Annotated in this window: 49 protein-coding genes, 2 tRNA genes and 1 rRNA gene; 34 read left to right on the top strand and 18 right to left on the bottom strand. The window is 64.2% G+C overall.

Going from position 1 to position 48623, the window contains the following annotated elements:
* From rrf to NZK81_RS19180, 5 genes are all read left to right on the top strand, one after another.
* Positions 1-84: ribosomal RNA gene (rrf, locus tag NZK81_RS21805) — 5S ribosomal RNA — on the top strand; the annotation flags it as partial.
* Positions 85-196: 112 nt separating this feature from the next.
* Positions 197-273, top strand: a tRNA-Met gene (locus NZK81_RS19195).
* A gap of 123 nt (positions 274-396) precedes the next feature.
* Complete coding sequence (rpoZ, locus tag NZK81_RS19190) at positions 397-741, top strand: DNA-directed RNA polymerase subunit omega (protein WP_260047706.1); 345 nt, start codon at positions 397-399, stop codon at positions 739-741.
* A 76-nt stretch (positions 742-817) separates the two neighbouring features.
* Positions 818-1618, top strand: a complete 801-nt coding sequence (locus NZK81_RS19185; RefSeq protein WP_260047708.1) for a ParA family protein — start codon at positions 818-820, stop codon at positions 1616-1618.
* 78 nt (positions 1619-1696) lie between these two features.
* Positions 1697-2752 carry a DUF3667 domain-containing protein gene (locus tag NZK81_RS19180; RefSeq protein WP_260047705.1) on the top strand — a complete coding sequence of 352 codons (1056 nt, stop codon included), beginning with the start codon at positions 1697-1699 and terminating at the stop codon, positions 2750-2752.
* Positions 2753-2867: 115 nt separating this feature from the next.
* Here the strand turns inward: NZK81_RS19180 and ftsH are convergent, their stop codons facing one another.
* From ftsH to NZK81_RS19165, 3 genes are all read right to left on the bottom strand, one after another.
* Entirely contained in the window at positions 2868-4802 is a 1935-nt protein-coding gene (ftsH, locus tag NZK81_RS19175; protein ID WP_260047704.1) for an ATP-dependent zinc metalloprotease FtsH, read from the bottom strand.
* Between the two features lie 181 nt (positions 4803-4983).
* The gene (locus tag NZK81_RS19170; protein WP_260047703.1) at positions 4984-5766 is read right to left on the bottom strand and encodes a tyrosine-protein phosphatase; all 783 of its coding nucleotides are present in this window, start codon (positions 5764-5766) and stop codon (positions 4984-4986) included.
* Entirely contained in the window at positions 5766-6275 is a 510-nt protein-coding gene (locus NZK81_RS19165) for a 2,4'-dihydroxyacetophenone dioxygenase family protein (protein WP_260047702.1), read from the bottom strand. Before NZK81_RS19165 ends, NZK81_RS19170 begins: the two co-directional genes overlap by 1 nt.
* Before the next feature lie 261 nt (positions 6276-6536).
* On the opposite strand from NZK81_RS19165, the gene NZK81_RS19160 reads away from it, so the two are divergent.
* Both NZK81_RS19160 and NZK81_RS19155 read left to right on the top strand, forming a co-directional pair.
* The gene (locus tag NZK81_RS19160; protein ID WP_260047701.1) at positions 6537-6869 is read left to right on the top strand and encodes a DUF6481 family protein; all 333 of its coding nucleotides are present in this window, start codon (positions 6537-6539) and stop codon (positions 6867-6869) included.
* A gap of 15 nt (positions 6870-6884) precedes the next feature.
* Positions 6885-7556: a spermine/spermidine synthase domain-containing protein gene (locus NZK81_RS19155; RefSeq protein WP_260047700.1), complete on the top strand. Its 672-nt coding sequence runs from the start codon at positions 6885-6887 to the stop codon at positions 7554-7556.
* Between the two features lie 92 nt (positions 7557-7648).
* Here the strand turns inward: NZK81_RS19155 and NZK81_RS19150 are convergent, their stop codons facing one another.
* Together NZK81_RS19150 and NZK81_RS19145 are read right to left on the bottom strand one after the other, a co-directional pair.
* The gene (locus NZK81_RS19150) at positions 7649-9724 is read right to left on the bottom strand and encodes a hydantoinase/oxoprolinase family protein (RefSeq protein WP_260047699.1); all 2076 of its coding nucleotides are present in this window, start codon (positions 9722-9724) and stop codon (positions 7649-7651) included.
* A 193-nt stretch (positions 9725-9917) separates the two neighbouring features.
* Positions 9918-11726 carry a hydantoinase B/oxoprolinase family protein gene (locus tag NZK81_RS19145; protein WP_260047698.1) on the bottom strand — a complete coding sequence of 603 codons (1809 nt, stop codon included), beginning with the start codon at positions 11724-11726 and terminating at the stop codon, positions 9918-9920.
* 161 nt (positions 11727-11887) lie between these two features.
* Here NZK81_RS19145 and NZK81_RS19140 point away from each other — a divergent pair, with 161 nt between their 5' ends.
* Together NZK81_RS19140 and NZK81_RS19135 are read left to right on the top strand one after the other, a co-directional pair.
* Positions 11888-13048, top strand: coding sequence for an aminotransferase (locus tag NZK81_RS19140; protein WP_260047697.1), 1161 nt, complete (start codon positions 11888-11890; stop codon positions 13046-13048).
* 160 nt (positions 13049-13208) lie between these two features.
* A complete protein-coding gene (locus NZK81_RS19135; protein ID WP_260047696.1) occupies positions 13209-14642 on the top strand; it encodes a hypothetical protein in 1434 nt (477 codons plus the stop codon).
* Between the two features lie 513 nt (positions 14643-15155).
* Here NZK81_RS19135 and NZK81_RS19130 read toward each other — a convergent pair.
* Both NZK81_RS19130 and NZK81_RS19125 read right to left on the bottom strand, forming a co-directional pair.
* A complete protein-coding gene (locus NZK81_RS19130; protein WP_260047695.1) occupies positions 15156-15896 on the bottom strand; it encodes an SDR family NAD(P)-dependent oxidoreductase in 741 nt (246 codons plus the stop codon).
* A 25-nt stretch (positions 15897-15921) separates the two neighbouring features.
* Positions 15922-17436, bottom strand: a complete 1515-nt coding sequence (locus NZK81_RS19125) for a replicative DNA helicase (RefSeq protein WP_260047694.1) — start codon at positions 17434-17436, stop codon at positions 15922-15924.
* 131 nt (positions 17437-17567) lie between these two features.
* Here NZK81_RS19125 and NZK81_RS19120 point away from each other — a divergent pair, with 131 nt between their 5' ends.
* Genes NZK81_RS19120 through NZK81_RS19110 form a run of 3 tightly spaced genes read left to right on the top strand, consistent with a single transcriptional unit; the run spans position 17568 to position 19208 of the window.
* The gene (locus NZK81_RS19120) at positions 17568-18050 is read left to right on the top strand and encodes a UPF0262 family protein (protein WP_260047693.1); all 483 of its coding nucleotides are present in this window, start codon (positions 17568-17570) and stop codon (positions 18048-18050) included.
* A 43-nt stretch (positions 18051-18093) separates the two neighbouring features.
* Positions 18094-18780 (top strand): glycoside hydrolase family 25 protein, encoded by a 687-nt coding sequence (locus tag NZK81_RS19115; protein WP_419181720.1) that lies wholly within the window; start codon positions 18094-18096, stop codon positions 18778-18780.
* Positions 18777-19208, top strand: a complete 432-nt coding sequence (locus NZK81_RS19110) for a cytidine deaminase (protein WP_260047691.1) — start codon at positions 18777-18779, stop codon at positions 19206-19208. Before NZK81_RS19115 ends, NZK81_RS19110 begins: the two co-directional genes overlap by 4 nt.
* A 6-nt stretch (positions 19209-19214) precedes the next feature.
* Here NZK81_RS19110 and NZK81_RS19105 read toward each other — a convergent pair whose 3' ends face one another.
* The 3 genes from NZK81_RS19105 to NZK81_RS19095 form a co-directional block, all read right to left on the bottom strand.
* Entirely contained in the window at positions 19215-20354 is a 1140-nt protein-coding gene (locus NZK81_RS19105) for a M14 family metallopeptidase (RefSeq protein WP_260047690.1), read from the bottom strand.
* Positions 20351-20974 (bottom strand): DUF4136 domain-containing protein, encoded by a 624-nt coding sequence (locus NZK81_RS19100; protein WP_260047689.1) that lies wholly within the window; start codon positions 20972-20974, stop codon positions 20351-20353. Before NZK81_RS19100 ends, NZK81_RS19105 begins: the two co-directional genes overlap by 4 nt.
* A gap of 63 nt (positions 20975-21037) precedes the next feature.
* Positions 21038-21760, bottom strand: coding sequence for a DUF4136 domain-containing protein (locus NZK81_RS19095; RefSeq protein WP_260047688.1), 723 nt, complete (start codon positions 21758-21760; stop codon positions 21038-21040).
* Positions 21761-21956: 196 nt separating this feature from the next.
* On the opposite strand from NZK81_RS19095, the gene ykgO reads away from it, so the two are divergent.
* The 7 genes from ykgO to NZK81_RS19060 all read left to right on the top strand — a co-directional run bounded on the left by ykgO (position 21957) and on the right by NZK81_RS19060 (position 27338).
* Positions 21957-22082, top strand: coding sequence for a type B 50S ribosomal protein L36 (gene ykgO / locus NZK81_RS19090; protein WP_004210176.1), 126 nt, complete (start codon positions 21957-21959; stop codon positions 22080-22082).
* Between the two features lie 97 nt (positions 22083-22179).
* Positions 22180-22791 carry an HAD family hydrolase gene (locus NZK81_RS19085; RefSeq protein WP_260047687.1) on the top strand — a complete coding sequence of 204 codons (612 nt, stop codon included), beginning with the start codon at positions 22180-22182 and terminating at the stop codon, positions 22789-22791.
* A 161-nt stretch (positions 22792-22952) separates the two neighbouring features.
* Positions 22953-24389 carry a circularly permuted type 2 ATP-grasp protein gene (locus NZK81_RS19080; RefSeq protein WP_260047686.1) on the top strand — a complete coding sequence of 479 codons (1437 nt, stop codon included), beginning with the start codon at positions 22953-22955 and terminating at the stop codon, positions 24387-24389.
* Positions 24389-25336 carry an alpha-E domain-containing protein gene (locus tag NZK81_RS19075; protein ID WP_260047685.1) on the top strand — a complete coding sequence of 316 codons (948 nt, stop codon included), beginning with the start codon at positions 24389-24391 and terminating at the stop codon, positions 25334-25336. The genes NZK81_RS19080 and NZK81_RS19075 overlap by 1 nt, the downstream gene beginning before the upstream one ends.
* A gap of 12 nt (positions 25337-25348) precedes the next feature.
* Positions 25349-26209 carry a transglutaminase family protein gene (locus NZK81_RS19070; protein ID WP_260047684.1) on the top strand — a complete coding sequence of 287 codons (861 nt, stop codon included), beginning with the start codon at positions 25349-25351 and terminating at the stop codon, positions 26207-26209.
* Between the two features lie 91 nt (positions 26210-26300).
* The gene (locus NZK81_RS19065) at positions 26301-27065 is read left to right on the top strand and encodes a proteasome-type protease (protein WP_260047683.1); all 765 of its coding nucleotides are present in this window, start codon (positions 26301-26303) and stop codon (positions 27063-27065) included.
* A gap of 90 nt (positions 27066-27155) precedes the next feature.
* Positions 27156-27338 (top strand): hypothetical protein, encoded by a 183-nt coding sequence (locus tag NZK81_RS19060; protein ID WP_260047682.1) that lies wholly within the window; start codon positions 27156-27158, stop codon positions 27336-27338.
* Between the two features lie 38 nt (positions 27339-27376).
* Here the strand turns inward: NZK81_RS19060 and NZK81_RS19055 are convergent, their stop codons facing one another.
* Positions 27377-28654: a cytochrome P450 gene (locus tag NZK81_RS19055; protein ID WP_260047681.1), complete on the bottom strand. Its 1278-nt coding sequence runs from the start codon at positions 28652-28654 to the stop codon at positions 27377-27379.
* A gap of 175 nt (positions 28655-28829) precedes the next feature.
* On the opposite strand from NZK81_RS19055, the gene NZK81_RS19050 reads away from it, so the two are divergent.
* The gene (locus NZK81_RS19050) at positions 28830-30098 is read left to right on the top strand and encodes an amidohydrolase family protein (RefSeq protein ID WP_260047680.1); all 1269 of its coding nucleotides are present in this window, start codon (positions 28830-28832) and stop codon (positions 30096-30098) included.
* A gap of 186 nt (positions 30099-30284) precedes the next feature.
* Positions 30285-30755 (top strand): hypothetical protein, encoded by a 471-nt coding sequence (locus NZK81_RS19045; RefSeq protein WP_260047679.1) that lies wholly within the window; start codon positions 30285-30287, stop codon positions 30753-30755.
* Between the two features lie 37 nt (positions 30756-30792).
* Here NZK81_RS19045 and NZK81_RS19040 read toward each other — a convergent pair whose 3' ends face one another.
* On the bottom strand, positions 30793-31458 hold the full coding sequence (locus tag NZK81_RS19040; RefSeq protein ID WP_260047707.1) for an extensin family protein: 666 nt from the start codon (positions 31456-31458) through the stop codon (positions 30793-30795).
* Positions 31459-31653: 195 nt separating this feature from the next.
* Here NZK81_RS19040 and NZK81_RS19035 point away from each other — a divergent pair, with 195 nt between their 5' ends.
* The 4 genes from NZK81_RS19035 to NZK81_RS19020 all read left to right on the top strand — a co-directional run bounded on the left by NZK81_RS19035 (position 31654) and on the right by NZK81_RS19020 (position 36258).
* Positions 31654-32787 carry a phosphoserine transaminase gene (locus NZK81_RS19035; RefSeq protein ID WP_260047678.1) on the top strand — a complete coding sequence of 378 codons (1134 nt, stop codon included), beginning with the start codon at positions 31654-31656 and terminating at the stop codon, positions 32785-32787.
* A gap of 113 nt (positions 32788-32900) precedes the next feature.
* On the top strand, positions 32901-34490 hold the full coding sequence (gene serA / locus NZK81_RS19030) for a phosphoglycerate dehydrogenase (protein ID WP_260047677.1): 1590 nt from the start codon (positions 32901-32903) through the stop codon (positions 34488-34490).
* A 74-nt stretch (positions 34491-34564) separates the two neighbouring features.
* Entirely contained in the window at positions 34565-35692 is a 1128-nt protein-coding gene (locus NZK81_RS19025; protein WP_260047676.1) for an ATP phosphoribosyltransferase regulatory subunit, read from the top strand.
* Between the two features lie 65 nt (positions 35693-35757).
* On the top strand, positions 35758-36258 hold the full coding sequence (locus NZK81_RS19020; RefSeq protein ID WP_260047675.1) for a nuclear transport factor 2 family protein: 501 nt from the start codon (positions 35758-35760) through the stop codon (positions 36256-36258).
* Between the two features lie 3 nt (positions 36259-36261).
* Here NZK81_RS19020 and NZK81_RS19015 read toward each other — a convergent pair whose 3' ends face one another.
* Positions 36262-37068, bottom strand: a complete 807-nt coding sequence (locus tag NZK81_RS19015) for an alpha/beta hydrolase (protein ID WP_260047674.1) — start codon at positions 37066-37068, stop codon at positions 36262-36264.
* Between the two features lie 240 nt (positions 37069-37308).
* Here NZK81_RS19015 and NZK81_RS19010 point away from each other — a divergent pair, with 240 nt between their 5' ends.
* Together NZK81_RS19010 and NZK81_RS19005 are read left to right on the top strand one after the other, a co-directional pair.
* Positions 37309-38598, top strand: a complete 1290-nt coding sequence (locus NZK81_RS19010) for an adenylosuccinate synthase (RefSeq protein WP_260047673.1) — start codon at positions 37309-37311, stop codon at positions 38596-38598.
* A gap of 4 nt (positions 38599-38602) precedes the next feature.
* The gene (locus NZK81_RS19005; protein ID WP_260047672.1) at positions 38603-39103 is read left to right on the top strand and encodes a L,D-transpeptidase family protein; all 501 of its coding nucleotides are present in this window, start codon (positions 38603-38605) and stop codon (positions 39101-39103) included.
* Positions 39104-39119: 16 nt separating this feature from the next.
* Here the strand turns inward: NZK81_RS19005 and NZK81_RS19000 are convergent, their stop codons facing one another.
* Together NZK81_RS19000 and NZK81_RS18995 are read right to left on the bottom strand one after the other, a co-directional pair.
* Entirely contained in the window at positions 39120-39908 is a 789-nt protein-coding gene (locus tag NZK81_RS19000; RefSeq protein WP_260047671.1) for a DODA-type extradiol aromatic ring-opening family dioxygenase, read from the bottom strand.
* Between the two features lie 32 nt (positions 39909-39940).
* The gene (locus tag NZK81_RS18995; protein WP_260047670.1) at positions 39941-40360 is read right to left on the bottom strand and encodes a DoxX family protein; all 420 of its coding nucleotides are present in this window, start codon (positions 40358-40360) and stop codon (positions 39941-39943) included.
* A 92-nt stretch (positions 40361-40452) separates the two neighbouring features.
* Here NZK81_RS18995 and NZK81_RS18990 point away from each other — a divergent pair, with 92 nt between their 5' ends.
* Positions 40453-41364 (top strand): LysR family transcriptional regulator, encoded by a 912-nt coding sequence (locus NZK81_RS18990; RefSeq protein ID WP_260047669.1) that lies wholly within the window; start codon positions 40453-40455, stop codon positions 41362-41364.
* Positions 41365-41417: 53 nt separating this feature from the next.
* On the opposite strand, the gene NZK81_RS18985 is transcribed toward NZK81_RS18990, so the two are convergent.
* Both NZK81_RS18985 and NZK81_RS18980 read right to left on the bottom strand, forming a co-directional pair.
* On the bottom strand, positions 41418-41915 hold the full coding sequence (locus tag NZK81_RS18985; protein ID WP_260047668.1) for an Hsp20/alpha crystallin family protein: 498 nt from the start codon (positions 41913-41915) through the stop codon (positions 41418-41420).
* 96 nt (positions 41916-42011) lie between these two features.
* A complete protein-coding gene (locus NZK81_RS18980; RefSeq protein WP_260047667.1) occupies positions 42012-42185 on the bottom strand; it encodes a DUF1674 domain-containing protein in 174 nt (57 codons plus the stop codon).
* A gap of 54 nt (positions 42186-42239) precedes the next feature.
* Here NZK81_RS18980 and NZK81_RS18975 point away from each other — a divergent pair, with 54 nt between their 5' ends.
* Positions 42240-43472, top strand: a complete 1233-nt coding sequence (locus NZK81_RS18975; protein WP_260047666.1) for an RsmB/NOP family class I SAM-dependent RNA methyltransferase — start codon at positions 42240-42242, stop codon at positions 43470-43472.
* A gap of 15 nt (positions 43473-43487) precedes the next feature.
* On the opposite strand, the gene msrA is transcribed toward NZK81_RS18975, so the two are convergent.
* Positions 43488-44015 (bottom strand): peptide-methionine (S)-S-oxide reductase MsrA, encoded by a 528-nt coding sequence (gene msrA / locus NZK81_RS18970; protein ID WP_260047665.1) that lies wholly within the window; start codon positions 44013-44015, stop codon positions 43488-43490.
* Positions 44016-44169: 154 nt separating this feature from the next.
* Between msrA and NZK81_RS18965 the strand changes: the two genes are divergently transcribed.
* The 5 genes from NZK81_RS18965 (at position 44170) to NZK81_RS18945 (ending at position 48433) form a co-directional block, all read left to right on the top strand.
* On the top strand, positions 44170-45033 hold the full coding sequence (locus NZK81_RS18965; RefSeq protein ID WP_260047664.1) for a class I SAM-dependent methyltransferase: 864 nt from the start codon (positions 44170-44172) through the stop codon (positions 45031-45033).
* A 13-nt stretch (positions 45034-45046) separates the two neighbouring features.
* Entirely contained in the window at positions 45047-45910 is an 864-nt protein-coding gene (aguB, locus tag NZK81_RS18960) for an N-carbamoylputrescine amidase (RefSeq protein ID WP_260047663.1), read from the top strand.
* 5 nt (positions 45911-45915) lie between these two features.
* On the top strand, positions 45916-46425 hold the full coding sequence (gene folK, locus NZK81_RS18955) for a 2-amino-4-hydroxy-6-hydroxymethyldihydropteridine diphosphokinase (RefSeq protein ID WP_260047662.1): 510 nt from the start codon (positions 45916-45918) through the stop codon (positions 46423-46425).
* Positions 46426-46450: 25 nt separating this feature from the next.
* A tRNA-Lys gene (locus NZK81_RS18950) sits at positions 46451-46526 on the top strand.
* Positions 46527-46585: 59 nt separating this feature from the next.
* Entirely contained in the window at positions 46586-48433 is a 1848-nt protein-coding gene (locus tag NZK81_RS18945; RefSeq protein WP_260047661.1) for a hypothetical protein, read from the top strand.
* Positions 48434-48623 lie beyond the last annotated feature (190 nt).

Genomic DNA, 48623 nt, shown 5'->3' with positions numbered 1-48623 from the left:
ATCCCATCTCGAACTCGGCCGTGAAACCTGACAGCGCCGATGGTACTTACGCTCAAGCGTTGGAAGAGTAGGACGTCGCCAGGCATTGAAGCCGGCGCGCTTCGCAAAAAACCCATTCTCAATGATCAAGGGCGAAAGCCCAAAAAGAGGGCCCTAGTGGCCCTCTTCGCGTTCCTAACGAACGCAACATCGGTGACGCGGGGTGGAGCAGCCCGGTAGCTCGTCAGGCTCATAACCTGAAGGTCGTAGGTTCAAATCCTACCCCCGCAACCAATTCTCAAATGACATCGATAAAACGCGTGGCTCCGCTGGGGAAAGGGCGTGTTTCCTTGACTTTCAGGGCGCTGCTACCTATTGGCCACTCTTTACGAACTTTCAGATTCTTACGGAGTGCCCATGGCGCGCGTTACTGTCGAAGATTGCGTCGACAAGATTCCCAACCGCTTCGATCTCGTCCTGCTGGCTGCGCAGCGTGCGCGGGAAATTTCCGGTGGCGCCGAACTGACCGTCGATCGCGACCGTGACAAGAACCCGGTTGTCGCGCTGCGCGAAATCGCCGAGCAGACCGTCAAGCCGGCCGAACTCAAGGAAGCGCTGGTTACCTCGATGCAGCGTGTCCTGCCCGAGGACGACGATGAGATGGACGAGATCGGCTCGCTCAGCCAGTCGGCCGAAGCCCTGCGCATCACGGCCTCGGCGCCCACCCGCAACACCTCGATCGGCGGCGACTACGACGGTTGATCGCCAAAGGTTGACTGAGCGGAGTTGACCGGCAACTCTGCACATTGTGGCTGGAAAGAAGAGAACTTTGCCCCGCATCGCAGGGGCTTCGGGGGGACCGTCCAAGAAGACCGGTCCCCTTGGCGCGTCTGCGCCCGGCGCGACCATTGCCATCTACAGCGTCAAGGGCGGTGTCGGGAAGACGACCTTCGCGGCCAATCTTGCATGGTGTTCGGCCGTGCTGTCCGGGCGCCGCACGCTTTTGTGGGACCTTGATGCCGCAGGCGGCTCGGGCTTCCTCTATGGGCTGGAGCCCAAGGGATCGCGCCTTGCCGAGGACGTGTTCTCGCGCGATCGCTCGCCGCGCGCGCTGATCCAGAAAACCGCCTGGGAAGGCATCGACATCCTTCCCGCCGACGAGAGCATCCGTGCGCTCGATGCGCAGCTGGTGCGGATCGGCAAGCGCAAGCGTCTGGCGAAGCTGACCGCTGAGCTGGGGGCGGAGTACGAACGCATCGTGCTCGATTGTCCGCCGGTCATGAACGAGCTTTCGGCGCAAGTCGTGCGCGCGGCCGATCTGGTGATCGTGCCGTTGCCGCCGTCGCCACTGTCGGCGCGGGCCTTCGATCTGGTGGTGCGCGAGATTTCCGGAAACACGACGCGGCATCCGCCGATCCTGCCGGTGCTGTCGATGCTCGACATGCGGCGCAACCTGCATCGCCAGGCGCATGAAGCGAACCCGAGCTGGCCGGCGATCCCTTACGCCAGCGTGGTCGAGCAGTGCGCGGTGCACCAGCAGCCCGTCGGTGCGCTCGCGCCGAGCAGCCCGGCCGCGCAGGCCTTCGCCCGGTTGTGGAGCGCGATCGAAAAGAAGCTGGAGACACGGCGTCGGGGATGACGCTAGTGCTGCATTGCACAATGCGGCTGTTCAGCACCCGGGCAACCGGCTAATTCTGCCCCGGACAAGGGGAAAGGCATGAGCGAGATCAGCGAGAGTCTGGCGGAAGTCGGGCAGGGCGCCCTTGCCGCGAACGCGGCGGAGCCGGAGGCCGGCGGTGCTGGCGACGGGCATACGCACGAGAGCGCTTGCCTCAATTGCGGGACCGCGCTGATCGGATCGCACTGCCATGCCTGCGGGCAGGCGGCACACGTGCACCGCACGCTGGGGGCGTTCTTCCACGACCTGTTGCACGGGGTGTTCCATTTCGAGGGCAAGATCTGGCGCACGCTGCCGTTGCTGGCGTGGCGGCCGGGCAAGCTGACCCGCGAATATATCGATGGCAGGCGGGCCAGCTACATTTCGCCGATCGCGCTTTTCCTGTTTTCCGTCTTCCTGATGTTCGCGGTTTTCCACGCCACGCAGGGCCATGAGGAGGGCAAGACGACCGGGAACCTGATCGGGATCGGCCAGAACGTGGAGTCGGTCAGGGCCGACATGAGGAAGCTGGAGGCCGAGCGCGCCGCCGCTGTCGTCCGGGGAGAGGCAACCGGGAGTATCGACCGGCAGATCGCGAGAAAGAAGGAGGCGCTTGCCGCCCTGGATTCGCTGGAGGCGGAAGGCCTGGACATCGAAATCAGCGACAAGTCCGGGAAAGGGATCCACAGCGACATCCCGCAGATCGACAAGGCATTGAAGAAGTTCAAGGCCAACCCGGATCTCGCGACCTACAAGCTCCAGACTTATGCCTACAAGTACAGCTGGGCGCTGATACCGATCTCGGTGCCCTTCCTGTGGCTGCTGTTTCCCTTCAGCCGCCGTTTCCACCTCTACGACCACACCGTGTTCGTCACGTACTCGCTATGCTTCATGACCATGCTGGTGATCGTGACGATGCTGGCGGGCGCGCTTGGCGCGGCGTGGGTGGGGGCGGTGCTGTTCTTCGCGCCGCCGGTCCACATGTACCGGCAGCTTCGCGAGACTTACGCGCTGGGACGCCTTTCCGCCTTGTGGCGGGCGTGGCTGCTGGTCTGGTTCTCGGGCACGGCGCTGCTTCTGTTCTTCATTCTGATCATGGCGCAGACGGGCGGCTGAAGGCGAAGGAGGCCGGGGCTCTCCGGCTCCATCGGCCTGGCAATGCAAAGGGGCGCGGAACTGCATGCTCCACGCCCCTTCCTGCATTCTCCCGGGGGAGAACCGTGTGTAGCTATCAGGCCCCCTGCGGTGCCGCTCCGCCCGACAGGCGCTTGCCTGCCTTGGGGATCGACGAACCGGAAGCCGGACGGGTCGTCACGGGGCCGCGCGGCTCGCTCGGCCGGTCGATATGGCCGGTCTCGAGAAGCTGCTTGATCTCGTCGCCCGACAGCGTCTCGTATTCGAGCATGGCATTGGCCAGCGTGTGCAGCGCCTCGTTCTGATCGTTGAGGATCTGCGTGGCGCGGGCGTGCGCGGTGTCGACCAGCAGGCGGATTTCCTCGTCGATCACCTTGTTGGTCTCGTCCGAGGCCATCAGGCGGTGCGAGCCGCCCATGCCGAGGTAGCCTTCCTGCTGCTCTTCGTACTGCAGCGGGCCCAGCTTGTCCGACATGCCCCACTTGGTGACCATGTTACGGGCCAGGCTGGTGGCGTACTGGATGTCCGAGGAGGCGCCCGAGGAGACCTTGTCGTGACCGAAGACCAGCTCTTCCGCCACGCGCCCGCCCATCGAAACCGAGAGGTTCGCCAGCATCTTGTCGCGGTGGTAGGAATAGCTGTCCCGCTCGGGCAGGCGCATGACCATGCCGAGGGCACGGCCGCGCGGGATGATCGTGGCCTTGTGAATCGGGTCCGAAGCCGCTTCGTTCAGAGAGACGATGGCGTGGCCAGCCTCGTGGAAGGCGGTCATCTTCTTCTCTTCGTCGGTCATGACCATGGAGCGGCGTTCCGCGCCCATCATGACCTTGTCCTTGGCGTCTTCGAATTCCTGCATGGCGACGAGGCGCTTGTTGCGCCGCGCGGCGAGCAGGGCCGCCTCGTTGACGAGGTTGGCAAGATCCGCGCCGGAGAAGCCCGGAGTGCCGCGCGCGATTACGCGGGCGTTGACGTCGGGGGCCAGCGGCACCTTTTTCATGTGCACTTCGAGGATCTTCTCGCGGCCCTCGATGTCGGGCACCGGCACCACGACCTGGCGGTCGAAGCGGCCCGGGCGCAGCAGCGCCGGGTCGAGCACGTCGGGGCGGTTGGTCGCCGCGATGATGATGATGCCTTCGTTGGCCTCGAAGCCGTCCATCTCGACGAGGAGCTGGTTCAGCGTCTGCTCGCGCTCGTCGTTCGAATTGCCGAGGCCATGGCCGCGGTGACGGCCGACGGCGTCGATTTCGTCGATGAAGACGATGCACGGCGCGTTCTTCTTGGCCTGCTCGAACATGTCGCGCACGCGGCTTGCGCCAACGCCTACGAACATCTCGACGAAGTCGGAGCCCGAGATGGTGAAGAACGGCACGCCCGCTTCGCCCGCGATGGCGCGGGCGAGCAGGGTCTTGCCGGTACCGGGCGAGCCGACCAGCAGCGCGCCCTTCGGAATCTGGCCGCCAAGCTTGGAGAAGCGCGATGGATCGCGCAGGAACTCGACGATTTCCTCCAGCTCCTCGCGCGCCTCGTCGATGCCGGCGACATCGTCGAAGGTGACGCGGCCGGAGCGTTCGGTCAGCATCTTGGCCTTGGACTTGCCGAAGCCCATCGCGCCCGATCCGCCGCCCTTCTGGACTTGCCGCAGCGCGAAGAAGGCGATGCCGACGATCAGGAGGAAGGGAAGGGTCTGCGCCAGGATATAGACCAGCAGGCTGCCCTGTTCGGCGGCCTTGCCGGAATACTTCACGTCATGGCTCTGCAAAAGCTGCGTGAGCGTGGTGTCGCCGGGCACGGGAACGGTGGCGAAGCTGTCGCCGTTCTTGAACTTGCCGTCGATCCGGTCCTCGCTGATTTCGACCGAGGCGACGCTGTCCTGAGCGACCTTGGCGCGGAAATCGGAATAAGGGATCATCGGGCCGGTCTCGCCGCGCGCACCGAACATGGACACTACCATGAGAAGCGCGAGGAAGATGCCGCCCCAGACAAGCAGGCTTTTGACCCATGGGTTGCCGTTGGGCTGCTGGTCGTCGTTCATTGTCGGAATATCCGTCCTTTCACTCGCCAATGTAGGCGCACCGGCCTGAATCACAAGTTAGCGCCGACGCACAGAGTGATGGTTTCGACAGGCTGTGGCACAATAGCTTCGAAACAGCGCCGAAGCGGTCGTCCGGCAGGCGCGTCAGGCCTTTGCGTGCGCCGCGGCACGCCGTTGCGATTCAGCCCGGTTCGAGCAGGTGGGCGCGCATCGCTTCGGCGGCGCCGGACGGGACGCCGATTTCGGCAAGATAGCCCTCGATCGAGCCGCAGCGCTCGTCGATGGCATCGAGGAAGGCGGCGATGTAGCCGGGCCGCGCGCCGGCGAGCGCATTCATCACCGGCTCGGACAGGCCGGCATAAGGCGAGGAGGGATCTTCGGGGCGCGCGCCGAAGGCCTTGCGCAAGTCGACGGCCTGCTCGGTCAGCGTGAAGTCGGCCACGATGGTGTCGCGCGGGGTACCGAGAATCGCCAGTACGAGCGCCGCCGCGCCGCCGGTGCGGTCCTTGCCCGCCGTGCAGTTGAAGGCGATGGGCACATGGCCATCGGCAATGCGGCGTACCAGTTCGGCATAGGCCGGGGCCTGCTGGAAGGGCAGGTGGCGGAAGCCCTCGGCCATGATCGCCATCGCCTGTTCCTCGCTGCCGATGCCCTGTTTGGCCATGGTGTGGAGCTGGCCGAAGACTTCCTGATGGTCGCGGCTCCAGTAGTCGATGCCTGCCGCCGCGCACCACCTGTTCGGCTCGCGCGCCCGTTCGCGCCGGCTGCGGAAATCGACCACGCAGCGGATGCCGAGTCCGGCAAGGTAGGCATGGTCGGCGGGCGTGAGACGGCTCATCGTGCCCGAACGGTAGAGCCGGCCCCATTTCACGCGGTGCCCGTCCATCGCGGGGTAACCGCCCATGTCGCGGAAATTGATGCCCCCTTCGAGCGGCTGCAGGCGGCGCGCCAGATCCTCGTCCATCAGGCGGTGAAGGCGGCGGGACCGGAGGGGCGGATATAGCGGGGCATGTCGATGCCCTGCCGCCTGACGGCATCGAGGAAGATCTGCTCCATCGATCCGGCATGGTCGGTGGAGAGGTAATTGCCCTCATCGTCGAAAACGACGTTCACGCCCGAGACGACCATGAAGCCTTCCACCGGTTCGCCGTCTTCGGGGATGTGGAAGGTGTGGACCGTGCCCGGCGGCTCGTAGAGGTAGCTTCCCGGCGTCTGCATGTCCTGCGGATATTCCTTGTAGCCCCAGGTGCCCTTCATCGTGAAGAAGTGCACCGCGCCGGTGTGGAAGTGCCTGGGTAGCTGCGTGCCCGGCGCGTAGCGGGCGTAGAGCACCCAGGTCGCGTTGTCGGGATCGAGGAACAGCGGCCACAGTTTCATGCCCGGAATCAGATGGCCCAGATCGATGGCCGGCTCCTCGTTGACGTTGAGCGAGAGCAGGCGGTCCTGCTCATGGATGGCTAGCGGCAGCTGCATGAAAGATCCTCTCCTGATCGGGTAAGAGCGTTGCATGGGTTTTGCGGATACTCAAGGGCGCGGGATGGCGCGAAGGGACCGAGGCCCGACGCGGTAATTGTGGCCAAGGCGCGATATCGTGCTAAAGGGCTCGCGCTGACGTCGCCATCGACGGATATCGGGCCGCCTTGGCTCCTCCCTTTGTCCCTACATCGCTTCATGAAGCCGGAATGCGCTGCCCTTGGCGCATCCCGCCGATCTCAGGGAACAGAGTAGCGATTGATGGCAGGATACAGGGAGCCCGGCTTTGAAGACCGGGTGAAGGCCGCAGCGCAGGCCCGCAGCAAGGCTCTTGCGCGCTTGAAGGCAAAGCCGCCGATCGATCCGCAGGTGCAGGCCGAACGTGCCGCCCGGGCGTTGAAGCGCGAAGCGGCGCAAGCTGAAAAGCGCGCGCAGGCGAAGGCGGAACGGGAAGCGAAACGTCTCGCCCGTGTCGCCAGGGCGGAACAAGCCGCGCAAGCGGCCAATTCTCCGCCGTCACCCGAACCCACCGAGGCTGACCGCAAGGCCGCGCGCGATGCGCGTTATGCCGCCCGCAAGGCCCGCAGGAAGTAGATCGGGACCGTCGCCATGACAGGGGATGAAGTGATCGGCACGGCCCGCGTGCCCGACGGCGTCGAGCTGCGCCTGATTCACAACGCCGGCGATTTCGCCATCATGCTGGAACACAACGAACTGATGAGTTCGGACCTGAGCATTTCGGAGGAAGCGCTTGCGACCCTGACGTGCGAGCGGCTTGGCGGACGGGCGGAGCCGCAGCTTCTCATCGGCGGCTACGGCATGGGCTTCACCTTGCGCGCGGCGCTGTCGGCACTTGGCGAGGATGCCAGTGTGACCGTGGCCGAGCTGGTGCCGGAGATCATCGAATGGGCGCGGGGGCCGATGCGGAGCCTGACCGCCGGCTGCCTCGACGATCCGCGCGTCGTGCTCGTCATGGACGACGTCGCGATGCTGATCGATGCGGCAAGGGAGGCGTACGACGCGATCCTGCTCGACGTCGACAACGGGCCGGAGGGGCTCACGCGCCGGTTGAACGACGATCTCTATTCGCGGCGCGGGTTGCAGGCCGCCATGTCCGCACTGAGGCCGAAGGGCATTCTCGCCATCTGGTCGGCCGAGCCCGATGCGGCATTCACCGCGCAGCTGCAGGCCGCCGGCTTCGAGGTGGCGGAAATCCTCATCGACACGCCGCCCGACGACAAGGGCGATCATCATGCCATCTGGTTTGCCCGGAAGGCCTGAGGGGGCTGCCTTGCCCCGGGTTTCGGGGCGCGGCTTTCGTTGACGCTTGTCCTTGCAGCCGGACCGGCCGCGAGGGCCGGTCCCTTGATCCTTCAGGCCTTCACCAACTGGTAGTCGCCGGCATCGTCCACCTGTGCCTTCCAGCCCGGATAGACGACGATGGTGGTGAAGGTTTCCTCGATGATCGAAGGGGAGGGCACTTCCATGCCCGGCTCCAGGTCCTTGCCGAGGTAGACCGGCACTTGCGCGAAACCCGTGCCGAGGTTGGCGCGGCGCGCCTTGGCAGCGACCGGAGCCTTGCCGCCTGGCGTGAACCCGCCGCTGGCCTTGGGTGAGGGCGTCACGACATGGGCGGCGAGACGCACGCCCGAGATTTCGGGCACCTCGTGTTCGCGGATGTGGGCGTATTCGGCCATGTGGCGCTGATTGAACAGCGCGATCGCGCGCGCGCCGAAATCGTCCCCGATGAACGAGAGGTCGCCCAGCGGCACGTCGGTCATGTAATCGAGCGAGAGCGAGAAGTTCTGGCCCGGATAGCGCATGTTGAGCTGGTAGTTCACGCGGATGTCGTCCGCCTTGAAATGCGCATCGGTGAAGAATTTGCGCGCGCGGGTCGACAGGTCGTTCCAGAGCTGGCGGATGCGGTCGATGTCGAGGGCGTTGGCCGAGGCGATGTAGGAGCGTTCCTCGTCTATCGTCGGGTTGGCGACCAGCGTTCCGAGCGCCGAGAAAGTCGGCGAGGCCTTGGGCACCAGCACGCGCGTGATGCCGAGGTCTTCCGCCTGGATCGCGGCGAAGGCCGGGCCGTTGCCGCCATAGGCGAGCATGACGAGGTCCTTGGGATCGATGCCCTTGCCGGCGGTCGTGCGGCGCACGCCCTGGCTCATGTTGGCATTGACCACGCGCCAGCAGTCGAACGCGGCCTGTTCGGCGTCTCCGTGGCCCATTTCGTCGGCGATCTTCTGGAAGGCTTCGGTCACACCTTTCTTCGAGAGCGAGAAGCTGCCGCCTGCAAAGCCCTCGTCGGTTGAGAGGATGCCGAGCATGACCAGCGCGTCGGTCACGGTCGGCTCGGTGCCGCCGCGTCCGTAGCAGATCGGGCCCGGCTCGGAGCCCGCCGACTTCGGGCCGACTTCGAGCGCGCCGGCATTGACGTGGCAGATCGACCCGCCGCCGGCGCCCAGCGTTTCCACTTTCACCATGGGAACGCCGATCAGGTAGCGGTGGTGCATGTTCCACCCCGCTTCGGCCGGGGCCTGCCCGTCAACCACCAGCGACATGTCGTAGGAGGTGCCGCCCATGTCGACGCAGAGCAGGTCGGGGCAGCCCTTGGCCGTGCCCGTGTGCGCAGAGCCGATCACGCCGCCCGCCGGGCCCGAGGCGAGCACGCGGATCGGGGCGCCGTCGATATATTCCTTGGTCATCACCCCGCCCGAGGCCTGCATGACCATGAGCTGGTTCTGGTACCCGCCTTCGACGAGGCGCTGCACCAGCTTTTCGAGGTATCCGGTCACGCGCGGGCCGACATAGGCATTGACCACGGTGGTGGAGGTACGGTCGTACTCCGGCGCGCGCGGCAGAACCTCGTGGCTGGCCGAGATATAGGCGTTCTGGATTTCCTGCGTGACGATCTCCTTGGCCCGGCGCTCGTGCTCGGGGTTCACGAAGGAGAACAGGAAGCTGATCGCGACGGCCTCGACATTCTGCAGGCGCAGCTTGCGGCAGGCCTCGCGCAGCGCGTCCTCGTCGAGCGGCACATGGACCGAGCCGTCATGCAGGATGCGCTCGGGCACGGTCAGGCGGCGGCGGCGCGGGGTGATCTGCTTGGGCGGCGCGAGGCGCACGTCCCAGATGTCTTCCTTGTAGCCGCGCCGGTATTCGATCTCGTCGCGGAAACCCTCGGTGGTGATGAGACCGGTGAGGGCGCCGTTCATCTCGATCAGGGTGTTGTCGGCGACGGTCGTGCCGTGGACGATCGCCTCGCACTTGCCGAGGAAGTCACCGAGTTCGAGGCCTTCCTTCCCGGCCAGCTTGCCGAGGCCTTCCATCACGCCCAGCGAGCGGTCCTCCGGTGTGGAGAGGTTCTTGTGCAGGATCACTTCATCGCTCTTGAGCAGGGCGAAGTCGGTGAAGGTGCCGCCGATGTCGATACCAACGCGATAGGTCATTCAGGTCTCTCCTTGTCCTCCCCGAATCGGGGAGGTGGCAGCCCGCAGGGCTGACGGAGGGGATTCTCGTTCCGGCGCTGCGTGTGGTTGTGCGCGCCTTCTGGCTTTGCGTTTGCCGAGAGTCCCCTCCACCGCCTGCGGCGGTCCCCCTCCCCGTGCCGGGGAGGATGTGTCTTCGTTGTTACTCCGCCGCCTACGCCATGGCCGACATCTCGGCGCGCAGCGCCTCGGTTGCCGCGTGGTCCACCGCCAGCGTGTAGTCGTCGAGGCTGCCGGTCAGCACCACGCCGTACTTCATCCGCGCCGCCTCGGGGCTGACGTATTCGTCGAGCACGTCCTCCTTCACGCTTTCCGGATCGCGCAGCAGCGGCAGGCCGAAGCCCGCGCCGCCGCCATGCTGATAGGCGATCACCGCGCCTTCGGGCAGCAGGTCCTGCGCGGTGTGCTCGATCTTGCGCTCGCCCGGCGCGCCGACCTCGAAGTGGTTGCTATAGGGGATCGCATCGTCCCCCCCGCACATCCCGCGCAAGGGGTGGTCGGCCGAGACCATCCACGCCATCGCCGAAGTCGGCTTCAACACCTGCTTCACGTTCAGCGAACCCGGAGCCCCGCGCCACTGGCCGGCACCGCCGCCGTCGGTGGTCATCTCGCGGCTGATGTTGAGGATGGGGAAGCGGCTTTCCGCGTCCTCCGCCTCGGACAGGATCAGGTTGCCCAGCGAATTGGGGCACGAACCCCAGCCGTCGATGCCCTTGATCGCCGAGACGTCCATCGAGCGGCAATCGACGCCCTGGTCCATCCACATCATGCCGTTGTCGTCGAAACCGATGACGGCGTTGGGCATGCCGATCTTGTAGAGCTGCGGCTGCGCCCGCTCCGGCGCGACTTGCGAGAGGGCTAGGCACACCGCCTCGGTGATCTCGCAGGCCGGGTGGAACGATCCGAGCGCGGCGGGCTTGTTCGGCGGCGGCTGGGCGATGCAGCCTTCGGGGATCACGATGTCGACCGCGTTGAACATGCCCTCGTTGCGCACGATCGTCGGGTCCATGTGGGTGATGACCTGCGTCATCACATAGCTGCGCGAGTTGGCGAAGGTGTTCCACACGCCGATGAGGTCCTGCCGGTCGTCGGTGCCGGTAAGATCGACGGTGAGCTGGTCGCCCTTCACGGTGCAGGCGACGTGGACCTTGATGTCCTTGGTCCCGGCGGTGTCGTGGTCGATCAGGACCGTGCCTTCATAGGTGCCGTCGGGCCACTTGGCGACTTCCTCGTGCATGCGCTTTTCGGTGTGGTCGATCGAATGGTTGATCGCGGCCTTCACCGTTTCGGCACCCCACTTGCCCAGCAGGTCCTCCAGCATCTTCACCGCGTGCTGCACGCCGCCGATCATCGCCGCGATGTCGCCCGCGAACGTGGCAAAGCGGTTGTTGCGCACCACGAAGTCGAACACGTCCATGCGCAGTTCGCCGCGGTGGACGAGCTTGAGGCAGGGATAGATCACGCCCTCGGTAAAGACGTCGGTCGCCTCCAGCGTGAAGCCGCCGGGGTCCTTGCCGCCGGTATCGCCCTGGTGGGCCTGCAGCGTCTGGATGCAGATCAGCTCGCCCTTCTCGTCGTAGACCGGGCCGTAGACGTTGTAGTCGGGCAGGTGGCCGCCGCCGTGATCGGGATCGTTGGCGACGAAGACATCGCCCGGCCCCCAGTCGTAGCGCTCCTGGTTCATCAGCCCCCAGCGCGTCTCCATCTGGTTGACGAAAGTCAGCTGTGGCGTGCCGATCGCGCCCATGGCAAGGCGCCCGTGGGCATCGACGATCGCGGCATTGCGCTCGTTCGACTGGTTGATGATGGGCGAGGACGCCGCGCGCCCCAGATAGGTCGCGGCCTCGAAGCAGACGGTCTCGAACGCGCCGCGGATGATGTCGGCGGTCACCTGATCGATTTCGGCCGTGGTCGGCAAGGGCTCGCGCCGGGCGGCCAGCTTGCGGTTCAACTCGTAGGACATCGCTGCACTTCCTCTTCCGTCCGTGCTCTTTGTTCTTGAGCTTCGGCTATTAGGCGCATGGTCTGCCACTCTTCTCGACAAACCGCGCGGCCTTGCGTGCAATTTGCGAAAACGCGCGCTATCCGGCCATGCCCACAGGCGCCATCGGAGCAGCATCCACGATGAAGATACACCCGGTCTACGCCGAGATGGAGCGCACCGTGTTCGACCTGATGTCCGGCCTCGCGCGCGAACATGGCGCGATCAACCTGGGGCAGGGCTTCCCCGATGCGCCCGGGCCGGAGCCGGTGCTGGAAGCCGCCGCGCGCGCCTTGCGCGAAAAGTCGAACCAGTATCCGCCCGGTGCCGGCCTGCCCGAACTGCGCGAGGCGGTCTGCGCCTATTACGCGCGCCGCCAGAACCTCGCCATCGCGCCCGAACAGGTCACCGTGACCTCCGGCGCGACCGAGGCCATCGCCTGCGCCGTGCTCGCGCTGGTGCAGCCGGGGGACGAGGTGATCCTGTTCCAGCCCGCCTACGATGCCTATGCGCCGATGGTGCGCCGGGCAGGCGGCGTGCCGGTCTCGGTCATGCTTGCGCCGCCGCATTTCGCCTACGGGGAAGAGGCGCTGCGCCGCGCGATCACCCCGCGCACACGCGTGCTCATGCTGAACGACCCGCTCAACCCCGCCGGCACCGTGGCGAGCGAGGCGCAGCTTGCGATGATCGCCCGCCTGTGCACCGCGCACGATCTCACCGCGATCTGCGACGAAGTCTGGGAAGACGTGCGCTTCGACGGCACGCCCCACCGCTCGCTGACGACGTTCGAGGGCATGGCCGCGCGAGCCGTCAAGATCGGCTCTGCGGGCAAGATCTTCGGCATCACCGGCTGGAAGATCGGCTGGATGATCGCGCAAGGCGAGCTGGCAACGGCGGTATCGCGCGCCCACCAGTTCATCACCTACGCCAGCGCCCCGCCGCTGCAATGGGCCGTGGCCGAGGGCCTGACGATGCCCGACGCCATGCTGGCAGACCAACGCGCCACCTGGGCCGCCTCCCGCGCGCGGCTGAAAGCGGGGCTGGAGGCCGCCGGCTTCGCCGTCCTGCCCAACGCCGCGACATGGTTCCTCTGCGCCGACCTCGCCGCCTCGGGCATTGCGCTCACCGACCGCGAGTTCTCCGAACGCGCCGTAACCGAGGCAGGCGTCGCGACCGTCCCCGTCTCCGCGCTCTACGAGGGCGAGGGCAGGCCCGAGCACATCGTGCGGTTCTGCTTCACCAAGCCGGATGCGGTGCTGGACGAGGCGGTGGCGCGGCTGGGGAAGTGGTGGGGGTTACGATAGCCGCCGCGGAGGCAGCACCATGGGTCAGAGGACTGGCCAAATAGTTTCGGTCAAATTTGCCAGTGACGTTACGCCGGGTCGATAGCCAATTTGTAACTTTGTTCACGTGCATTTCATAAGTGTCACTTGCGTTTTTTTATGACCTAAGTTTGATATCCCTATGGTACGCTTCAGTGAGCACTTTAATTTGGGTAAGTCCCAAGGTGAGCTCGATTTCGTCGATATAAGGCTCGATATCGACAATCGGCTCTATATTTGTCCTTACGCTATTCAAATTCGGGAAGATGAATGGTCGGAAGCCTGTGGCGACCATATCCGCTCGTATTTCAATGAGATTCTGGACCAATTAAGGAACGGGAACGCAGAGCGCGCCCAGCATCTGTTAAGTCACCTTCATGAACCGAACGAAACATTTTTTGGTCAGTCGTCCGGCAGACCAAGCGGGCGTGGCGTAGGTGAGTATAAGGCGCTCGATTTAGTCAACGCTTTGTTAAATAGCAGGGCCTTCGAGACAGGCCTTTTAGCTGATGTTTCCGATGCAGAATTGTTCATCCCAGGCGTTGGTCCGGACACAATCTCTGATTTGGTTACAAACGTCATTCGCGGTTTGCTCGCGGACTATACATTGGCTGAATGCAGGCTGCACGAGATACCAACATCCCCAACGACTTCTCTCGGTCCTTCATGGAATGTTGTACGAAGAGACTGGGAAGCCAAAACCTATCAACTTCCCGTATTTGAGGGGAGGCCTGTACTGTTGGTACCGTGGTTTAGTGTGCGACGTAGGCTTAGTCTTAATAGTCAAGAATTTTATAATCACTATATGATTAGCTACCTGCAGAGTGAGTATCTTGATGCAGGTAGAGCCCTTGTAGAGACCTTAAAGAATGGAAGGCAAAGGGTTACAAAAAAATCTGTGAAAGAAAGGCATCCATTCATAAAGGATGATATGGCTGCATTTGTTCGAGACCATCCTGAAATTTTGGAGCGTTATAAGGACTTAAAGGGGGCGTCTGGGCCGCTTGATATCGAGGATATTGAGCCAAACTTCGATGAGAATGCTTTGGCGCAGGTGCTCATTGACCGACTTCGCGAAATTCCTACGGGTGGGGATAGTGCTGACACGTACCACAGCCTCATGGTTGGTATCTGCACCTTCTTATTCGCACCAGATCTTATTGCTCCTGTAAAAGAATTTGAACAGCATAATGGAAGGAAAAGAATCGATATAAAATTTACAAATGCGTCTAATGATGGGTTTTTCGGACATTCTCTTGCTTCTGCGCAATTGCGAGCGAGAAATATATTAATTGAATGCAAAAATTATACAAAGGAATTGAGAAATCCTGAGTTGGATCAGCTTGCTGGTCGGTTTGGCCATCAGCGGGGATTTTTGGGATTCCTTCTGTGTCGCAATATGGATGATCGGGAGAGAATCATTGCTTCTTGTCGGGACACTGCTGCCGATGGTCGCGGGTTTATGATCGTGTTTGAAGACCGGGATGTCGCTCAGATGCTCCAATGGGTGATGGAAGGTCGACGAAGCGAAATTGACCGTTACTTACACCGGCGTTTAGATGAGATAACCGACTAGCCTCGGTCGTGAAGGTTGTAGCAGCAGATGAAACTCTTTCAGATCCATCCGTTCGAGTGTCTGCCGTCAGCAAGTCCAGCAGGTCATATGAATGACCGAAATGGGGCGCAAAGCTGCCAGTAAGGGATATGGAATTGGGTTAGCACTGGCTCACCCCCATTTTCCTACAAGCCTGCAACCTGTCAGACTGCCGCCCGGCCGCGCCATGTCAGCATGTGTGGCCAGGGCTCTTTGACACCGTCGATCCTCACCAACACATGCTGCGGAATTCTCCTGCGGAGTGAAGTTCCAACCCTTTGAAATCCCGAAAACTTCACCGGACTTTGCGATGGCTGATGTGGCTGAACTTCGTGAAGTTCCCACCTTCCTTCGTCATTGCGAGCGTAGCGACGCCTGTCCTGAGCGGCTGCTGCAAGCAGTCAGCCGAAGGGCAATCCAGAGCGAGGCGCGCGATGTTCTGGATTGCCGCGTCGCTTCGCTCCTCGCAATGACGATGGAGGGCGAGGCGTACTCTCAGGCGTTCAGCCCGCCGTTCACGCTGATGACCTGTCCGGTGATCTTCGCCGCGCCGTCGCTGCACAGGAACAGGGCGAGCGGGGCGATGTCGTCGGCGCCGGGCAGGCCGAGCCCGGCGCGGCGGGCGGCCTTGGCCATGCGCTCTGAACCCATGCGGCGGGCGCTCTCGCTGCCTTCCACGAAGCTGGGCGAGATGGCGTGGGCGCGGATGCCGTCGCGAGCGGCTTCCACCGCGAAGTTGCGGATGAAGCCGATGGTGCCCGCGCGCGCGGCGCCGATCAGCGTCTGGCGCGGCGCGGCGTAGAGCCCGGCGTCCGAGACGAAGGCGATCAACGTGCCGCCCTGCTGCGACAGGAAATCGTAGGCGGCATGGGCCAGCCGCTCGACCCAGCCGACCGAGACGGCGAGGAAGTCCGCGAAGACTTCGGGCGATGTCTCGGGAAACAGGCCGGTAACGCCCACCGGGCCGGTCGAGGTGCAGTCTATCACCGCATCGATCCGGCCATATTGCTCGGCGACTTCGGCCACCAGCGTCTCGGCCGCCTCGTCGTCCCAGATGTCGGCCAGGAAACCGTCGATCTCGCCGAGGTAGGACAGGCCGGTAACCGCCGCCTCGACCTTGTCCTGCGTGCGCCCGTGCAGCGCCACCTTCCAGCCGTGCGACAGCGCGTGGCGCGCAATCGCGCTGCCGATGGAGCCGGAACCGCCAGCGAGCAGCAGGACTTTCTGGTCAGTCACCGGCGGCCTCTGGTCACTGGCGCCTCTAGTCGCTCTCGAACGCGGCGCGCATGTCGTCGGGCGCGAGGTCGGAGAACTTGGTGATGCGCGCCTCGAACTTCAGGCGCACGCGCCCGGTCGAGCCGTGGCGCTGCTTGGCGACGATCAGCTCGGCAAGCCCGGTTACCTGTTCCATCTTCTGGCGCCAGGCTTCCCACTTCTCGACGACGTCCGGCGGATCGCCTTCGGCCGGGTACTTGGGTTCGGTCGCATTGACGTAGTAGTCCTCGCGGAACACGAACCAGACCATGTCGGCGTCCTGCTCGATCGAGCCCGATTCGCGCAGGTCCGAGAGCATCGGCTTCTTGTCCTCGCGCTGTTCGACCGCACGGCTGAGCTGCGAAAGCGCGATCACCGGCACTTCCAGTTCCTTGGCCAGGGTCTTGAGGCCACGCGAGATTTCCGAAATCTCGTTCACGCGGTTGTCGCTGGCGCGGCCCGATCCGGAAAGGAGCTGCAGGTAGTCGATGATGATCAGGCCAATGTTGTAGCGACGCTTCAGGCGGCGCGCGCGGGTGCGCAGCGCGGCGATCGAGAGGCCCGGGGTATCGTCGATGTAAAGCGGGAGTTCGGCGAGGCGCTGGCTGGCAAAGGAGAGCTGCTGGAAATCCTCTCGGCTGATCTTGCCCATGCGCAGGGCTTCCGACGAAATGCCCGACTGTTCGGCGAGAATACGCGTCGCCAGCTGGTCGGCGCTCATTTCGAGGCTGAAGAAGGCGGTCGGCGCGCCCACCGACTTGGCATGCTCGATGCCGTCGCGAACGGTATCGTCGACATAGCGCTGGGCGGTGTTGAAGGCGATGTTGGTGACCAGCGAGGTCTTGCCCATGCCGGGGCGGCCGGCAAGGATGATAAGGTCGGAATCGTGCAGGCCGCCGATCTTGTCGTTGACCGAGGTGAGCCCGGTGGTCTTGCCCGAGATGTGGCCGCCCGAATTGAACGCCTTCTCGATGTTGAAGATCGCGGTGCGCGTGGCGGCCGAGAAGGTCTTGGCCTCGTTGGCCGACGCGGCGCCCTCGGCCACCTTGTAGAGCGCGGCCTCGGCCTGCTCGACCTGCTCCATCGGCTCGACCGACTCGGAGGTGTCCATGGCCCCTTCGACAAGGCCGCGCCCGACCGAGATCAGCTCGCGCAGGAGGGCAAGGTCGTAGATCTGGTCCGCCAGCTCGCGCGGGGCCAGCAGGCCCTGGCCGTCGGCGGTAAGGCGGGCGAGATAGGACACGCCGCCCAGCGCCTTGAGCTGCTCGTCGGCCTCGAAATAGGGGCGCAGGGTGACCGGGGTGACCACCGCCTTGCGGTCGAGCAGGCCAAGGATGCGCTCGTAGATGCGGGCGTGGACCGGCTCGAAGAAATGCTGGGGGCCAAGCTGGGTCTGCAGCTCCTCGATCACGCGGTTGTCGATCAGCACCGCACCCAGAAAGGCAGCCTCCGCCTCCACGTTGGACGGCAGGGCGCGCGCTTCGGTTTCGGCGGGTTTGATGAGAGCTTGTTCCAGGGCCATAAGCGCGGCAACATGGTCTCACTGCGCAGCCCTCGCAAGCGTGACGTGAGGCGATTTTATTCCACAGGGTGTGGAGGACCTTCGTCGGACTTGCCCGGGCATGCTGCAAGCGCGTAAAGGCCGTGCGTATCATGGCGGACCCGCGCATCACCCATATCGAACTCGACGAGGCGACCATCCTGTGGCGCAATGCCGATATCGAGCAGGAACGGCGTATCGCCATCTTCGACCTGATCGAAGACAACGTGTTCAAGCCCCTGCGCGCCTTCGAGGCTGGGCATCAGGGGCCTTACCGGCTCAAGCTCTCGGTGCGCGACGGCCGGCTGCACCTCGAGATCGACAACGAGGATGGCGAACCGCTGGAGACGCTGGTGCTCGGCCTCGCCCGCTTTCGCAGACCGATCCGCGAGTACTTCGCGATCTGCGAGAGCTACTATCAGGCGATTCGCAAGTCGACGCCGCAGGAGATCGAAACCATCGACATGGCCCGGCGCGGCATTCACAATGAGGCGGCGGAAATGCTGCTGGAGCGGCTGGAGGGCAAGATCGAGACCAATTTTCCCACCGCGCGGCGCCTGTTCACGCTGATCTGCGTACTGCATATCCGGGGCTGAGGAGGGGGATTTGGCCGTAAGGGGAGGGCGCAAGCGCGCAAGGATGCGCGGCGTCACGAAACTGCGCATTATGGGCGTGCTGCTGCTCGCGGCGATGATCGCGGGCGCATGGGGCTGGTGGCACGTGCATCACTGGCTGCCCGATCGTGCGGTCTTTCCGGTCCAGGGCGTGGAAATCGGCGTGGACGACGGTGCGGTGAACTGGAAGTCGCTGAAGGCGATCGGCGCGGACTTCGCCTATATCGACGCCAGTGCCAGCGCATTCGCACGCGATCCGCGCTTCGTGGCCAATTTTGATGCCGCGCGCGCGGCGGGCATGCAGGTGGGGGCGGTCCACCGCTATGACCCCTGCCAGCCGGCGGAAAAGCAGGCGGCGAATTTCGTGACCACGGTGCCGCGCGATCCGGCACTGCTGCCCCCCGTGGTGGAACTCGGCATGCTGGCCGACAACTGTCCGGTGCGGGTCAGCGATGCGCGCGTCGAAAGCGAGCTGATGACCTTCCTCAATCAGGTCGAAACCCATGCCGGCAAGGCGGTGATCCTGAAGGTCATGCCCGGCTTCGAGGCGCGCTATGCGATTGCGGCGAAGCTCGACCGCAACCTGTGGCTGGTGCGCAACCGGTTCATGCCCGACTATGCGGGGCGGCCGTGGACGCTGTGGACGGCCAATACCAGCCTTGCCAACGAGATTGCGCGCAAGGGGCTGCGCTGGGTAGTGGTGCAGCCATGAGTGCAAGCAAACGAGATGTTCTGATCGCCGCCGCGCGCGAGGCCGCCGCCGGCGCCTATGCGCCCTATTCGGGTTTTCAGGTGGGGGCGGCGTTGCTGCTGGCCGATGGCTCGGTGGTGACCGGGGCCAATGTCGAGAACGCGAGCTATGGTCTGGCCCTCTGCGCCGAGACGGTGGCGGTGGCCAAGATCCTCTCGACCGCCGGAATGGGCGCTCTGGAGGCGGTGGCCGTGTCCGGCGGGGCGCCGGGAGCGCCGGGCAAGGGGGCGACCGTGACGCCTTGCGGGCGCTGCCGTCAGGTCCTCAACGAGATTGCCGGGCTGGGCGGCACCGATCCGGTGATCTGGTGTGACGGCCACGACGGCGTTCTGGAGACGCGGCTGTCGGAACTGCTGCCGCATGCCTTCGGGCCGGCAAACCTGGCCTGACCGTCGTCAGGCTTCCCGTTCGACCAGCCATTCGAGCAGCGCGCCCATGCAGTCGCGGCCCAGTTGCTTCGACCGTTCCGGGCTCCAGCCCTGACGGCGGTCGGCGGCGGGGTCGTGGTCCTTGAACGGCATTTCCAGCGTCATCGACACGCAGCCGAAGCGTTCGGCAAGCTGGTTCGTTGACATCGAGAGGTTGCCCTTGCCCGGCCTCGCGATCGGATAGCCGAGCTTGGTCTGGAAGTCGGGCGTGCGGCGCTCGAGGATTTCGGCGTAGCGGTTATAGCCGGCAAGCTGCTCGTCCCTGAGAGAGGGAATGCCTTCGAAGCCTGCGAGGAACACGGCTGGAATCGCCTCGTCGCCGTGGACGTCCATGGCGAAATCGACGCCGCTCGCATCCATCGCATCGCGCAGGGCCAGCACTTCGGGTGACTGTTCGGAGGTGGGATTGTCCCATTCGCGGTTGAGGTTCACGCCCGCCGCGTTGGTGCGCAGGTGGCCGCGCTTCGAGCCGTCGGGGTTGGCGTTGGGCACGACGTGAAGGCGGCAGCGCCGCCGCAGCTCCCGCCCGACCGAATCGGCAGGATCGGTCAGCAGGTCCAGCGCGCCTTCCATCCACCATTCGGCCATCGATTCGCCCGGATGCTGCCGCGCGTAGAGCCAGACCTGCACGGGGCCTGCCCCCATTTCCAGACAGTCGATCGGCTGGCCGTCGAGCGACGTGCCCAAGCCGCGGTATTCGACGCTGCCGGCGCAGGCCGTGCGGGCCACGAGGTCGTGGTGGCGCTCCATCGAATAGGGCGCGAAATAGGCGAACCAGACGATGTCGCTCGCCGGCTTGTAGCGGATCGTCAGCGAACCGCCGTCGCGACCTTCGTCCCAGTGGCTTTCGGTCCGACCCCAGAATTGCCGGTCCTCGGATACGCAGGCGTTGTAGCCGGACCAGCCCATCGGATAGGCGGAAGAGTTGAGCCCCGTGATGATCAGTGTGAGTTCACGTCCCTTGGCGCCGCTGACGCGAAAATGGAACCACTGGAAGAAGCTGGAACTGCGGTCCCGCATGATGGCGAGGCGGGCGGTCGTGCCGTCGATGGAGAGAACTTCGATGTTGCCGGAATCGAACGCTGCGTTGATCTGTACGTCGGTCATTTCACCAGAATAGTTTCGCCGGACTCGCCCGGAAACCCCTTGAACAATGCCTCGGTCATTTTTGCGGCGCCGAGCGATGTCTGGGCCATTGGCGAATCGGCACGCACGACAAAGCTTGCCCGGCCTTCCCAAAGGTGTTTGCCGCTGGCGCGATCGATAATGATTACGGAAAGCTTGGTCGCCACTTGCTCCGGCGGCGGGCCCGACAAGTCGATGCCGATCCCCACGCCCACGCCCGAACCATAGCTGCCGGTGCTGCCGCCCACGCCGACCGAAACCGGGCCGGACTCGCGCTGGGGCTGATAGCGCTGGCGCTCCAGCCGGAGTAGGGCGACTTGCCGGCTGCCGCTTTCGCCGGGAAGAGGTTCGACGTAGCCGACCCGCGTCAGCTCGCGTGAGACCGCCATGGCGTATGTGCGGAACTCCATGTTCTCCATCTGGCCCTGCGCCGGCTCGACACGGATCGTGCCCTGGCCAAGCGCAGCGATGTCGGCGGCGTGAAAGCGGGTGATTTCGACCGGCCCCACCGGGGCCACGCAGCCGGAGAGGGCCAAGGCGGCGGCCAGCGTCAGGGGGGCGATCACCTTGCCGCGCAGGCGGGCCGTCAGGGTCCTGGTCATAGCTTTCTCTCCAACACCTTTCGGGCCGGTTTGGCTTGCGACACAGGAGGATGCAAGCGTGGTTCAGTCCAGTGAGGTGCCGAGCGGTTCGATTTCTTCTCCCTGAGGGAAATTGTCGAAGAGGGCAGAGGCCAGTTTTCCGGCGATCCGGCTCTCGCTCCAATCGTCGTCGCCTTCGCGGGTGGCGATCGTGGCATAGCCTTCCCACAGCACCTTGCCGGTGGCCTTGTCGGCGATGCGGGCGTCGAGCCGCGTCGATACCAGGGCGGCACGCGGCTTGGTCATGTCAACATTCACGGCAAGGCCATAGGCAGAGCCATGCGTGCCTACGGATACTGCCGCGCTGCCGCTCACAGGGCTCTTCTTCTCCTCGGCGGGGACAAGGACATGCCGGCTGATCCGCAGCCTTGCGACTTGCGCCTGCACGTCGCTTGGATGCTGCGTGTCGTATCCGGCGCCGACAAGGGCATCGACGATGGCGGCTTCGTAGGCCGCGCGCTGTGTTTCAGCGAACCACGGGCCATCGCCCGATTCGGATTCCACCGTGACGGGGCCGTGCCCCAGTGCCTCGGCTGCAGGGCCCGCGACAACGAAACGGCTGACTTCCACGCGGCCTTCCCGCTGGTCACGGTAGCGCCGGTCGGGCAGGCGTGACCCGGCCGGGTTGGACCAGCCCGGGGAACCCCAGCTTGGCCCCCATGGGGAGTGCTGTGCCTGCGCGGGAACGGATGCGATCAGCATGACAGCCATGCCTGCGGCGAAGGCCGCGCCTCTAGGTATCGTCATATGGCTTGTCGTTTTTCCAGAATTCGGTGATGTCGCGCCCTTGCAGCACCTTAAGGTCGTGCCGATTGCCGACAGATGAATAGCATTCAGGGCGCGACGGCGGGGGTGTCGTGCTTGACTTTGCGGGCTGCTGCCACTAACGGCGCCACTTCGAATTTCCGGCGGTCGGTAACCGCCCAGACAGACGAGACACACGATGAAGATTCGCAACAGCCTCAAGTCGCTCAAGGGCCGTCACCGGGATAACCGCGTGATCCGCCGTCGCGGCCGCACTTACGTCATCAACAAGACCAATCGCCGCTTCAAGGCTCGCCAGGGCTGATTCGTTTCGCCCATCCCCGCCGTGAAAGGCGGGGTCATCGGCGGACGGGCTATTGCGTTGACGGTATGAGGCCCCCGCCATTTGCGGGGGTCTTGTCATGTCTGCTGTAGATGCTGTCGTTTTCGACGTGGGGCGCGTTCTGGTCCAGTGGGACATGCGCCACCTGTTCGCCCGGTTGATCGACGATCCCGAGCGACTCGACTGGTTCATGGCCAATGTCATGACCGATGAATGGCATTTCCAGCACGATGCTGGACGCGATCTCGATGAGATGGTTGCCGAGCGCAAGGCCCAGTTTCCCGGGCACGACGATCTGATCGACGCCTACGCCACGCGCTTTCTCGAAACGATTCCGGGCAATGTTCCGGGCAGTCACGAGATCGTGCGTGAACTGGCGCAGCGTCAGGTTCCCCTTTTTGCCATCACCAACTTCGCCAGCCCCTTCTGGCGCGAGTTCCGGGCCAACGAGCCGCTCTTCGACCTGTTCGGGGACATCGTGGTGTCCGGCGACGAGAAGCTGGTGAAACCCGATCCGAGAATTTTCGATCTCGCTGTGCGCCGCTTCGGTCATGAACCCGGTGCGATGCTGTTCGTCGACGACAATGTCGCGAACGTGGAGGCCGCTCGTGCGCTCGGCTGGCATGTGCATCACTTTACCGATGCCGGGGCGTTGCGGACCGATCTGACGAACCGTCAGTTGCTGGGTTAAGCTGGTGGCGCTGCGCGCGCCGTCCTGCATCTTTCGCAATACTCGAACGAATTGCTCCGATTTTCGCGTTTTTGTGCGCGAAAATTTTCTTTCGCAGGTGCAGCGTAAACGCTTGGCAAGTCCCTTTCCATGTTGCATCACATGGTCAAACGGGAGTCACGATGACGGCTGCGAGCACGACGAAATTCGACGAAATGCTCAATGAGGACGGTTCGGTTCGTCCTGCATATGCTGATTTCTGTGACTGGTATGATTCTCAGGACAAATCCTGGTTGAAACGCCAGGATGCCGAGGCTGAACGTTTCTTTCGGCGCATCGGTATTACTTTCAATGTCTACGGCGAAGAAGCAGCGGAAGAGCGGCTGATCCCGTTCGACATGATCCCGCGCATCATTACCGCGCGCGAGTGGCGCAAGTTGACGCGGGGGATCGAGCAGCGGGTGAGGGCGCTCAACGCCTTCCTGCAGGATCTCTATCACCGGCAGGAAATCATTCGCTCTGGCCGCCTGCCGATCCATGCGCTGCGGGACAACGATGCATTCCTGTCGCAGATGATCGGCTTCACGCCCCCAGGCGGTGTCTATACGCACATCGTCGGCATCGATCTCGTCCGCACCGGTCCCAACGACTTCATGGTGCTGGAAGACAATGCGCGCACCCCGTCCGGCGTCTCGTACATGCTCGAGAATCGCGAGACGATGATGGCGATGTTCCCCGAGCTGTTCACGAAAGTGCCGGTGCGGCCCGTGTCGGACTATCCGCGCCGGCTCGCCCGTTCGCTGCGGGCTTGCGCGCCGCCGGCCTGCAGTGGCAGCAAGCGCCCCGTGGTCGCGGTGCTCACGCCGGGCATCTACAACTCGGCCTATTTCGAACATGCCTTCCTGGCCGACCAGATGGGTGCCGAGCTTGTCGAAGGCAGCGATCTGCGCATCGTCGACGGGCGTGTCGCCATGCGCACGACCACCGGGTACAAGGCGATCGACGTGATCTATCGCCGGGTCGACGACGACTATCTCGATCCGCTCAGCTTCAATCCGAATTCGGTGCTGGGCGTGGCCGGGATCATGGATGTCTACCGGGCCGGGGGCATCACCATCGCCAATGCGCCGGGCACCGGCATCGCCGACGACAAGGCGATCTACAGCTACATGCCCGAGATCGTCGAGTTCTACACCGGCGAGAAGCCCATCCTGAACAACGTGCCCACCTGGCGCTGCTCGGAACCCGACGCGCTGGCATACGTGCTCGACAACCTGGCGGATCTCGTCGTCAAGGAAGTGCACGGTTCGGGCGGCTACGGCATGCTGATCGGCCCGACCTCGTCGAAGAAGGAACTGGCCGCGTTCGAGGCCAAGCTGCGCGCGAAGCCGGACAATTATATCGCGCAGCCCACGCTGTCGCTTTCGACGGTGCCGATCTTCGCCAAGGAAGGGCTGGCACCGCGCCATGTGGACTTGCGTCCTTTCGTGCTCGTGTCGCCCGATGGTATCGACATCACGCCCGGGGGGCTGACCCGCGTGGCGCTCAAGAAGGGGTCTCTGGTCGTCAATTCGTCGCAAGGCGGGGGCACCAAGGACACCTGGGTATTGGACGAGTAATGCTGGGACGAGCTGCCAACGGCGTTTACTGGATGAACCGCTACCTCGAGCGGGCGGAAAACGCGGCGCGCCTGATCGACGTGGGATTCCACCTGGCCCTGACGCGGGGCGACAAGGAATCGGCGGACGAGGAATGGAAGTCGGTCCTGACCACCACAGGGCAGGTCGATGCCTACCTCGAGCTCTATTCCGACTTCAACGGTCCGCAGGTGTTCAACTATCTCCTGCGCGACAAGGACAATCCCGCTTCCGTCCTGCGGATGGTCGAGAATGCGCGGACCAATGCCCGTGTCGTGCGGACCAGCCTGACCAATTCGGTCTGGGAAGCCACCAATGAAGGCTGGATGATCCTCAGCGAAATGCTCGCGCGGCCGGTGCGCGAGACCAATCTGGGCGAAGTGCTCACCGCGATCCGCCGGCAGGGCACGCTCGTTCGTGGCGCGATGGAAGGCACCATGTTGCGCAACGAGGTGTTCAACTTCGCGCGCATCGGCACCTTCATCGAACGTGCCGACAACACCGCCCGCATTCTCGACGTGAAGTACTACGTGCTGCTGCCCTCGGCTGCCTGGGTCGGCTCCAGCCTCGACAATGTCCAGTGGGATACGCTGTTGCGCTCGGTGGCGGGCAACCGGGCCTATTCCTGGCTCAATGCCGCGTCGATGGAGCCGCGCGGGATCGCGCGCTTCCTGATCCTCGACGGCCAGTTCCCGCGCAGCCTCGTGTTCTGCTACGAGAAGATCCGCAGCAACATGGCCGGTCTTGCCAAGGAATACGGGCACGAGGTTTCCGCGCACGAATTGCTGCGCGATGCCGGGGCCCGGCTGCACCAGACCTCGATCGAGGAAATCTTCGAGGGCGGACTGCACGAGTTCCTGCAGGACTTCATCGGCAAGACCATCGAAATCGGCAATGCCATCGCTGCCGACTATCGCTTCATCGAATAGGAGCGGTCCTTAGTGCTTCTGACCGTCACTCACACCACGCGCTACTCCTTCGCCGAGAAGGTCTCCCACGGGTTGCAGCGCCTGCGGCTCAAACCCAAGACGACACACGGGCAGGAAGTGCTCGAATGGCGCATGGACCTTGTCGGAGCCAGGCCAGAGGCGTCCTACGACGACCAGCACCACAACCACATCGATCTCGTCTCGATCGAGCCGGGCGTGCCGGAAGTCGTCGTTACCTGCCACGGGACCGTGCGCACGATCGACAACAACGGCGTCACCGGCATGCATACCGGGCACATGCCCTTGTGGTGCTTCCTGCGTCCCACGCCGCTGACCCGCGCCGGAAATCGTGTGCGTCAACTGGTGGCTTCGGTCGATGCCGACCGCGACGACACGCTGAATTTTCTCCATGCCCTGTCGGGCGCGATCGGTGAGCAGATCGAATATGTCCCCGGCGAGACCGACGCCGCCACGACCGCGGAGCAGGCGCTGGTGGCGGGCAAGGGCGTGTGCCAGGACCATGCCCACGTCTTCATCAGCGCGGGCCGGCTGCTGGACATCCCCATGCGCTATGTCGGCGGCTACCTGAAGATGGACGGCCTCGTCGAGCAGGAGGCAGGGCACGGCTGGGCCGAGGCCTATGTGCCGGGGCTCGGCTGGGTCGGCTTCGACATTTCCAATGCGATCTGCCCGGACGAACGCTATGTCCGCGTGGCTACCGGCTGTGACTACAGCGAAGCTGCCCCGGTTACGGGCATTGCCGTCGGAGCTGGGGAAACTGAACTTGACGTGCACTTGTCGGTTGACGAGAAACTGGTAGGTCAGCAGCAGTCGTCCGGCGGCGGCGGACAGCAACAGGTTCAGGGCGGCTAGCCCGCACGGGATTACGAGCCGGGTCGCCTTTCCGCGCCGGGCGCAGCGCGCAATCGTGCGAGGCTGAAGGTTTGCAGGGACGAAGTTTTCAATGACCTATTGCGTGGGGATGATGCTGGATCGCGGTCTCGTTCTGATGAGCGACACGCGCACCAATTCCGGCGTCGATAACATCTCGACCTTTCGCAAGATGTTCCATTGGGAGATTCCCGGCGAGCGCATCATCGCGGTGATGACCGCGGGCAACCTTGCCACCACCCAGTCCGTGATCAGCCAGCTCGAGGAGCGCAACAAGGCGCCATCGGAGCGGAACAATTCGCTGCTCGAGGCGGATACCATGTTCCAGGTTGCGACGATAGTGGGCAACCTGTTGCGCGAAACGATTGCCACGCAGGCAGACGACAATGGACAGCACGCCTCGGCGGGCACGTTCAACGCGACGGTGATCGTTGCCGGGCAGATCGCGGGCATGGAGCCGCGCCTGTTCATGATCTACCCGGAAGGCAACTTCATCGAGGCGAGCTTCGATACGCCCTTCTTCCAGATCGGCGAAACCAAGTACGGTCGCCCGATCCTGATCCGCGGGTATGACCGTGCGATGAGCTTCGAACGCGCGGTCAAGCTGTTCACGGTCTCGTTCGATTCCACGCTCAAGGCCAACCTTTCGGTCGGTCTGCCGCTCGATCTGCTGGTGATCGAGCGCGACTGTTACACGCCGATTCATGAACGGCGGATCGACGGGACGGATCCCTACTTTCAGGCCGTCTCGACGGGGTGGGGCGAAGCATTGAAGCAGGCGCTCGATGCATTGCCCGACTATCACATGGAGCAGGAACTGGAGAACGCGGCGGAATAGTCGCTATCCCGGGCCTGCGTGCTGACGGCAGGTCTCCACAACGATACGATGCGGTGTTCCCGTTCTGGGGCTTGGTGCGAGCGCCCGCAGATGAAAGCCTTCGCCGCCAGCAAGCGCTGTCGCGACGGCACGGCCATGAGCGACACGCCTCGCCTGGAATGCGCCTTCCGCGACATTTGCGCAGGCAACGCGCGCTTCCTTGCGGCCGATCAATCATTGATCGACGCAGGGCGCATGATAGCCGGCATGGAAGGCGCGGGGCAGGTGTTCTGATCGGAATGCGGGTGCCCTGTTCGGGCATCCGCAGGCCGCTACCTCACATCCCAGACGATCGGCAGGTTGCGGATCGACAGCAGCCCCGGGAACACCGTCGTGTCGGCCCCCGGCTTGACCCGGAATTCCGGGATCCGCCTGAACCATTCCTCCAGCAGCAGGCGCAATTCGCGGCGGGCGAGGTGGGCGCCGAGGCAGATGTGCACGCCGCCCACGAAGGTGAAATGGCGGTTGGCCTTGCGTTCGGGATCGAACGTGCGCGGGTCCTCGAAGCGTGCCGGATCGAAATTGCCCGAGGGGTTGAGGCACTGGAAGTTGTCACCCTTGCGGATCTGGATTCCGTGCCATGCGAAGTCCTTCTTTGCCGTGCGCGCGGAAGACAGGATCGGCTGGGTACGCAGGAATTCTTCGACGGCGGAGTTGATGATCCCCGCGTTTTCGCGGATGCGCTTTTGCAGTTCGGGCTGCAGTGCCATGCGGCGGAACATCTGGGCGATGGTGGCGGCGACCGTGTCGAGCCCGCCGAGCCAGAGGAACCAGACCATGCCGATCTTCTCGTCGTCGGTCAGGCCGCGTCCCTCGATCTTGCCGTGGACGATCGAGGAGACGAGGTGTTCGTCCGGGTTCTTCTCCTTCTCGGCGATGAAACCGCGCAGGAATTCGAGCACGCCGCGCAAGGCTGCCTGCATCTTTTCTAGGCTGCCCGAGTGCAGGATGTCCCACTCCCAGTCGAGGAACTGCTCGAACATCTCGTCGGGGAAGCCCATCAGGCCCATGAAGATGCGCACCGGATAGACCCGGCCGAAGTCCCAGGCCATGTCGACTTCGCCCTTGCAGGCGATCTCGTCGATCATCTCGGTGACGACCTTGCGGATGCGGGGCTCCAGATCGCGGGTGATCCGCGACGGCGAGAAGTAGGGCATCAGGTAGAGGCGGTACTTCGCATGGTCGGGCGGATCGATCGCCAACGGAATCGACTTGAATGTCTCCCCGATCAGCCGCTGGAACTCGGCGGTGCCGGCGTTGGAGAAATGTTCGTTGTCCGAATAGACGCGCTCGATGTCCTCGTAGTGTGAAACCACCCAGCTGCCGCGCTGGTTGCCGGTAACCGCGCCCAGACCCTGGCGTGTCGGTGGATTGAAGAGCAGGCGGGGTATCTCGGGCCCCGCCAGCCATCCGCAAGGTTCGTAGGGATCTACGAGGTCGTTGGGCAGCGTGCCCATGGCGAAGGACAAGTCGACGATGCGATCCTTCGGAACGTTTCCCGGCGCATCGAAGTCGACCCGGATATCGTCCATTGTCTGTGCTTGTGGCATGATCTTCTCCCAATGCAGTTCATGCCCAAGGCAAAACCGGCAAGCAAGAAACGCGGCCGCATGGCGGCATGAACATGTTCGAGAGGGGCGATTCATCGTGCCTGCGTTGGCCAATGCAATTGAATTTGGCCGGCATGGTTGCGAAATGAGACCCATTAATTTCGGGAGAATTCTAATGGCCGATGCAGACACCAAGGACATGCAGGAGTCGGCACGGAAGTATTGGTCCGCAGAGGGGTACCTGCCCGGCGGCGTCATCCGTGAAGTCGACTATGCAACCCAGTCCGGCGGACTCGATCCCTCGCTGAAGGGGATCAAGATCGTCGATACCGACACCCATATCGTGGAACCGCCGACGCTCTTCATTGACCGCGCGCCGGTCGGCATGAAGGGCAAGATGCCCTATGTGAAGCGCGATGCCGACGGCGTCGACCGCTGGTACATCGGCGACCGCAACTGCGGCACGCTGGGCGGCAACGTGATCCGCAAGGACAACAACAAGCTGCTGGGCCGCCTCGCGTTCCCAACGCTTGAGGAATCGCACGCCGGCGGTCACGAGATCGCGCCGCGCCTTGCCGCGATGGACGACATGGGCGTCTACGCGCAGATCTGCTTCCAGAACTCGGGCATCACCCAGGCTGGCATGCTGATGACGTTGGGCGATCGCGACCTCGCGCTCAACATCATGAAGATCTACAACGACTTCAACGCCGACTGGCAGAAGGAGTCGGGAGAGCGTCTGTTCCCGATGGCGCACCTGCCGCTGTGGGACAAGGCCGAGCTCGAGAAGGAAGCCCGCCGCTGCATCGACATGGGGCTGCGCGGTTTCGTGCTGCCCGATACGCCCGAGCGCGTCGGCGTGCCGAGCTTCAACCACGATTACTGGACGCCGTTCCTCGAGATGTGCGACGCCGAGGGCGTTCCGCTCAACTTCCACCTCAATGCCGCGATCGACCCGAACACGCTGACCTGGGAAGGTTTCGAGTTCGAGCAGATCCTCTCGGTGGTCGCGACGATGTTCTCGATCGGCAATGCCGCCACGCTCGGCAACTGGATGGTTTCGGGCCGTCTCGACCAGCACCCGAACCTCAAGATTGGCCTGATCGAGAGCGGCATGGGCTGGGTGCCCTTCGCCGTGGAAGCGCTGGAGCACCAGTTCCAGGAAATGCTGCCGCGCAAGCGCAACATCCTCAAGAAGCAGCCGTGGGACTATTTCCGCGACCACTTCATGTGCACTTTCTGGTTCGAGAAGGTCGCGCCGAAGCTGCTGCTGGAAACCATCGGTGTCGACAACGTCATGTTCGAAACCGACTTCCCGCACCCAACCTCGCTCTATCCGGGCGTGCAGGCGCACATCAAGAACGTGCTCGGCGGCTACGACTACGAAGTGAAGAAGAAGGTCCTGCAGGACAACGCTTCGCGCTTCTATAAGCTGCCGTTCTGATTTCAGGCCGACTGCGGCCTGGCGGTTGGTATGGTGAAGCCCCGGGAAGCCTTTCGGCTTTCCGGGGCTTTCGCGTGGCCGGTTGACCAAGAATTTCTGTGCACAGCCCGGCCTGCCGTGCAAATCGACCGCCCTGGCGTGATAAGCTGCTTCCTACACCGCAGGGAAGGCGGGGGTCGCGCTTACATGTTGGATCGGTATTTCAAGGGGTTGCACCTTGCAGGCAGTCGTGCCGTCCCGGACGATTCGGCGTCCGAGGGACTCAGGTTGCTGCTGCATGGACGGGATGATTTCCCGCTGGAACTGGTGCGGACGTCGCGCCGCCATTCGGAGATCCACGAGGTTGCCGGGCAGAGCGGATGTCCCGGCCGCGATCACAGGTGCGTCGCGGTCCTGGCAATCGACCGCGAGCGGTCGGGGCGGGCCGGCAGGGGCGATGTGGGAGTGTTCGTCGACGGCGGGCTGGTCGGATATTTGCCCGGATACCTTTCGACCCAGTATCGCGAATGGCTGCATGCGTGGAATCTCTCGCGGGCCGTGGTGCATTGCCGTGCGCTGATCCAGTGCGACTGCGCCAGTTCGGCGTCGGGGCCGGCCGGATACCGTGTGAAGCTGGATGTGGAAATGCCGTTCAGGATGACGACCATTCAGCTCTGAACACCAGGGCGGTGCACGCGTCGAAATCGGATTTCGTCTATCGACAGAAGCTGCCGCTATTGGCTTCCACATGGAAATGATTGGCGTGCGCCGCGTTGTAGTCCGGGCCCAATGTCGTGCCGAAGCGCTTGCAGGCGCTTTCGTGGACCACGCGCAGGAAGCGGCGCTCGGCAGGCGTGCCGCTGTCCCAGTCGTCCAGCACGGAAATCCTGCGGCCGTCCGACAACACGAACGCCGATACGTCGATGGCGTTGGCCGTGGCATGGCCTGAGCGGCGGCTGGTTCCGGCCACGTTGCGGCAATTGTAGCTGCCGAAAGTCTCGATCCGGGCCAGATGGCTGCCAAGGATCTGCTCCGCGGCGCGGTCGACGCCGAAGCGGGCCCAGGCGGCGAACGTGGTTGCCATGTCACAGGTTACCGGGCCCAGATTGGTCAGGGCGAGCGAGGCGGTATCGCCATGAACGCTGGCGAGCTGCACGGTGTCCACGTTGGAGCAGCCGGTCCCGAAATACTGGTCTGGCAGCGGTGTGAACGTGGCCCGCTGGGCGCCGAGTTCGGACAGGCATTGCCGATATTCGGGTCGGGGGCTGAATGCGGTCGTGGATTGACGCACCGATTGCCGTTGCGGGGCCTGCGCTTGCGGGATGTCCATGCAAGCGCTCAGCGTGGCGACCAGAGGCAGGATGAGCAGCAATCTGCGCATGGCCGGCATTATTGCGCTCAATGGTTAACGAACCCTGTCGGTTAGCCCTTATCGCGTTCAAATTGCCGCGCATCGCCGTGTGTTCGTCTCTGCGCTGGGCCGGGAATCGATTGACAAAAACCGGGCGGCCACTAGATGCGGCTCCGGGCCACGCGGTCCCAACGCCGCGCGTGCTCTCTGTAAGGAGAGTCAGACATGACTGATACTACGATACCGGGGCGCAAGCCTGCGCGTCCGCATTTCTCTTCCGGTCCCTGCGCCAAGCCGCCCGGATACGCCCCCGAAAAACTCGCCACCGAATCGCTCGGCCGCTCGCACCGCGCCAAGATCGGCAAGTCGCGTCTCGCGTACTGCATCGATCTGATGCGCGAAGTGCTGAAGCTGCCCGATACGCACCGCATCGGCATCGTGCCCGGTTCGGATACCGGTGCCTTCGAGATGGCCATGTGGACCATGCTCGGCGCTCGCGAGGTCACGACGCTGGCTTGGGAAAGCTTCGGTGACGGTTGGGTCACCGATGTCGTCAAGCAGCTCAAGCTCGAACCCACGGTGATGCGCGCCGACTACGGCCAGCTCCCGGATCTCGACAAGGTCGACTGGTCGACTGACGTGCTGTTCACCTGGAACGGCACCACTTCGGGCGTCCGCGTGCCCGATGGCGAATGGATCCCCGACGACCGCGAGGGCCTGTCCTTCGCCGACTCGACCAGCGCCGTGTTCGCCTATGACATTCCGTGGGACAAGATCGACGTCGCCACCTTCTCCTGGCAGAAAGTGCTGGGCGGCGAGGGCGGCCATGGCGTCCTGATCCTCGGCCCCCGCGCGGTCGAACGCCTCGAGAGCTACACCCCGTCCTGGCCGCTGCCGAAGGTCTTCCGCCTCACCAAGGGCGGCAAGCTTTCCGAAGGCGTGTTCAAGGGCGAGACCATCAACACCCCCTCGATGCTTGCTGTCGAGGATGCGATCTTCGCGCTCGAATGGGCAAAGTCGCTGGGCGGTCTCGAAGGCCTCATGGCGCGTTCGAACGCCAATGCTCATGCGCTCGACAAGATCGTCGCCGAACGTGACTGGCTTGGCCACCTTGCGGTCGACAGCGGAACCCGTTCGAAGACTTCGGTCTGCCTGACGGTGGAAGGTGCCGACACGGACTTCATCAAGAAGTTCGCCGCCGTGCTCGAAAAGGAAGGCGCGGCCTATGACATCGCCGGTTACCGCGATGCTCCCGCAGGCCTACGCATCTGGTGCGGTGCCACGGTCGATACCGCCGACATCGAGGCGCTCGGGCCCTGGCTCGATTACGCCTATGCCACCGTCAAGGCTGCCGCCTGAAGTTGAACCGTCATCCCAGCGAAGGCTGGGATCGCGGACCGCCAAGCGCGTCCCCTTGCGTAAACGGCCTGCGATCCTGACCTTCGTCAGGATGACGAATTGAGAGATTCGTCATGACCACCAAGCCCAAAGTCCTCATTTCGGACAAGATGGACCCCAACGCTGCCCGCATTTTCGAAGCGCGCGGCTGCGACGTGGACGTCATCACCGGCGAGACGCCGGAACAGCTCATCGCCCGCATCGGCGAATACGATGGCCTGGCCATCCGTTCCTCGACCAAGGTGACCAAGGAAGTTCTGGCCGCGGCCAAGAACCTCAAGGTCATCGGCCGCGCCGGCATCGGCGTCGACAATGTCGATATCCCGGCCGCTTCGGCGCAGGGCGTCGTGGTGATGAACACACCGTTCGGCAACTCGATCACTACGGCCGAGCACGCCATCGCCATGATCTTCGCGCTCGCGCGCCAGATTCCGGAAGCGAACGCGCGCACCCAGGCCGGCGAATGGCCGAAGAACGCCTTCATGGGTGTCGAAGTCACCGGCAAGACGCTCGGCCTGATCGGCGCGGGCAACATCGGCTCGATCGTCGCCTCGCGCGCGCTGGGCGTGAAGATGAAGGTCGTGGCCTTCGACCCGTTCCTGACGCCCGAACGCGCGGTGGAAATGGGCGTGGAGAAGGTCGAACTCGATGCCCTGCTCGAACGGGCCGACTTCATCACCCTGCACACCCCACTGACCGACCAGACCCGCAACATCCTGAGCCGAGAGAACCTGCTCAAGACCAAGAACGGGGTGCGCATCGTCAACTGCGCGCGCGGCGGCCTGATCGACGAGGACGCGCTGAAGGATCTGCTGGTTTCGGGCCATGTCGCGGGTGCGGCGCTCGACGTGTTCAAGACCGAACCGGCCAAGGACTCGCCGCTGTTTGGTGCGCCGAACTTCATCTGCACCCCGCACCTTGGTGCATCGACCACCGAAGCGCAGGTCAACGTCGCGCTGCAGGTGGCCGAGCAGCTTGCGGATTACCTCGTCAACGGCGGCGTTACCAACGCGCTCAACATGCCGTCGCTCTCCGCCGAGGAAGCGCCGAAGCTCAAGCCCTACATGAAGCTTGCCGAACAGCTCGGCTCGATGGTCGGGCAGCTTACCCGCGATTCGGTTCCGCGGATCTCGATCCACACCGAAGGCGCCGCGGCCGAGCTCAACATGAAGCCGATGGTCGCTGCCGTGCTGGCCGGGTTCCTGCGCGTGCAGTCGGACACGGTGAACATGGTCAACGCGCCTTACCTCGCCAAGGAGCGCGGCCTTGAAGTGCGCGAGGTCAAGACCGAGCGTGAGGGCGACTACCACACGCTGATTCGCGTTTCGGTGAAGACCGAGTCGGGCGAACGTTCGGTCGCGGGCACGCTCTTCAACAACGTCGAGCCACGTCTGGTCGAACTTTTCGGCATCAAGGTGGAAGCCGAGCTTGCCGGCCACATGATGTACATCGTCAACGAGGACGCGCCGGGCTTCATCGGCCGTATCGGCACCTTGCTGGGCGAGAACGGCATCAACATCGGCACTTTCAACCTCGGCCGCCGCGAGGCGGGTGGCGAGGCGGTGCTGCTGCTGTCGGTCGACAGCGCGGTGCCCGAAACCGTGCTCAAGCAGGCTTGCGCGCTACCGGGCGTGAAGCTTGTGAAGGCGCTGGCCTTCGCCTGATGCTCAGACGTGATCGGGGCGCAGGGTCGAGCCATTCGACTTTGCGCCCCGACCTCGTTATGGGCGCACCCACTATGCAGGACACCGACCGCGATCTTCTGCCCGAGGGGCTTGGCGACCGTCTGCCGCAGCAGGCGGCGGCTTCACAGCGCGTGCGCCGCGCAGCACTCGATGTCATGGCGGGGCATGGCTACGAGCGGGTCGAAACGCCCATGCTCGAATTCGAGAAGTCGCTGGCGAGCCGCATGGCGGGCGTACAGGTGCGCCGCATGTTCCGCTTCGTCGATCCCGCCAGCCTGCGCATGCTGGCGCTGCGTTCGGACATCACCGCGCAAGTCGCGCGCATGGCCGCGACCGGGCTTGCCGGAGCACCAAGGCCATTGCGGCTTTGCTATTCGGGCCAGGTCGTCACGATCAAGGGCGCCGGGCTCGATCCGGTGCGCGAACGTCTCCAGCTGGGCGCGGAACTGATCGGCACGGACACGGTCGCCGCTGCAGCCGAGCTGGTAGAGCTGGCCATAGAGGCGCTCACCGCGGCCGGCGCCACTGGCATCTCGGTTGACTTCACGCTGCCCGATCTGGTGGACACGCTTGCCGTGCAGGCCTTGCCGCTGACCGAAGCGCAGACCGAATCGGTACGCCAGATGCTCGATGCCAAGGATGCGGGCGGGCTGGTCGATGCCGGTGGGCAGGCCTATCTCCCGCTGCTCTATGCCGTCGGGCCGTTCGATACCGCGATCGAGCGGCTGGCCGAATTCGATGCCGGCGGCGTGCTCGCGAGCCGCATCGCCGGCCTGCGCGAGATTGCCGCGCGCGTGAACGGCAAGGCGCGCCTGACGCTCGATCCTTCGGAACGCCATGGCTTCGAATACCAGTCGTGGTTCGGCTTCACGATCTATGCTGAGGGCATTTCCGGTGCCCTGGGGCGCGGCGGTACCTATCGCATCCTCGGAAGCGCCGGGGACGAGCAGGGCGAAGCTGCTGCCGGTTTCTCGCTTTACCCCGATCCGCTGATCGATGCGCTGACCGCCGAAATGCCCGAGCGCAAGGTACTGTTCCTGCCGGTCGGCCATGACCGTGAAGTCGCTGCGCGCCAGCGGGCGATCGGCTGGACGACGGTCGCGGCGCTTTCTGAAAGCGACGATGCCATTGCGCTCGGCTGTTCGCACCGGCTCGAGAACGGCGAGGCGATCCCTCTCTGACGTCCGTGGCGAAGCGGTGACTTTGCTGGCACACTTTTTCCCGACACGCCGGGGAGAAGAGCTAGATGAGCCAGTTAGCCGCAGCCGAAGCGGGTATCCGCCAATTGCACGCGCACTATGCCGATGCCGTCTTCCGCAAGGATTTCGAGGCATTCGCCCGATGCTTTGCCGAGGATGGGGAATGGCGCATCGCCGGTTCCGTCCTGCGCGGGCGGGATGAGATCGTATCGGCAGCCGAAGGTTTCCTGGGCAAGGCCCGGCGCATTTTCATGACCTTCCGTGCGCCGATCATCGCGCGTGATGGCAAGGAAAAGGCGCATGGCCGCACCTACGTCAGCGAGCAGTGCTGCTGGCTGGACGGCAAGACCAATCTCACGCTCGGTCGCTATTACGAGCATTTCGTCGATACCGGCGAGCGCTGGCTCTTTTCGTGGCGGCTCTATCAGGTGCTCTACACTGGTCCGGACGACTTGACCGGAGACTGGTTCGACGAGCCCGATTTCGGTCCGCCGCCGGGCATGCCGTCGCGCGATTTCCTGCCGCCGCCGCCGCGCCGTCAGCTTTGAGCGTCAGCGCAGGATGCGTCGCAGCCAGGCGTCGACGACGGCCGTTGCCGGATAGTCCGGATTGCCCAGTTCGCGGTTGATCTCGGCGTGGCCGCGCAGGCCCCGGCCAGCGAATTCGCGGCGCTCGACCTGCGTTCCGGCCTTGCGCAGCGCGGTTTCCAGTTCCCGGGCCTGCGCGATGCCGTCCTCGCGCTGAACGTGGAGCAGAAGGAAGGCGGTGGCATTGGGGGCAGGGGCATGGACCGTCGGCGACAGCGCGCGCTGTCGCGCCGCGTCCTCGCCGAAGGCTTGGACATAGGTCGCGTGCATGAATCGGCCGCCTTGCACGATTTGGCGCGGCACGTCGTAGGCGGCGCCGTCGATCGGAACGACGCCCGCGATAGCGGCGTAGGACAGGCCGGCTCGATGCAGGTACTGGGGATCGGTGCCAACCAGTGCGACGAGATGCGCGCCCGCGCTATGGCCCATCAGCACGACCTTGCCCGGTGCGATGCCCAGATCCTTTGCGCGGGCAAGCAGCGCGGCGAGCGCATCGGCCACGTCCTGCGCCTGCTGTTCCACCGTGGCATCGGGGACGAGTCGATAGTTGATCGTGGTGAAGGCATAGCCCTCGTTCGTGAAGTGAGCGGCCTTGTAGCGCCCGGTCGCGTTGTCCTTGCTGCCGCGTTTCCAGCCGCCTCCGTGGACGAAGACGATCAGCGGCGCTGGTCCGGAAACGCCCCGGGCGCGCGTGAAGTCCAGGTCCTGCAGGCTGTCGGTCCCATAGGCGATGGTTTTGGTTTGCGCAGTCTCCGTCGCAGAAGCTGCCATCGGGAATGCCAGAGCCAGGCAAAGGGCAAGAATTCTCTTCATCGCGTCATCCATCGATTCGACCGGCCGAAGCGCGGCTGCAAGGCTCGCTCTGCCGTGTCGCTCGTGCAATGTTGAACCTGTGACAGACTGTTTCAGTGCAATCATATTGCCATATTTCGTCACCCGCGCCTTGCCCTTGGGCCTCGACTCCCGTAGGGCGCGCGGCGGACTTCATAACAGCAGTGAAAGCGTCAAACGTTGGCCAACGTAACCGTGATCGGCGCCCAGTGGGGCGATGAGGGCAAGGGCAAGATCGTCGACTGGCTGGCAAGCCGGGCGGATGCCGTGGTGCGCTTCCAGGGCGGCCACAATGCGGGCCATACGCTGGTGGTCGGCGAACAGGTCTACAAGCTCTCGCTGCTGCCTTCCGGCATCGTTACCGGCACGCTTTCGATCATCGGTAACGGTGTGGTGCTCGATCCCTGGGCGCTCAAGGCCGAGGTCGAGAAGCTGCGCGGGCAGGGCGTCGAGATTACGCCCGAGAACTTTGCGATCGCCGACAACTGCCCGCTGATCCTGCCCGTCCACCGCGAGCTGGATGGCTTGCGCGAGGCTGCCGCGGGGAGCGGCAAGATCGGCACGACCGGCCGCGGCATCGGCCCGGCTTACGAGGACAAGGTCGGGCGCCGTGCGATTCGCGTGTGCGATCTGGCGCACCTCGATTCGCTCGACTCGCAGCTCGATCGCCTCTGCGCCCATCATGACGCCCTGCGCGCCGGCTTCGGCCAGTCGCCGGTCGATCGCGAAGCGCTGCTGAACGAACTGCGCGAGATCGCGCCTTTCGTGCTGCAGTTTGCGCAAGTGACCTGGAAGCGCCTCAACAAGGTCAAGAAGGCGGGCGCGCGCATCCTGTTCGAAGGCGCGCAAGGCGTGCTGCTCGACGTCGATCACGGTACCTATCCTTTCGTCACCAGCTCGAACACTGTTTCGGGCACTGCCGCCAGCGGTTCGGGCCTTGGCCCTGCGGCGACCGGTTTCGTGCTCGGCATCGTCAAGGCCTACACCACCCGCGTCGGCTCGGGCCCGTTCCCGACCGAGCTGGACGACGAGACCGGCCAGCGTCTGGGCGAGCGTGGCCACGAGTTCGGCACTGTTACGGGCCGCAAGCGCCGCTGCGGCTGGTTTGACGCTGTGCTCACGCGCCAGTCCTGCGCCATCTCGGGCGTGACCGGCATTGCGCTGACCAAGCTCGACGTGCTCGACGGCTTCGAAAAGGTGAAGATCTGCACCGGTTACCGCCTCAACGGCAAGGTTCTGGACTACTTCCCCAGCCATGCGGCCGATCAGGCCAATGTCGAGCCGATCTACGAGGAAATGGACGGCTGGAGCGGCACCACCGCCGGGGCTCGCTCCTGGGCGGACCTGCCGGCACAGGCGATCAAGTACATCCAGCGCGTGCAGGAACTGATCGAAACCCCGGTCGCGCTGGTTTCCACCAGCCCCGAGCGCGAGGATACTATCCTCGTGCGCGATCCCTTCGTGGACTGAGGCGATGCGGGGCTGGCGCAGTCTTGCCCCGCTGCTCATGCCGTTCACGCTCGGCGCGGCGGTCCCTGTGGCGCCGCTTGCGCTGCCAGAAATCGATTTCGTTCGCGTCGACAAGTCCGACCGCACCCTTGCGCTCTATGCCGGGGGGCGGTTGGTCCATGTGATCGAACATATCCAGCTTGGCGGCCAGCCGGTGGGGGCCAAGCGCTTCGAGGGCGATCAGCGCACGCCCGAGGGGCTCTACGAGATCGACTGGGCGAACCCCGACAGCAGCTACTACCTCTCGCTGCACATCTCCTATCCCGACGCGGCGGATGTCGCCTATGCCGAGGAGCGGGGCCGTTCGGCAGGCGGGATGATCATGATCCACGGCCAGCCCAATGTCCTAGCCGTGGGGCGCGTCCCGGGCGACTGGACCGATGGCTGCATCGCCGTTTCCGACGAGGAGATGGACGCGCTGTGGCAAAGCGTGCCCGACGGTACGCCGATCGAGATCGTGCCGTAGCCGCCGGGCGCGCCCGTCAGTCGAACCGGTAGCCGGAGATCGCGGTCTTCAGGACGAGGTCGCCGAACACCTGTTCGCCGGGTCCTTCGGCAGTACCTGCCACGACCATGAGCGGGATCAGGTGTTCCTCGCGCGGGTGGGACAGGCGGCCGCCGGGAGATTCACTCCAGTGCGCCAGGGCGGCCGCGCGTTCGCTTGCCGGCAGTTTCACGCTCTGCGTGAGCCAGTCGTCGAACTGGCGGGAGGGCTCGGTGAAGCGGGGATCGCCATAGCCGCGCATATTGTGAAAGCTCATGCCCGAACCCACAATCAGCACGCCTTCGTCGCGCAGCGGCGCCAGCGCCTTGCCTGCGGCCAGATGCAGCGCGGGATCAAGTGCGCCATCGACCGACATTTCCACGACTGGCACATCGGCGTCGGGCCATGCCACCTTGAGTGGAATGAACACGCCGTGATCGTATCCGCGCCGGGGATCGAGGGCAGATTCGAGCCCCGCGGCCTCCAGCAGGGCCGCAGCCTTCGCGGCAAGCTCCGGCGCGCCCGGCGCATCGAAGCGCAGTTCATAGGTGTGCGGCGGGAACCCGTAGTAGTCGTAGATGAGGGCGGGTTGCGGTGCGCCGGTAAAGGCGAAGCCCTTCGTCTCCCAATGCGCGGAGACGACGAGAATGGCCTTGGGAACTTCGGGCAGGAGAGTGGGCAGCGAGCGCAGGAAATGTTCCATGCTGGTCCAGGCCCCGTTCGGATCGTCCATGAAGAAGCAGGGGCCGCCGCCGTGCGGAATAAACAGACTGGGTTGGCGTGTCATCGGATGTGTCCTTGATAAGAGGGAAGAGGTGGTCAGCCGACGCGGCCCGGCAGGGTCGGGAGAAGCGCGAACGCGCCGTCGCCGATCAGGGCCTGTACCGCCAGAGTGATCGACCAGAACGCGGGATATTCCCAGCCTCCGCCGGCATTGTTGAAGAAGAATCCGTTGGCGCCGTGAACGGTGAAGATGGTGCCGAGCAGAAGCGGGATCAGAGCCAGCGCGACAAGGCGCGCATAGATGCCCAGGATCAGGGCCACGCCCCCGGCGAATTCCGCGGCCATGGTGATGTAGGCGAGCGGGCCGGGAAGCCCGATGCTTTCGAAGAACCCGACGGTGCCCGCTGGTGTGAACACGAAGACCTTGAGGCCAAGGTGGGCAAGAAAGAGAGAGCCGAGGCTCACGCGGAGGAGAGTGGCGCCTATGGGGGCGGTTGCGGGAATGAATCGGGTCATGATGTGCTGTCCTTTCGCATGACCATATAGACCTGCGATCAAGGGGTGATAATATCCATGATATTTGAATGATCTGAAACTGAGGGTGTGAAATGGCCGCCGACCGTCTTGCCGGGATCGAGGTTTTCGTCCGGGCCGTGCGCCTTGGAAGCCTTTCGGCCGCCGCGCGCGAGCTGAACATGTCGGCTGCCATGGCCGCCAAGCATCTCAATGCACTGGAACGTCGCCTCGGGGCCACGCTGGTGCATCGCACGACGCGCAAGCTGGCCCTTACCGAAGTGGGCGCGGCCTATCTGGACAGGATGGAGCGCCTGCTCGGCGAGTTCGGCGAAGCAGAGGCCGAGGCCATGGCGCGCTCGGCCTCGGTGGAGGGGCTGCTTCGGGTTTCCGCGCCAATGGCCTTCGGCGTGGTGCACCTGCCGGGCCTGGTGCGCGAATTTCACGATCGCTATCCGGCGGTGACCATCGAACTGGGGTTGAATGACCGCCATGTCGATCTTCTGGAGGAGCGCTGGGACGTCGCGATCAGGATCGGTCGGCTGGCAGACAGCAACCTCGTCGCGCGCAAACTGGCGGAAGTGTCGATGTGCATCTGCGCGGCGCCTTCCTACCTCGAGCGACGCGGGATACCTTCCTCGATCGACGACCTCGCGGATCAGGACTGCCTCGGCTACACGCTGAGCAACGAGACCGGCACCATTCGCTGGGGGTTCGGGCGAAGCGGCGACAGGCAGGTGGCCGTGCGCGGCTCGCTGCATGTCAACAATGGTGAGCTGCTGGCCCGTGCGGCGATTGCCGGGCAGGGCATTGTCTATGGCCCGCGTTTCCTCGTTGCCGAGGCAATTCGCGACGGGCGGCTGGTGGAACTGGATCTGGGGGAAGATCTTGTCGATCTCGGCGCCATTCACGCCGTAACGCACCGTACGCGCCGCCCGGCCGCAAAAACGCGGGCCTGGATCGATTTTCTGGTGACGCGGCTGCCGTCGCTCGCGCAGGGCTGGTGACGGTTCCCGCCAATGCCTCTCGGTGTCCGGAGGGATTGGCGGGAAGGGTGCGGTTACTGGCCGTTGCCGACCGGTATCGACTTCGCCTTCTTCTCGGCAGGTGCCATGCGCGGTACCGAGACCTTGAGCAGGCCCTTGTCGAGATGCGCGCTGGCCTTGTCGGCATCTGCCTCGAACGGCAGCACGAAGCGCCGCAGGAATGTTCCCTGGCTGCGTTCGAGGAGATGGTAGTGCTTCTTCTCGTCTTTCTCCTCGCGTTCATCCTTGTGCTCGGCCTTGATGGTGAGCACATCGTCGTGAATGTCGAGGGAAACGTCCTTGTCGTCGAAGCCGGGAAGTTCGGCGGTCAGTTCGAGACCGGCATCGGTTTCGGCAACGTCGACCTTGGGAATGATGAAGCCGTCCTTGTCGTCGGAAAATGCGGTGGGCAGGCCCTGACCGAAGTCTGCGAGAAGCCGGTCCATTTCCTGGCGGAAGCCTGCGAAGGGATCGCTGCCGCTGCGCCCGAGGAGGCCTCGGCCAAAGGGAACGAGAGAACGAAATTCAGCCATTGCATTACTCCTTCCTCACTATTTCACGTATCTTCCCCTGTTGCCGGGCGGAATCATTGACGGCAGTCAACGTGCCGACTTGCCCTTGAACCCGCCTTAGAAATCCACCGCGATTCCATTCTTGACCCAATCGCCGTAGCGGGTGGGGGAAAGGCCCTCTGGATCATCGTCCTGGTCCCCCTTCGCCGACTGCGGCTCGGGGACGGGATCGTTGGTCCAGTGCGCGGGCTTCTTGAAGCCTTCGGGACGTTTTGTAGCACGCTGTGTCATGCCCCCCATGTGGTGTGACTGGCGGCAAAAGACAATCCGCTATAGGGGCCTGCCATGGACATTCCCGGCCTTCCGGCGCGCCGCGCCGCACTCAACCTTGTCGATGCCGTGCTGCGGCGGGGCGAAACGCTCGATCAGGCGGCAGGCGCTGCCCTTGCCCGCGTGCGCGGAGATGCCGATCGGGCGCTGACGCGGGCGATTGCAGGCGAAACGCTGCGCTGGAAGGCGGACCTCGATGCCCTGATCGACAGCGCGACCCGCCAACGCCTGCCCGATGATGCCAAGCCGCGCGCGGTGCTCGAACTGATGCTGGCGCAAGTCCTGCGGCTGGATACGCCGCCCCATGCGGTGATCGCGACCGGGCTGGCGCTTCTTGCCGGCGGGCCCAGGCGGCTTGCGCACGGCGTATTTTCCACGCTGATGAAGCGCGAGGTTTCGCTGCCCGAGAGCCCGACTCTGCCCGAGCCGGTCGCGGCGCGCTGGGGCGAGCGGACAGCTGCGATAGCGGCCGGTCTTGCCTCCCCGCCGCCGCTCGATCTTGCGCTCCGCGACCCGGAACGGACTGCCGAGTGGGCGCAGAAGCTGGGCGGCTCGTCGCTTATGTCCGGCCATGTCAGGCTGCCGCGCGGGGTTGCGGTGGAAGGGCTCGAGGGATTTCGCGACGGTGCGTGGTGGGTGCAGGACCTCGCCGCCAGCCTGCCTGCGCGCCTGACCGGCAGCGGGGAGGGGCGGCGCGTGCTCGACCTGTGCGCGGCCCCCGGGGGCAAGACGCTCCAGCTCGCCGCGGCGGGATGGAACGTGACCGCGCTCGACATCAGCAAGCGCCGTCTCGAACGTCTGCGCGAGAACCTCGCGCGAACCGGTCTGGCCGCCGAGGTGGTGCAGGCCGATGCGTTCCAGTGGGAGCCGGAAGCCCCGTTCGATGCGATCCTGCTCGATGCGCCGTGCACCGCCACCGGCACCTGTCGCCGCCATCCGGACGTGCTGCACCGCATCGGCGAACGGCAGGTCGCCGAGATGGCCGATTTGCAGGGGCGCCTGCTCGATCGGGCGGCTGGCTGGCTCAAGCCCGGCGGCGTGCTGGTCTATGCCGTCTGTTCACTGGAGCCGGAGGAAGGCGAGGCGCAGGCGGCGAAAGTGGCGCTCACACCCTGGCCGATAGCGGCAGACGAATTGCCGGAAGGCCTCTCGCCGACGCCCGAAGGCTGGCTGCGCACCGATCCCGGCATGCTGGCCGAGGCAGGCGGGCTGGACGGCTTCTTCGTTGCGCGCTGGCGCAAGGGCTGACCTCCGGCCGAGTCACTAGGCCTTCACCTTGGCCTGAAAGCTCTTGCGCAGCTTCATTAGCTTGGGCGGGATCACGGCCAGGCAGTAGGGATTGCGCTGGCCTTCACCTTCCCAGTATTCCTGGTGGTAGTCTTCGGCAGGGTACCACGTTGCCGGGCCCTCGATGGTGGTGACGACCTTGCCGTCGTTGTCCGCATCGGCGCGGGCAATGGCGGTTTCCGCCTCGACGCGCTGGGCATCGTCCAGCGGGAAGATCGCCGAGCGGTACTGGGTGCCGATGTCGTTGCCCTGCCGGTTGAGCTGCGTCGGATCGTGCGTGCCCATGAACACGTCGAGCACTTCGGCATAGGAAATCGCATCGGGATCGTAGGTGATCCTGATCGCCTCGGCATGGCCGGTCGCGCCGCTGCAGACCTGCTTGTAGGTCGGGTTCTCCACAGTGCCGCCGATATAGCCGCTCTCCACCTCGCTCACGCCGATCACGTCGCGGAACACCGCCTCGGTGCACCAGAAGCATCCGCCTGCCACGATTGCCGTTTCCATAGTCGATCAGTCCTTGTCGTTCGGGGGGCGTTAACGCCGGGCAAGATAGGAACGTGCTTTCCGATTGTCATGGGGCACTGCGATGAGCCGGCTTGTCATTGATCCACGCCGCACTACGTTCTCGGCGGTCCACTCGGGATGGGAGCGAATTTCCATGCGTCGAACTCTGCTTGCCCTTTCTTCATTCATGAGCCTGCTTGCGGCTCCGCTGTCCGCGGCCACGACGGAAACCGTTCCCGAAACGGCCGTCGACTCCGAATTCTGCAAGGGCTGCGAGGCGCTGGTCGAGCTTGCGCTGGCCCATCCCGCGCGCAAGGACGACAGGGCGCGTGACGTCTATCGCCATCCGGCAGAAACGCTTTCGTTCTTCCGCGTGCGGCCCGACATGAAGGTCGGCGAATATGCCCCCGGCGGCGGCTGGTATTCGCGCGTGCTCGCGCCCTACCTCGCCGAGGAAGGGCATCTGACCGGACTGTTCTTCAACCCGAAGACCTATCCTTTCGATGGCGAGAAGGTCAAAGCCGAGGCGGCGGCCTTTCCCGCAAAGGTCGCGGAATGGACGGGGATGCACGCCACCAATGTCTCGGGCATGACACTCGCGGACATTCCCGAGGCGGAGAAGGGCTCCTTCGACCGCATCCTCGTGGTGCGCATGATGCACAACATGATGCGCTGGAACATTGCCGACAGCGAGATCGAGGCAATGCGCGCGCTGCTGAAGGACGATGGCCTGCTCGGCATCGTCCAGCACCGGGCCAGGGCCGACGCTTCCTATGCCTACGCCAATGGAAGTCACGGCTACCTGCGCGAAGCTGACCTTATCAAGTTCATGGAAGTCAACGGCTTCGAGCTTGTCGGCGAGTCGGAGGTCAATGCCAATCCGAAGGATAGCGCTGACTGGGAAGGCGGCGTCTGGACGCTTCCGCCGACTTATGCGCTCAAGGAGACCGACAAGGCCCGGTACGAAGCGATCGGCGAAAGCGACCGCATGACACTTCTGTTCCGCAAGCGAGACTGATAATAGCGCGCCCATGGCCGAAATAACTGTCGCAGCGCTGCAACTCGCCCTTGGTTCGCCCGACGAGGGCGAGAACATCGCCGCCGTTTCCGCACTGGTGGAGGAGGCGGCGGGGAAGGGCGCGCAAATCGTGCTGCCGCCGGAACTCTTCTCGGGCCCCTACTTCTGCAAGGTGGAGGATGAGGCGCTCTTCTCGCTCGCCCGCCCGACGGCCGAGCATCCTTCGGTCGTGGCCATGCAGGTCCTGGCCGCGAAGTTGAAAGTGGCGATCCCGACCAGCTTCTTCGAGCGCGAGGGGCATCACTACTACAATACGCTGGCGATGATCGGCCCGGATGGCGCGATCATGGGCACGTACCGCAAGAGTCACATTCCCGACGGGCCCGGCTACGAGGAGAAGTACTACTTCCGCCCCGGCAACGACGGGTTCAAGGTCTGGGACCTTTTCGGTACCCGCATCGGCGTGGGTGTATGCTGGGACCAGTGGTATCCCGAATGCGCCCGCGTCATGGCGCTGATGGGCGCTGAGCTGCTGTTCTATCCCACCGCCATCGGCTCCGAGCCCTACGACGCCGATCTCGATACCAGCCGCATGTGGCGCCGGGCGATGGTCGGCCATGCGGTTTCCAACTGCATGCCGGTGATCGCCGCCAACCGTATCGGTGCGGAAGCCGAGACGGGCAGTGAGCAGACTTTCTACGGCCATACCTTCATTACCGATGAATGGGGCGACTACCTCGCCGAATTCGGCAAGGCCGAAACCGGTGTCCTCGTCGCGACGATAGACCTTGCGCGCGCCGCGAGGCACCGCGCCGGCATGGGTTTCTTCCGCGACCGCCGCCCGCAGCTCTACACCCGCATCGCACAGGATATCTGAGTACCTTGGGCCGGCATCGCTACCTGATCGCACTGGGTTCCAACATGCGGCATCATCGTTATGGTTCCCCGCGCGCGGTGCTCGCCGCGGCGATCGAGGCGCTGGACCACGGCAAGTTCAAAGTGCTTGCCGCCTCGAAAGTGATCGAGACGCTCCCGCTCGGTCCTTCGCGCCGCTGCTATGCCAATGCCGCGGTCGTGCTGCGAAGCAAGCGCGCTCCCGACGAGGTGCTGCACAAGCTGCGCAAGATCGAGCGCAAGTTCGGTCGCAGGCACGGCGGCCAGGCATGGGGCGCCCGCGTGCTGGACCTCGACATCGTGCTGTGGAACGGCGGAGCCTGGGCCCGGGATGACGGCGAAGCGAGCCTCGTGATCCCGCACCCGGCCTTCCGCCAGCGCAGCTTCGTGCTCCGGCCCGCCACCGAGATCGCAGGTGCCTGGCGCGACCCGCTGACGGGACTTACCGTCAGACAGCTATCAGTCCGCTTGACCAAGGGCCGTCCGGTCCCTAGGTGACGCTTCCGCAGCCGCGAGATGGCAGGGGCCCTTAGCTCAGTTGGTAGAGCAACTGACTTTTAATCAGTAGGTCGCTGGTTCGAACCCAGCAGGGCTCACCACATTGCGGACACCCGCGTTTTTCGAAGCGGGTGCCGCCTTCGTGGGCCTCTCGCGTGAAATGCGCGTTGACTATGGCGATGGTTGGCGCAATCCATTGCGAATGACTTCCGAGACGGCCCTGGCGTCTTGCTTCTCGACGATGACGAGAGGGGTGGAGGAGTCACCTCATCACATTTCCGGACGCGCTGAATTCGCGCTTTGCGTTGGGCAGGCAATACTTGTCGTTCTGGTTACCGTTGTCATCGTTGCGTCCATCGGGCTGATTCTGGGGCTGGAACCGGTGCCCCGGTACGCGGCCGCCGTGTATCTCGTCGGTCTTCTGGTTTCCGCAATCCTGTTCGGACGAACGCCGGCGCGTGCCGCAGCGATCGTCGGTATCGTTGCCGCGCTGACCGCATTTTGCCTCTGGGGCGCGGCGCAGTTCATCGACGGCAGCTACGACGGTCAGGAGTATCACTTCGACGCGGTCTATGCGTTTCATCATGGCTGGAACCCGTTCCGGCAGGATTACGATGCGTTCGTGCCGCCGGGCGCGCCGGCGCTCCTGTGGCCGCAGCACTATCCGATCGCCGCCTGGCTGATGACGGCGCTGGCCTGGAGCGCCGGATTGTCGTTGACCGCAGCCAAGGGCATCCTGTGGCTGCCGGGGCTTGCCGTGCCGCCGATCTGGTATGCGGTCCTGCGGGGGGAGGGGCTCACGCGACAATCATCGGCGGCACTTGCCATGCTGGCTGCGGGCTCGCCGATTTTCGTGGAGCAGATGCGCTCGCAACATGTCGACGGATTGATGGGCGCACTTGCGATCGCTTTTGTCGGCCTGCTCGTTATCGCGCTTCGCCAGCGCAAGCTTTCCTCTTTCTTTTCAGCTTTGTGCTGTCTGATCCTGGCAGTTGACATAAAGTTCAACGCCATTGCCATCCTTGGTGCCGCCTCGGCCGCATTTTGCCTGGGGGTGATGGTCAAGGCGCGCCTCGGGCCGGCGATCCAACTCGGACTGTTCCTGCTGGCGGCCCTGTTCGTTGTGCTTCTGGGCATAGGCTTCCATCCCTATGCGACCAACTGGCTCCACTACGGCCATCCCTTTTATCCCGTCATGGGGGCGCCCGGATACCAGGTGAACGAGGCTCTGCTTCCCGGGAGCGTGCGCGGCCTGCCGGACCTGGCGCTCTTCGTGGGGACGACTTTCTCTTTCATCAGCCGCAGTATCGGCGGAGAAGGGTGGTGGCCCCTGATCGATATTCATGACGGCGGGTGGCCCGACGTGGCGGTTGGCGGTTTCGGTCCGATATTTGGCGGAGCGCTGATCCTTGCCATTTTCGTTGCGGCTGTCGCGGTCAAGACGAAGCAGACGGGGCAGTTCCGGATAAGGATCATCCTTCTTGTCGCTGCCTGCCTGCTGATTTCCAGCCTTGTGACGCCGTATATGTGGTGGCCACGCTTTATCCCGCAGCTTTGGACCGCCGTCTTCCTGTGCGCCGTTGCCGGGATACTGTCGAGCCGCCGTCGTCTGGCCTGCCTCGGTTGGGCCTGTGCCGGTGTGCTCGGGCTGAACTCGGTCATGGTCGGTGCAATGTCCCTGCAGAATGGCTTGTCCGACACTGCGGCCATCCGGTCGCATATTGCCGGCGCCGTGTCGGCGGGCAGACCCTTTTGCGGTGCGTTCGGTGCAGCGCATGCACGCATTCAACTGATGCGCGACGCGGGCGTCAGGGTCATTCCGCTTGCCCAGCCGCTGCCGCTGCATTGCTATGGAGTCAGCGCCATTCCTCTGGCGCACACTTTCCTGGGGCAGCCGGCGCAGTCATGCCCCTGCCGTGCAATAAGCCACGATCCACGCGGGCGCTGGCAGGTTCCGCCGGACCGGACGGTCGAGGACATCAGGACGATGCTGCGGACAAACGACTGACGCGCACAATTCCTGGCCTTTATGCCCGCACCATGCCCACGCAATGGGAGTGGTGCGGGTGAGGCGCTAGAGCGAGATGACATTGCATTGACTCGGTATGTGCTTCCCAATCGCGGTTGCATGTGATTCATGATGCCTGCTGGGCAAGGAGGCCAGCATGGCATGGTTCGAGCCTATTCGATGGACCTTC

It is taken from the genome of Novosphingobium mangrovisedimenti (assembly GCF_025153475.1).
GTDB classification, from domain to species: domain Bacteria; phylum Pseudomonadota; class Alphaproteobacteria; order Sphingomonadales; family Sphingomonadaceae; genus Novosphingobium; species Novosphingobium mangrovi_A.
The sequence above is the reverse complement of the archived record's forward strand: the minus strand, read 5'-3'. Positions and strand labels throughout refer to the sequence as shown.

Excerpts from the sequence above, each read along its gene's own strand:
- NZK81_RS18990 (WP_260047669.1), top strand. The coding sequence starts at position 40,453 with ATGGCCGCCGACCGTCTTGCCGGGATCGAGGTTTTCGTCCGGGCCGTG.
- NZK81_RS19040 (WP_260047707.1), bottom strand. The coding sequence starts at position 31,458 with ATGCGCAGATTGCTGCTCATCCTGCCTCTGGTCGCCACGCTGAGCGCT.
- NZK81_RS19015 (WP_260047674.1), bottom strand. The coding sequence starts at position 37,068 with ATGGCAGCTTCTGCGACGGAGACTGCGCAAACCAAAACCATCGCCTAT.
- NZK81_RS19060 (WP_260047682.1), top strand. The coding sequence starts at position 27,156 with ATGAAAGCCTTCGCCGCCAGCAAGCGCTGTCGCGACGGCACGGCCATG.
- NZK81_RS19055 (WP_260047681.1), bottom strand. The coding sequence starts at position 28,654 with ATGCCACAAGCACAGACAATGGACGATATCCGGGTCGACTTCGATGCG.
- NZK81_RS18965 (WP_260047664.1), top strand. The coding sequence starts at position 44,170 with ATGCGTCGAACTCTGCTTGCCCTTTCTTCATTCATGAGCCTGCTTGCG.
- NZK81_RS19135 (WP_260047696.1), top strand. The coding sequence starts at position 13,209 with ATGGTACGCTTCAGTGAGCACTTTAATTTGGGTAAGTCCCAAGGTGAG.
- msrA (WP_260047665.1), bottom strand. The coding sequence starts at position 44,015 with ATGGAAACGGCAATCGTGGCAGGCGGATGCTTCTGGTGCACCGAGGCG.
- NZK81_RS19005 (WP_260047672.1), top strand. The coding sequence starts at position 38,603 with ATGCGGGGCTGGCGCAGTCTTGCCCCGCTGCTCATGCCGTTCACGCTC.
- NZK81_RS19025 (WP_260047676.1), top strand. The coding sequence starts at position 34,565 with ATGCAGGACACCGACCGCGATCTTCTGCCCGAGGGGCTTGGCGACCGT.
- NZK81_RS19170 (WP_260047703.1), bottom strand. The coding sequence starts at position 5,766 with ATGGACGAGGATCTGGCGCGCCGCCTGCAGCCGCTCGAAGGGGGCATC.
- NZK81_RS19155 (WP_260047700.1), top strand. The coding sequence starts at position 6,885 with ATGACAGGGGATGAAGTGATCGGCACGGCCCGCGTGCCCGACGGCGTC.
- NZK81_RS19105 (WP_260047690.1), bottom strand. The coding sequence starts at position 20,354 with ATGACCGACGTACAGATCAACGCAGCGTTCGATTCCGGCAACATCGAA.
- NZK81_RS19160 (WP_260047701.1), top strand. The coding sequence starts at position 6,537 with ATGGCAGGATACAGGGAGCCCGGCTTTGAAGACCGGGTGAAGGCCGCA.
- NZK81_RS19165 (WP_260047702.1), bottom strand. The coding sequence starts at position 6,275 with ATGCAGCTGCCGCTAGCCATCCATGAGCAGGACCGCCTGCTCTCGCTC.
- aguB (WP_260047663.1), top strand. The coding sequence starts at position 45,047 with ATGGCCGAAATAACTGTCGCAGCGCTGCAACTCGCCCTTGGTTCGCCC.
- NZK81_RS19125 (WP_260047694.1), bottom strand. The coding sequence starts at position 17,436 with ATGGCCCTGGAACAAGCTCTCATCAAACCCGCCGAAACCGAAGCGCGC.
- NZK81_RS19020 (WP_260047675.1), top strand. The coding sequence starts at position 35,758 with ATGAGCCAGTTAGCCGCAGCCGAAGCGGGTATCCGCCAATTGCACGCG.
- rpoZ (WP_260047706.1), top strand. The coding sequence starts at position 397 with ATGGCGCGCGTTACTGTCGAAGATTGCGTCGACAAGATTCCCAACCGC.
- NZK81_RS19145 (WP_260047698.1), bottom strand. The coding sequence starts at position 11,726 with ATGTCCTACGAGTTGAACCGCAAGCTGGCCGCCCGGCGCGAGCCCTTG.
- NZK81_RS19100 (WP_260047689.1), bottom strand. The coding sequence starts at position 20,974 with ATGACCAGGACCCTGACGGCCCGCCTGCGCGGCAAGGTGATCGCCCCC.
- ykgO (WP_004210176.1), top strand. The coding sequence starts at position 21,957 with ATGAAGATTCGCAACAGCCTCAAGTCGCTCAAGGGCCGTCACCGGGAT.
- NZK81_RS19180 (WP_260047705.1), top strand. The coding sequence starts at position 1,697 with ATGAGCGAGATCAGCGAGAGTCTGGCGGAAGTCGGGCAGGGCGCCCTT.
- NZK81_RS18945 (WP_260047661.1), top strand. The coding sequence starts at position 46,586 with ATGCGCGTTGACTATGGCGATGGTTGGCGCAATCCATTGCGAATGACT.
- NZK81_RS18980 (WP_260047667.1), bottom strand. The coding sequence starts at position 42,185 with ATGACACAGCGTGCTACAAAACGTCCCGAAGGCTTCAAGAAGCCCGCG.
- serA (WP_260047677.1), top strand. The coding sequence starts at position 32,901 with ATGACCACCAAGCCCAAAGTCCTCATTTCGGACAAGATGGACCCCAAC.
- NZK81_RS19000 (WP_260047671.1), bottom strand. The coding sequence starts at position 39,908 with ATGACACGCCAACCCAGTCTGTTTATTCCGCACGGCGGCGGCCCCTGC.
- NZK81_RS18975 (WP_260047666.1), top strand. The coding sequence starts at position 42,240 with ATGGACATTCCCGGCCTTCCGGCGCGCCGCGCCGCACTCAACCTTGTC.
- ftsH (WP_260047704.1), bottom strand. The coding sequence starts at position 4,802 with ATGAACGACGACCAGCAGCCCAACGGCAACCCATGGGTCAAAAGCCTG.
- NZK81_RS19110 (WP_260047691.1), top strand. The coding sequence starts at position 18,777 with ATGAGTGCAAGCAAACGAGATGTTCTGATCGCCGCCGCGCGCGAGGCC.
- NZK81_RS19095 (WP_260047688.1), bottom strand. The coding sequence starts at position 21,760 with ATGACGATACCTAGAGGCGCGGCCTTCGCCGCAGGCATGGCTGTCATG.
- NZK81_RS19065 (WP_260047683.1), top strand. The coding sequence starts at position 26,301 with ATGACCTATTGCGTGGGGATGATGCTGGATCGCGGTCTCGTTCTGATG.
- NZK81_RS18985 (WP_260047668.1), bottom strand. The coding sequence starts at position 41,915 with ATGGCTGAATTTCGTTCTCTCGTTCCCTTTGGCCGAGGCCTCCTCGGG.
- NZK81_RS18995 (WP_260047670.1), bottom strand. The coding sequence starts at position 40,360 with ATGACCCGATTCATTCCCGCAACCGCCCCCATAGGCGCCACTCTCCTC.
- NZK81_RS19045 (WP_260047679.1), top strand. The coding sequence starts at position 30,285 with ATGTTGGATCGGTATTTCAAGGGGTTGCACCTTGCAGGCAGTCGTGCC.
- NZK81_RS19050 (WP_260047680.1), top strand. The coding sequence starts at position 28,830 with ATGGCCGATGCAGACACCAAGGACATGCAGGAGTCGGCACGGAAGTAT.
- NZK81_RS19035 (WP_260047678.1), top strand. The coding sequence starts at position 31,654 with ATGACTGATACTACGATACCGGGGCGCAAGCCTGCGCGTCCGCATTTC.
- NZK81_RS19085 (WP_260047687.1), top strand. The coding sequence starts at position 22,180 with ATGTCTGCTGTAGATGCTGTCGTTTTCGACGTGGGGCGCGTTCTGGTC.
- NZK81_RS19120 (WP_260047693.1), top strand. The coding sequence starts at position 17,568 with ATGGCGGACCCGCGCATCACCCATATCGAACTCGACGAGGCGACCATC.
- NZK81_RS19115 (WP_419181720.1), top strand. The coding sequence starts at position 18,094 with ATGCGCGGCGTCACGAAACTGCGCATTATGGGCGTGCTGCTGCTCGCG.
- NZK81_RS19140 (WP_260047697.1), top strand. The coding sequence starts at position 11,888 with ATGAAGATACACCCGGTCTACGCCGAGATGGAGCGCACCGTGTTCGAC.
- NZK81_RS19075 (WP_260047685.1), top strand. The coding sequence starts at position 24,389 with ATGCTGGGACGAGCTGCCAACGGCGTTTACTGGATGAACCGCTACCTC.
- NZK81_RS19150 (WP_260047699.1), bottom strand. The coding sequence starts at position 9,724 with ATGACCTATCGCGTTGGTATCGACATCGGCGGCACCTTCACCGACTTC.
- NZK81_RS19080 (WP_260047686.1), top strand. The coding sequence starts at position 22,953 with ATGACGGCTGCGAGCACGACGAAATTCGACGAAATGCTCAATGAGGAC.